Source organism: Proteus hauseri ATCC 700826 (assembly GCF_001654965.1).
GTDB classification, from domain to species: Bacteria; Pseudomonadota; Gammaproteobacteria; order Enterobacterales; family Enterobacteriaceae; genus Proteus; species Proteus hauseri.
Genome location: NZ_LXEV01000004.1, coordinates 1 through 57,671, shown reverse-complemented (window position 1 = coordinate 57,671; position 57,671 = coordinate 1). Strand labels below are relative to the sequence as shown.

General features: G+C 37.8%; 48 protein-coding genes, 1 tRNA gene and 4 pseudogenes. 29 read left to right on the top strand and 24 right to left on the bottom strand.

All coding sequences use genetic code 11. From position 1 onward, the window contains the following. Positions 1 to 349: 349 nt before the first annotated feature. The 4 genes from pilQ to M997_RS01300 are packed head-to-tail and all read right to left on the bottom strand — an operon-like array spanning position 350 to position 3,387. The gene (pilQ, locus tag M997_RS01315; RefSeq protein ID WP_064718319.1) at positions 350 to 1,456 is read right to left on the bottom strand and encodes a type IV pilus secretin PilQ; all 1,107 of its coding nucleotides are present in this window, start codon (positions 1,454 to 1,456) and stop codon (positions 350 to 352) included. Continuing rightward, entirely contained in the window at positions 1,453 to 1,986 is a 534-nt protein-coding gene (locus M997_RS01310; RefSeq protein WP_064718318.1) for a hypothetical protein, read from the bottom strand. The genes pilQ and M997_RS01310 overlap by 4 nt, the downstream gene beginning before the upstream one ends. Continuing rightward, entirely contained in the window at positions 1,979 to 2,575 is a 597-nt protein-coding gene (locus M997_RS01305; RefSeq protein ID WP_064718317.1) for a hypothetical protein, read from the bottom strand. Before M997_RS01305 ends, M997_RS01310 begins: the two co-directional genes overlap by 8 nt. Continuing rightward, a complete protein-coding gene (locus tag M997_RS01300; RefSeq protein ID WP_064718316.1) occupies positions 2,563 to 3,387 on the bottom strand; it encodes a hypothetical protein in 825 nt (274 codons plus the stop codon). The genes M997_RS01305 and M997_RS01300 overlap by 13 nt, the downstream gene beginning before the upstream one ends. A gap of 116 nt (positions 3,388 to 3,503) precedes the next feature. Between M997_RS01300 and mrcA the strand changes: the two genes are divergently transcribed. Continuing rightward, positions 3,504 to 6,038 carry a peptidoglycan glycosyltransferase/peptidoglycan DD-transpeptidase MrcA gene (gene mrcA, locus M997_RS01295; protein ID WP_064718315.1) on the top strand — a complete coding sequence of 845 codons (2,535 nt, stop codon included), beginning with the start codon at positions 3,504 to 3,506 and terminating at the stop codon, positions 6,036 to 6,038. Positions 6,039 to 6,090: 52 nt separating this feature from the next. On the opposite strand, the gene nudE is transcribed toward mrcA, so the two are convergent. After that, entirely contained in the window at positions 6,091 to 6,642 is a 552-nt protein-coding gene (gene nudE, locus M997_RS01290) for an ADP compounds hydrolase NudE (RefSeq protein WP_064718314.1), read from the bottom strand. Between the two features lie 354 nt (positions 6,643 to 6,996). Here nudE and umoB point away from each other — a divergent pair, with 354 nt between their 5' ends. The 4 genes from umoB to pckA all read left to right on the top strand — a co-directional run bounded on the left by umoB (position 6,997) and on the right by pckA (position 12,322). Next, positions 6,997 to 9,105: a flagellar biogenesis regulator UmoB gene (umoB, locus tag M997_RS01285; protein WP_064718313.1), complete on the top strand. Its 2,109-nt coding sequence runs from the start codon at positions 6,997 to 6,999 to the stop codon at positions 9,103 to 9,105. Between the two features lie 65 nt (positions 9,106 to 9,170). Then, the gene (hslR, locus tag M997_RS01280) at positions 9,171 to 9,584 is read left to right on the top strand and encodes a ribosome-associated heat shock protein Hsp15 (protein WP_064718312.1); all 414 of its coding nucleotides are present in this window, start codon (positions 9,171 to 9,173) and stop codon (positions 9,582 to 9,584) included. A gap of 26 nt (positions 9,585 to 9,610) precedes the next feature. Further along, on the top strand, positions 9,611 to 10,498 hold the full coding sequence (gene hslO, locus M997_RS01275) for an Hsp33 family molecular chaperone HslO (protein WP_064718311.1): 888 nt from the start codon (positions 9,611 to 9,613) through the stop codon (positions 10,496 to 10,498). Positions 10,499 to 10,702: 204 nt separating this feature from the next. Continuing rightward, positions 10,703 to 12,322 (top strand): phosphoenolpyruvate carboxykinase (ATP), encoded by a 1,620-nt coding sequence (pckA, locus tag M997_RS01270; RefSeq protein ID WP_064718310.1) that lies wholly within the window; start codon positions 10,703 to 10,705, stop codon positions 12,320 to 12,322. A 188-nt stretch (positions 12,323 to 12,510) separates the two neighbouring features. On the opposite strand, the gene M997_RS01265 is transcribed toward pckA, so the two are convergent. Together M997_RS01265 and M997_RS01260 are read right to left on the bottom strand one after the other, a co-directional pair. Then, the gene (locus M997_RS01265) at positions 12,511 to 13,212 is read right to left on the bottom strand and encodes a pirin family protein (RefSeq protein ID WP_064718309.1); all 702 of its coding nucleotides are present in this window, start codon (positions 13,210 to 13,212) and stop codon (positions 12,511 to 12,513) included. A 584-nt stretch (positions 13,213 to 13,796) separates the two neighbouring features. Continuing rightward, positions 13,797 to 14,996 carry a BaiN/RdsA family NAD(P)/FAD-dependent oxidoreductase gene (locus tag M997_RS01260; RefSeq protein ID WP_064718308.1) on the bottom strand — a complete coding sequence of 400 codons (1,200 nt, stop codon included), beginning with the start codon at positions 14,994 to 14,996 and terminating at the stop codon, positions 13,797 to 13,799. 308 nt (positions 14,997 to 15,304) lie between these two features. Here M997_RS01260 and pitA point away from each other — a divergent pair, with 308 nt between their 5' ends. Further along, positions 15,305 to 16,804, top strand: coding sequence for an inorganic phosphate transporter PitA (pitA, locus tag M997_RS01255; RefSeq protein ID WP_064718333.1), 1,500 nt, complete (start codon positions 15,305 to 15,307; stop codon positions 16,802 to 16,804). 65 nt (positions 16,805 to 16,869) lie between these two features. Here the strand turns inward: pitA and uspB are convergent, their stop codons facing one another. After that, complete coding sequence (uspB, locus tag M997_RS01250) at positions 16,870 to 17,202, bottom strand: universal stress protein UspB (RefSeq protein ID WP_064718307.1); 333 nt, start codon at positions 17,200 to 17,202, stop codon at positions 16,870 to 16,872. Between the two features lie 404 nt (positions 17,203 to 17,606). On the opposite strand from uspB, the gene uspA reads away from it, so the two are divergent. The 3 genes from uspA (at position 17,607) to M997_RS01235 (ending at position 20,527) form a co-directional block, all read left to right on the top strand. Continuing rightward, on the top strand, positions 17,607 to 18,041 hold the full coding sequence (uspA, locus tag M997_RS01245; RefSeq protein ID WP_004246661.1) for a universal stress protein UspA: 435 nt from the start codon (positions 17,607 to 17,609) through the stop codon (positions 18,039 to 18,041). 252 nt (positions 18,042 to 18,293) lie between these two features. After that, positions 18,294 to 19,634 (top strand): NADP-specific glutamate dehydrogenase, encoded by a 1,341-nt coding sequence (gdhA, locus tag M997_RS01240; RefSeq protein WP_064718306.1) that lies wholly within the window; start codon positions 18,294 to 18,296, stop codon positions 19,632 to 19,634. A gap of 143 nt (positions 19,635 to 19,777) precedes the next feature. Continuing rightward, positions 19,778 to 20,527, top strand: a complete 750-nt coding sequence (locus tag M997_RS01235; RefSeq protein WP_064718305.1) for an SDR family oxidoreductase — start codon at positions 19,778 to 19,780, stop codon at positions 20,525 to 20,527. A gap of 103 nt (positions 20,528 to 20,630) precedes the next feature. Here the strand turns inward: M997_RS01235 and rsmJ are convergent, their stop codons facing one another. Beyond that, entirely contained in the window at positions 20,631 to 21,377 is a 747-nt protein-coding gene (gene rsmJ, locus M997_RS01230) for a 16S rRNA (guanine(1516)-N(2))-methyltransferase RsmJ (RefSeq protein ID WP_064718304.1), read from the bottom strand. A gap of 3 nt (positions 21,378 to 21,380) precedes the next feature. After that, on the bottom strand, positions 21,381 to 23,423 hold the full coding sequence (gene prlC / locus M997_RS01225) for an oligopeptidase A (RefSeq protein WP_064718303.1): 2,043 nt from the start codon (positions 23,421 to 23,423) through the stop codon (positions 21,381 to 21,383). Between the two features lie 240 nt (positions 23,424 to 23,663). Here prlC and M997_RS01220 point away from each other — a divergent pair. Together M997_RS01220 and M997_RS01215 are read left to right on the top strand one after the other, a co-directional pair. Continuing rightward, positions 23,664 to 23,758, top strand: a tRNA-Sec gene (locus M997_RS01220). Between the two features lie 161 nt (positions 23,759 to 23,919). Further along, positions 23,920 to 25,110, top strand: a complete 1,191-nt coding sequence (locus tag M997_RS01215) for a tyrosine-type recombinase/integrase (protein ID WP_064718302.1) — start codon at positions 23,920 to 23,922, stop codon at positions 25,108 to 25,110. A 207-nt stretch (positions 25,111 to 25,317) separates the two neighbouring features. Here M997_RS01215 and drt3b read toward each other — a convergent pair whose 3' ends face one another. The 3 genes and pseudogenes from drt3b to M997_RS17620 all read right to left on the bottom strand — a co-directional run bounded on the left by drt3b (position 25,318) and on the right by M997_RS17620 (position 29,663). Next, entirely contained in the window at positions 25,318 to 27,258 is a 1,941-nt protein-coding gene (drt3b, locus tag M997_RS01210) for an antiviral reverse transcriptase Drt3b (RefSeq protein WP_064718301.1), read from the bottom strand. Continuing rightward, positions 27,251 to 28,432, bottom strand: a complete 1,182-nt coding sequence (gene drt3a / locus M997_RS01205; protein ID WP_064718300.1) for an antiviral reverse transcriptase Drt3a — start codon at positions 28,430 to 28,432, stop codon at positions 27,251 to 27,253. Before drt3a ends, drt3b begins: the two co-directional genes overlap by 8 nt. Positions 28,433 to 28,700: 268 nt before the next feature. Then, positions 28,701 to 29,663: pseudogene (locus tag M997_RS17620) on the bottom strand (IS3 family transposase). A gap of 181 nt (positions 29,664 to 29,844) precedes the next feature. On the opposite strand from M997_RS17620, the gene M997_RS01190 reads away from it, so the two are divergent. From M997_RS01190 to rhuM, 9 genes and pseudogenes are all read left to right on the top strand, one after another. Further along, entirely contained in the window at positions 29,845 to 30,168 is a 324-nt protein-coding gene (locus M997_RS01190) for a hypothetical protein (protein WP_239994722.1), read from the top strand. Between the two features lie 64 nt (positions 30,169 to 30,232). Continuing rightward, positions 30,233 to 30,682, top strand: coding sequence for an IrmA family protein (locus M997_RS01185; protein ID WP_064718299.1), 450 nt, complete (start codon positions 30,233 to 30,235; stop codon positions 30,680 to 30,682). Positions 30,683 to 30,777: 95 nt separating this feature from the next. Beyond that, a complete protein-coding gene (locus tag M997_RS01180; RefSeq protein ID WP_064718298.1) occupies positions 30,778 to 31,812 on the top strand; it encodes a virulence RhuM family protein in 1,035 nt (344 codons plus the stop codon). Positions 31,813 to 31,816: 4 nt separating this feature from the next. After that, a complete protein-coding gene (locus tag M997_RS01175; RefSeq protein WP_156510796.1) occupies positions 31,817 to 32,155 on the top strand; it encodes a DUF7079 family protein in 339 nt (112 codons plus the stop codon). 17 nt (positions 32,156 to 32,172) lie between these two features. Then, positions 32,173 to 33,549: a hypothetical protein gene (locus M997_RS01170; protein WP_064718296.1), complete on the top strand. Its 1,377-nt coding sequence runs from the start codon at positions 32,173 to 32,175 to the stop codon at positions 33,547 to 33,549. Positions 33,550 to 33,559: 10 nt separating this feature from the next. Further along, positions 33,560 to 33,964, top strand: coding sequence for a hypothetical protein (locus M997_RS01165; protein WP_064718295.1), 405 nt, complete (start codon positions 33,560 to 33,562; stop codon positions 33,962 to 33,964). A gap of 2 nt (positions 33,965 to 33,966) precedes the next feature. Then, the gene (locus M997_RS01160; RefSeq protein WP_205125579.1) at positions 33,967 to 34,314 is read left to right on the top strand and encodes a hypothetical protein; all 348 of its coding nucleotides are present in this window, start codon (positions 33,967 to 33,969) and stop codon (positions 34,312 to 34,314) included. 447 nt (positions 34,315 to 34,761) lie between these two features. Continuing rightward, positions 34,762 to 34,890: pseudogene (locus tag M997_RS17375) on the top strand (Arm DNA-binding domain-containing protein); the annotation flags it as partial. 315 nt (positions 34,891 to 35,205) lie between these two features. Further along, positions 35,206 to 35,670, top strand: a pseudogene (rhuM, locus tag M997_RS01150) (RhuM family protein); the annotation flags it as partial. A 140-nt stretch (positions 35,671 to 35,810) separates the two neighbouring features. Here rhuM and M997_RS01145 read toward each other — a convergent pair. From M997_RS01145 to M997_RS01130, 5 genes and pseudogenes are all read right to left on the bottom strand, one after another. Next, positions 35,811 to 36,173 carry a YibL family ribosome-associated protein gene (locus M997_RS01145; protein ID WP_064718293.1) on the bottom strand — a complete coding sequence of 121 codons (363 nt, stop codon included), beginning with the start codon at positions 36,171 to 36,173 and terminating at the stop codon, positions 35,811 to 35,813. Between the two features lie 205 nt (positions 36,174 to 36,378). Then, positions 36,379 to 36,465, bottom strand: a pseudogene (locus M997_RS17900) (IS6 family transposase); the annotation flags it as partial. Positions 36,466 to 36,628: 163 nt separating this feature from the next. Then, a complete protein-coding gene (gene gadC, locus M997_RS01140) occupies positions 36,629 to 38,176 on the bottom strand; it encodes a glutamate/gamma-aminobutyrate antiporter (protein WP_064718292.1) in 1,548 nt (515 codons plus the stop codon). Positions 38,177 to 38,276: 100 nt separating this feature from the next. Then, complete coding sequence (gene gad / locus M997_RS01135; RefSeq protein WP_064718291.1) at positions 38,277 to 39,677, bottom strand: glutamate decarboxylase; 1,401 nt, start codon at positions 39,675 to 39,677, stop codon at positions 38,277 to 38,279. A gap of 911 nt (positions 39,678 to 40,588) precedes the next feature. Further along, positions 40,589 to 41,497 carry a LysR family transcriptional regulator gene (locus M997_RS01130; protein WP_064718290.1) on the bottom strand — a complete coding sequence of 303 codons (909 nt, stop codon included), beginning with the start codon at positions 41,495 to 41,497 and terminating at the stop codon, positions 40,589 to 40,591. A gap of 111 nt (positions 41,498 to 41,608) precedes the next feature. Here M997_RS01130 and M997_RS01125 point away from each other — a divergent pair, with 111 nt between their 5' ends. Together M997_RS01125 and M997_RS01120 are read left to right on the top strand one after the other, a co-directional pair. Beyond that, positions 41,609 to 42,814: an MFS transporter gene (locus tag M997_RS01125; protein WP_064718289.1), complete on the top strand. Its 1,206-nt coding sequence runs from the start codon at positions 41,609 to 41,611 to the stop codon at positions 42,812 to 42,814. A 79-nt stretch (positions 42,815 to 42,893) separates the two neighbouring features. Continuing rightward, on the top strand, positions 42,894 to 44,000 hold the full coding sequence (locus tag M997_RS01120) for an alpha/beta hydrolase (protein WP_064718288.1): 1,107 nt from the start codon (positions 42,894 to 42,896) through the stop codon (positions 43,998 to 44,000). Positions 44,001 to 44,191: 191 nt separating this feature from the next. Here the strand turns inward: M997_RS01120 and yajD are convergent, their stop codons facing one another. Both yajD and M997_RS01110 read right to left on the bottom strand, forming a co-directional pair. Then, positions 44,192 to 44,539, bottom strand: a complete 348-nt coding sequence (gene yajD, locus M997_RS01115) for an HNH nuclease YajD (RefSeq protein ID WP_064718287.1) — start codon at positions 44,537 to 44,539, stop codon at positions 44,192 to 44,194. 105 nt (positions 44,540 to 44,644) lie between these two features. Next, entirely contained in the window at positions 44,645 to 45,532 is an 888-nt protein-coding gene (locus M997_RS01110) for a PhzF family phenazine biosynthesis protein (RefSeq protein WP_064718286.1), read from the bottom strand. 235 nt (positions 45,533 to 45,767) lie between these two features. On the opposite strand from M997_RS01110, the gene M997_RS01105 reads away from it, so the two are divergent. Continuing rightward, entirely contained in the window at positions 45,768 to 46,307 is a 540-nt protein-coding gene (locus tag M997_RS01105) for a DUF2058 domain-containing protein (RefSeq protein WP_064718285.1), read from the top strand. Positions 46,308 to 46,315: 8 nt separating this feature from the next. On the opposite strand, the gene M997_RS01100 is transcribed toward M997_RS01105, so the two are convergent. Beyond that, positions 46,316 to 47,014, bottom strand: a complete 699-nt coding sequence (locus tag M997_RS01100) for an RluA family pseudouridine synthase (protein ID WP_064718284.1) — start codon at positions 47,012 to 47,014, stop codon at positions 46,316 to 46,318. A 193-nt stretch (positions 47,015 to 47,207) separates the two neighbouring features. On the opposite strand from M997_RS01100, the gene M997_RS01095 reads away from it, so the two are divergent. The 5 genes from M997_RS01095 to M997_RS01075 all read left to right on the top strand — a co-directional run bounded on the left by M997_RS01095 (position 47,208) and on the right by M997_RS01075 (position 52,246). Continuing rightward, the gene (locus M997_RS01095; protein WP_064718283.1) at positions 47,208 to 47,690 is read left to right on the top strand and encodes a cold-shock protein; all 483 of its coding nucleotides are present in this window, start codon (positions 47,208 to 47,210) and stop codon (positions 47,688 to 47,690) included. 49 nt (positions 47,691 to 47,739) lie between these two features. Beyond that, positions 47,740 to 47,985 carry a DUF2543 family protein gene (locus M997_RS01090; protein WP_064718282.1) on the top strand — a complete coding sequence of 82 codons (246 nt, stop codon included), beginning with the start codon at positions 47,740 to 47,742 and terminating at the stop codon, positions 47,983 to 47,985. 236 nt (positions 47,986 to 48,221) lie between these two features. Next, a complete protein-coding gene (locus M997_RS01085) occupies positions 48,222 to 48,962 on the top strand; it encodes a MurR/RpiR family transcriptional regulator (RefSeq protein WP_064718281.1) in 741 nt (246 codons plus the stop codon). A 343-nt stretch (positions 48,963 to 49,305) separates the two neighbouring features. Further along, positions 49,306 to 50,862: a PTS transporter subunit EIIC gene (locus M997_RS01080; RefSeq protein WP_064718280.1), complete on the top strand. Its 1,557-nt coding sequence runs from the start codon at positions 49,306 to 49,308 to the stop codon at positions 50,860 to 50,862. Between the two features lie 13 nt (positions 50,863 to 50,875). Next, on the top strand, positions 50,876 to 52,246 hold the full coding sequence (locus M997_RS01075) for a class-II fumarase/aspartase family protein (protein ID WP_064718279.1): 1,371 nt from the start codon (positions 50,876 to 50,878) through the stop codon (positions 52,244 to 52,246). A gap of 225 nt (positions 52,247 to 52,471) precedes the next feature. Here the strand turns inward: M997_RS01075 and M997_RS01070 are convergent, their stop codons facing one another. Beyond that, positions 52,472 to 53,788 (bottom strand): sodium-dependent transporter, encoded by a 1,317-nt coding sequence (locus tag M997_RS01070; RefSeq protein WP_064718278.1) that lies wholly within the window; start codon positions 53,786 to 53,788, stop codon positions 52,472 to 52,474. Positions 53,789 to 54,464: 676 nt separating this feature from the next. Here M997_RS01070 and fdhF point away from each other — a divergent pair. Next, positions 54,465 to 56,633, top strand: coding sequence for a formate dehydrogenase subunit alpha (gene fdhF / locus M997_RS01065; protein WP_064718277.1), 2,169 nt, complete (start codon positions 54,465 to 54,467; stop codon positions 56,631 to 56,633). A 72-nt stretch (positions 56,634 to 56,705) separates the two neighbouring features. On the opposite strand, the gene fdoI is transcribed toward fdhF, so the two are convergent. Both fdoI and M997_RS01055 read right to left on the bottom strand, forming a co-directional pair. Further along, positions 56,706 to 57,365 carry a formate dehydrogenase cytochrome b556 subunit gene (gene fdoI / locus M997_RS01060; RefSeq protein WP_064718276.1) on the bottom strand — a complete coding sequence of 220 codons (660 nt, stop codon included), beginning with the start codon at positions 57,363 to 57,365 and terminating at the stop codon, positions 56,706 to 56,708. Next, positions 57,362 to 57,671: formate dehydrogenase N subunit beta transmembrane domain-containing protein (locus tag M997_RS01055; protein WP_282955899.1), on the bottom strand; the 310-nt coding region annotated here is incomplete at its 5' end. The genes M997_RS01055 and fdoI, both read right to left, overlap by 4 nt.

Here is a 57,671-nt window from a genome sequence, read left to right as displayed (position 1 = left end):
ATACTACTAAAAAAAATCAATCATCTTTGTTGGCAATGCGGAGATTCTAACACAATTTAGTCAGAAAACTGTATCTGATCACTTTGTCTTTTTAGTCATCTGGCAATCAATATTACATATAAAAAGCCCTGCCTCCAATAATAGAGGAAGTGCATAAAATGTATCCGTATTATAGTTGCGATAATTCAGGCCCACTCAATTAGCTAACCCTTGTAAGCTAAATCGTCCTCAGCGTCAAATCTATAAATAGAGATTATAAGAAAAAACAATGAATAGTAGTTCATTTTATTGCAGATAAAAATACTTAATCACTTGTATTTTATAGATAAATTATTTATCACTCTAAAGGTTAGATTAATTTGGGTGTAATAAAAATAACCAATTCATGGCGACTGTGTTGCTCTCTTTTGTGGCTAAAAAGTGTCCCAAGTAATGGTATGGACGATAAGAGCGGAATTTTTGCGTCATGTTCTTGCTGTTTTTGTTGGAAAATTCCCCCTAACATTAAGGTGTCACCATCATTAATTATGACTTCTGTACTAATTTCTTGTTTATCGATAGAAAGATGTTCACTTCCCCCTTGAACAAGTGTGACACCTGGTGTGTTTTGCGTAATTTTTAGTATCAATCTAATTTTTTTGTTTCTTTGAATGATTGGCGTCACTTCCATACCTAATACTGCTTCTTTAAATTGTATTCTGGTAATTTCATTATTACTGCTGACATAAGGAATTTCTGTTCCTTGTTTAATCGAAGCCATTTTTTCATGTGCAGCTGTTAGTCTAGGGCTTGCGATAATTGATAGCTGTTTTTCTTGTTCTAGTGCACTGAGTTCAAGTTCTAATAGACGACCATTAATTCTCGCAATATTTAATGCGAGGTAGTGAAGAGGGTTTTTAGTATTTTGATGAACGGATAATGTAGAAAGAGAAGGGGCTCTGAGAGTGTTATGCGTCGTCGATGATAATGCTGTGGAGGTATTTTCTGTGGCAGGCAAACTTTCTGCTGCGAGAGGTTTGGGTGTTTGTAATCCCCATTGAACACCTAATTCGTTTAATGCATCCTGACTGCTGCTAATAATATATGCTGTAATATGAACTTGCTGTTGTGGCATATCTTTCATTTTTAACCAATCTGCAATTTCAGACAGCGTTTCATCATCATCCATAATAGAAAGGCTATTTGATTCTATATCTGTAATAACTCGCCCTTGTGAGCTTAATAGAGGCATTACATCAGAGTGTAATTGAGCTGCAATATCTTCAGCATTGGCATAATTTAATAGATAAATACGCCTATGTAGGCGCTTATTAGGTTCTATTTTTTGTTCTGTTATTTTTTTATTTACTTGGTTCTCTTCTACTGAAATTATTTCGGGAAAAAAAGGGTCTCTAGCATCAGCAACAAGAGTATGAGTTATCAATAATGAGGCAAAGAAAGAACATAAAAATTTCATGATTTTTCACTCAATAATAAAGTTGATATTGGTTGATTCAGATCGATTAAGTGAAGTTGTACTGAAAGTATTAGGGAATTTATTGGCATAACGTTAATAGAAGAAAGAGAAAATCCCACTTGGCTAACTCGTTCTAATAAGATTAGAAATTGTGAATAAGAAAGTGTGAAGTGAAGTTTATAAAAGGTGTTGTTATCGCGTTCCCAACTATCAGGAATAAATTGATGTTTATTTAATACTTGTTGTAATCGCTCATCGGCAGAAATTGAGTTGAAAGGGATATAATAGTCATTTTGTAATGCCTTTAATGAACTCATAGAAGGCATATTATCTAATGTTGTTCGATATTGCTTAATACGTGTTTGACTTTGTGTTATTGCTGCTTGTTGTATTTCTATTTGTTGAAGATAGTTAGCAAATATAAAGGTACAGCTGATAAAGCCAATACTCATTGGAGCAAAAAAGCTTAATGCTAATTTTTTCCAAAAAGGGAGAAATACAAGATATTGTGCCCACCGAAAGTTAGTCATCGCTGCTTCCTTCTTCTTGTCTTTCTCTCCTCTTATTATCTGTTTTCTTGTCGTTATTTGTATCCCAATCACCATTAAAAAATAGCTCTGTATATGCTGGCTGAGTGACACTTTTTTGTAATGTATTTAGTTTCAGTACAGAAAGCATAGGGTGGTGATAAAAATATGACATCAGTAAAAGTGACTGCTCGTAAGGTAAGATCAAATGCAAAGAGAGTTTATTATCCATCTCTGAAAATTGGCTTATCCAGCCTGTTGTAGGTAAGCAGGTTTCTATAGATTGAAAAAAAGTGATATAGCGTAAGTAGCGATACCAATTTTGATAGTGTAACCAATAGTGCTGATAATCTAATTCAGCTCGTTCTTTTTCTTGATGGCGCTCAGCAATATGCTGTGTAAGCAATGCTTCTTGGTATTGATATTGGCGTTGTAGTGTTGTGAGTAAATGTGATTTTTTTGCTAAGTGATAAGTATAATAACTACAAGTAATTATACTAATAACAATAAGCGATAAGGTTTGATAAAACCAGTTTTGGGCTTTTTTGCTAATAAAAGAACTACGCCAAGGAAGGTAATTTACTTGATACATAATTCCTCCCACGGGCCTAATGCTAATCCTAATGCGATAAGTGGAAGTTCTTTTTTTTGCGTTACTTTTTGAAAAAGAGAGTTCGTAATATCAGGCCAAATAGGCATAAGATGGCTAAAATTATGTGAATTATCGCCCGCGAAATAGCACTGTTCTCGCTGCCATTGATATTTCTTTGCTAGTTGATGAAAAGAGATTTCTTGTGCTCTCTCATTTTCATAATAAAGTGTGCCGTAATGCGGCATATTTTCATCGGATGAAACCCAATACATTTTTTTATCTTCACAATAAATAAGTATGCAATTAGAGGGTAAGCCAAGATAAGACGCTAAATAACGTAATGAACAAGCCGGCGTGTCGATGGCAGATATTGCTAAATTTAAGCTAGAAAATAACGCAATATAGTGGTCAATAGGATTTTTAGGATACAAATGAATGGCGAGATTTTGATTATTTTGCCGATAATCATAATTAACCACTGTTTTGGTTGTTTGTGTATGCGATGTTGCATGTAGTTGAGCTAACCGATAACACGCTGCTGGCGTAAGAGAAATAGGGTTAGGTAAAGGAATAGTATGATAACTTTCATAAATATCAGGCAGTGAGACAGTAACATTATTGATGGGAGGTAATGTTTGTCGCCAAGGCCTTAAGATATTTCTTAATTTTAAATGATCTATATTGTTATTAAAAGGTAAAAGGAATTGCCAAAATGCATTGATTTTCCACCGTCTATCTTGCTGAGAGACCAATACTGCATTGATATAATTGATATTAATTTCAATACCAATCTGGTGATTGAGTGTTTTCATAAATGATATCCATATCGATTGAATTCGTAACAGCCTATTTTCAGTAAGGCGTTACCTTTATACTACGCACTGTTTGTTTATAAACTGCCCAATCCACATTACATGGGAAATTTAAGGTGAAGTTCTTAAAATATTTTTTCATCTTCGTTTTTGCTTGCATAATTTTGGGAGCAGCCTCGATATACGGTATGTATAAGTATGTTGAGCCTGAGCTTCCAGATGTAGCAACATTAAAAGATGTTCGTCTACAAACCCCAATGCAGGTTTTTAGTGCAGACGGAGAGTTGATGGCACAATACGGTGAAAAGCGCCGTTTACCGCTGACGTTGCAGGAAATGCCACCTCAGTTAATTAATGCTTTTATTGCGACAGAAGACACTCGTTTTCGTGAACACCACGGTATTGATCCAATAGGTATTTCTCGTGCGGTAATGGTCGCGTTAACCTCAGGACAAGCATCACAAGGTGCTAGTACGATTACACAGCAATTAGCTCGAAATTTCTTTTTAACACCAGAAAAGAAATTAATGCGAAAAGTTAAAGAAGCGTTCTTAGCTATTCGTATTGAAAAAGAGTTAACTAAAGATGAAATTTTAGAGCTTTATCTCAATAAAATTTATCTTGGTAACCGTGCTTATGGGGTGGGGGCTGCTGCTTATGTCTATTTTGGTAAAAGTGTTCATGATCTTAGCTTAAGTGAGATGGCAGTGATTGCTGGGTTACCTAAGGCGCCTTCTACGCTAAATCCTCTCTATTCTTATGATCGTGCATTTAAACGACGTAATATTGTTTTACAACGTATGTTTGAAGAGAACTATATTACTCGAGCACAGTACGAGAGCGCTAAAGCAGAACCTATTGTTGCTAAATATCATGCGCCTCAAATTGATTTTTCTGCTCCATATTTGACTGAAATGGTTAGAATGGAAATGTATGAAAGCTATGGTGAAAATGCTTATACTGATGGCTATAAAATCTATACCACAGTGATACGAAAAGATCAGCTTTCAGCAGAAAAAGCGTTACGAGATAACGTTATTGATTATGACATGCGTCATGGTTATCGCGGAGCACAAGAAGTACTTTGGAGTGCAGGGCAAACGCCTTGGGATAGCAAAGCAATTAGCGAAAAATTAAAAGGAATTCAGGCTTATGGTCCGCTTATTCCTGCCGTTGTATTATCGGCTGATGCTAAAGAAGCCAAGGTCGTATTAAAAAATGGTGACACCATTTCGCTTGATTTAAAAGCGGTACGCTGGGCGCGTAAATTTATTTCTGATACATCTCAAGGTGCTACACCATCTAAAGTGGATGCAGTTGTTCATGAGGGTGAGCAAATATGGGTTCGCCAAGATAATGCAAATAACTGGGTTTTAGGGCAACTACCAGGTGTAAATGCGGCTTTTGTTGCACTGAATCCGCTTGATGGCAGTATCATTGCGCTGGTTGGTGGTTTTGATTTTGAGATAAGTAAATTTAACCGTGTTTCTCAATCATTACGTCAAGTCGGTTCAAATATTAAACCTTTCTTATATGCCGCAGCATTAGATAAAGGTTTAACCTTATCAACGCTTCTTAATGACCTACCTATTAGCCGATGGGATGCAGGTGCGGGCACCGATTGGCGTCCTAAAAATTCACCTCCAACCTATGCAGGGCCTATTCGTTTACGTCAAGGATTAGGTCAGTCTAAAAACGTTGTTATGGTACGAGCCATGCGTGCAATGGGGGTGGATTATGCCGCTGATTACTTATTACGATTTGGCTTTCCTAATCAAAATATCGATAGAACTGAGTCATTAGCATTAGGTTCCCCGTCATTTACGCCAATGCAGATGGTTCGTGGTTTTGCCGTTATGGCTAATGGTGGTTATTTAATCGAGCCTTACTTTATTCAACGTATTGAAAACGCTGAAGGTGAAGTGTTATTTACAGCTAAACCTAAAATCGCCTGTCCTGAATGTACCGATATTCCGGTTATTTATGGTGATACCAATCGTTCTATCGCATTATCTGATGATTACATGGAAAATGTAGCGCAATCTAGAGCCGCTCAACCTTCAAATGTAGCACCAGACATCGAGTTAGAAGCTGCACCATTAGCTGAAACAGTACAAGAAAGCCAATATGCACCTCATGTTATCAGTACACCTCTTGCCTTCTTAATGCATGATGCATTAAGAACAAACCTTGTTGGTGAACCAGGTTGGTCGGGAACAGGATGGCGAGCTTTGCGTGATCTGAAACGACAAGATATTGGTGGCAAAACTGGTACCACAAATAGCTCTAAAGATGCATGGTTCTCTGGATATGGTGCCAATATTGTCGCAACCGCATGGATTGGTTTTGATGATAGCAGTCGTAATTTAGGGCGTACTGCAGCAAGTGGTGGAGAGGCGGGCGCTAAAACCGCACAACCTATTTGGAATGACTTTATGAAAGTCGCACTTGATGGCGTTCCTGTGAATATGATGCCAGCACCAAAAGGTATCGTCGCGGTTCAAATTGATAGAAAAACAGGTAAGTTGGCTGGTGATGGCCCTTCAATGAAAGAATATTTTATTGAAGGAACACAACCAACAGAAAGAGCAAAAAACGAAGTGGGTACACAGATTTTTGAAGATAACGGCGAATCTAATGAGTTATTTTAATTAATCTAGTTAAAAAGCCGGATGTAATAATCCGGCTTTTTAGTTTCTATTACTATTGCTGTTTTTGTAAAAAGCGATGAGCCAGAAATAGCGCACTGACACTGCGTGCTTCAGTAAAATCTGGGTGATCGAGTAAATCCATCATTTTTGCGATAGGCCAACGAATTTGAATCAATGGTTCCGGCTCGTCACCTTCAAGTTGTTCTGGATAAAGCTTATCAGCAATAACAATATTCATTTTGCTAGAAAAATAAGAAGGAGCCATAGAGAGCTTTGCAATTTCAGTTAAACAGTGGGCACCATAACCAATTTCTTCTTTGAGTTCTCGGTTAGCTGCTTGAATTGCATTTTCGCCTGGATCAATCGCTCCTTTAGGAAAACCAAAATCATAGCTTTCGATACCAACAGCATATTCACGAATAAGAATAAGGTGATCATCAATAATTGGAACAATCATCACCGCCTCACGATTAGCGGGTTTCATACGCTCGTAAATACGTTTTTCCCCGTTACTAAATTCCAGATTAACGGATTGGATCTGAAATAATCGAGAACGGGCAATGTTATCAATATTAAGTATATTTGGTTTTTTTAGTTGGTTCATAACAGCCCCTGACAATAAAAGAGATTAACCCGAATTTAACACATTAATGACAAAATAAATCTAACAATTAGATTTAGCTTTTAAGGGAAAATTGAGTACACTCCGCTACTACACCCAGTTATTGATTGATTTTTTGAGAATATTATTATTTATTGATTCGCTATTTTAATTGAAGATAGCGCAGTAGGCGGATATAAAATTGATAAGAGTTATAAATTATAACGCGACTACAAAAATATAATCTATTGTATTTAAATAAAAAATAGAACAAAAGAATAGGAATTGCCTTATGTTAGGCAGGGTTTCAATTTTGTTATTGTTATTACGCAGCATCAGTATAAGCATGGGGAAAAAATGAGATTATCAGTCATTATATTGGCTATCTTTATGATTAGCCTATTTATAATGGCCGCCTTTCTATTCTTTAAAAGAAGGCGGCTTGATGACTCACATCATCTTCCCTCGCTTGCAAAACCCACTCATCGTAAACTTACCCCAGATGATTATGGGCTTATTGCTGATTATTTATCTTATTTTGGTACATCGGATTTCTCTTCAGGTTATTCATTACAAAACTTTCCTGAAATACCTGCCAAAGGCGAGGTGGTGACGACATTACGAAATATCGTTAACCGATTTGCTGGTTCTGCCGAAGGGTTAAACCATTGGCGCTATTATATTGATGCCGTAGAAATCCACATTCCCCCTTTATTAGTTCCTTATCTCCAACAAGAGAATGTTTTAGATGTTGTTTGTACCCCATCAATTCCTATTGTTGTGGGTGTTAATGGGCACTTTCTAAAAGATGAGAAATCACATTTTTCTGCATTAAGCTTAAAACAACTTTCAGAACCTATATTAGCAAATGGTTCATCAACCATTCAAAAAAATGAGGGTGATGCAGCCCATTTATTGCAGATCCGTGAAGAAACTAACGAAGAGTACCGATTACATAATTCATCAGGCTTTTGGGATGGCTCTTTTGTTTGCATTGGGCTGACATTATGGCTAACAGCATTGATGATGCCCCAAGTTTTTCTCCCTTTAATTTTAGCAACTGGTGGTGCCTTTTTTCTTCTCGGAATATTTCTTATTCACCGGCCACTAATTAAACCACGTAAACAAGAAGTTCACTGTTTTAAAGGTCGTTTAAAGCGTTGGGGGCTTTTTGGTAACTTTGATCATGGGCAAGTTAAAAATATCTCTTTAGGTGGTATTGATCTTGTTTATCCCCCCCACTGGGAGCCTTATATTCAAAATGATATTGATAAAGTTACTTATTTAGAAATGTATCCTAATCATCATGTAATAAAGCAAGGTAGCTATCTTTCTTTGCATGATGAAGAAAAAAATTATCCATATAAACGTTATATTAAAAATATTATTTTCGTTTTATGGAGTCTGTTTATTATTGTGATGTTGTATCTTTATCAACCCCTTTCTCTTTCTATGAAATTAAGTTTTTCATGGTTGAAAGATACCGAACCTCATTTAGTGACTAATTTTACAGAGTTGGAAACCACAACATTGCATGTGGGTGATATTATTCAGGCTAAAGGGGTAGGGATGTGCTATATGCCGCCTAACCTTTCAAGTAAAAATAATAAAACAATTTTTGCTCCCTTTGATTGTTCAGGCATTTATTGGAATAACAGTAATCCGATGCCGATGCCAGAATCGAGTACGATAGAAAAAGCAGCAGCTTTACTGCATATGGTTGAAGAACAGCTACATCCTATTTCTAATAATCGGGTGAACCCAAGTTTAGGACAAGCAATTACCAAATCGGGTATGAATCTGTTGGATAATTTCGATGGCATTATATTGAAAACACAAGATTTATGCCCAAGAGAAAATGAATGTATTCGGCTTAAAATGGCGTTAGTTAATTTAAGTAACGTCAATGATTGGCCAGCGTTAGTACAACGAGCAGAAAGTGGCAAATTAACGGGTACCAATGTTTTATTACGTGCAGTTAGTGCTGAGGCCTTGGAAAAGCTCATCGACACCACCACATCTTCTTTTATCTATAGAGAAATAGATAAAGCCGCAATACTGTTAAATAGCCCTCCACCAGGAGGTGTGCTGTTAATCAGTGATGAAAGAAAGCAGCTCGTTGATTACGCGTCAAATTCAAATTCTGTATTTGAACCAACCCCGCTAGAACAATGGCGAGAACTTCAGCGTTTATCAGATATTTTATTACATACACCTTTTGATACTGGTGGTGTTATCACCGGAATGGTTGTTGATGCGAATGGTACTTTACAGATCTTTTTGCATAGCCTGCCAGACTCAATGACGATGTTATATTATATCGGTAATACGTTATTATTACTCGTTGCTATAGGGTTCCTTATGTTGAACCTATTTCTTATCATCCGGCGTCGGCGACATAATAACCAACGCATGAATAAAATCAGTCTCTATTACGAGCACTGTTTTTATCGCCCTCCTCAGTAAGTACTTTGTTGTGGAAGGCTATGTGTTATCACTATCGCCTTCACAAAGAAGCTTAAGGAGAAAGGATGAGTCAACTATCGCAAGAAAGCGGTGTCCGTTTAGATAAATGGCTTTGGGCTGCGCGTTTTTATAAAACACGCGCTATCGCACGCACAATGATTGAGGGCGGTAAAGTCCATTATAATGGTGTGCGAGGTAAACCGAGTAAAACCGTTGAAGTCGGTGCTGAAATACGTTTACGACAAGGTAATGATGAACGGACGGTAACCATTTTAATGGTAAGTGCACAGCGACAAGGTGCTACACAAGCACAAGCGCTGTATTGCGAAACGCCAGAGAGTATTGCTAAAAGAGAAAAAATTGCTCTAGCAAGAAAAATGAATGCGTTAACAATGCCTCATCCTGAACGTCGTCCTGATAAAAAGGAAAGACGCACCTTACTTCGCTTCAAACAGACAAATTTACAAGAGTCGGATTAACCGACTCCCTGAAATGAGAGAAAATTATGTCTAAAAAAGACTCTTTATCACGTTTTTTATTTGAAAAAAACGCGGTACGCGGTGAAATAGTCAATGTGACTGAAACCTATCAATCAATGTTAGAAAATCATCATTATCCTGAGCCAGTTCAATGTCTTCTGGGTGATTTACTCGTTGCAACAAGTTTGTTAACAGCAACGCTTAAATTTGAAGGAGATATTACGGTTCAATTACAAGGTGATGGCCCTGTTCGTTTGGTCGTAATTAATGGTAATAACAACCAACAAATGCGCGGTGTTGCACGCGTTGGAGAAGAAGATGTTAAAGCAGGAAGTACACTAAAAGAGATGATCGGTAATGGTTTTATGGTTATCACTGTTACACCTAAAAAAGGTGAACGTTATCAGGGGATTGTTGCCCTTGATGGTGAAACCATAGAAGCTTGTATTGATAACTACTTTAAACAGTCTGAGCAGCTACCTACTCAAGTCTTTATTCGTAGTGGTATGCAAGCGGGTAAAGCCGCAGCGGCTGGTATGCTATTGCAAGTGCTACCGGCTACTGAAGAACACTCAGTAGAACAGACTGCGGAACATTTTGAATTATTGACTCAACTGACCCATACGATAAAAGCAGAAGAGCTATTTACTCTTGATACTAAAGAGATATTGCATCGTTTATATCATGAAGAAGATGTGACGCTTTATGAGCCTCAACGTGTTGAATTTCGTTGTACTTGTTCTCGAGAAAGATGTGAAGATACATTAGTAACATTGTCAGAAGAAGATGTGAATCACCTGTTGCAAGAACAAGGAAATATTGATATGGAGTGCGAGTATTGTGGTACACACTACATCTTCAATGAAGATGATGTTAAGAATATCAATAAGTTAGATAAGTCAGAATTGCACTGATTCGATTTAGCAAGGTGATATTATAAGAAGGGTGCTATTTTGCACCCTTTTTTATTCAACAATTTTACTGTAGTTTTGTGCATTAGCTCTCGTTCTGAACATAAAAAAATTATAAATTTTCAAAATATTGATAACAATCGCTGTTAATAAATCGTAACACCTTAATATTGTTCATAGAAAAGTCTATTTATCAGGAGCAAAACTATGAGCGTTAAAGGTCTTACCCCAAAGGATCTCCAGCAGTATGGTATCCATGACATTAGTGAAATCGTTTATAACCCTAGCTATGAGCTGTTATTTGATGAAGAAACTAAACCTGAATTAACAGGTTATGAGCGTGGTACCTTAACTTCATTAGGTGCTATTGCCGTTGATACTGGTATTTTCACTGGACGTTCTCCGAAAGATAAATACATTGTTCGTGATGATATAACCCGTGACACAGTTTGGTGGGCTGATCAGGGTAAAGGTAAAAATGATAATAAGCCGTTATCTCAAGAGGTTTGGGCTGATTTAAAATCATTAGTTACTGAACAGCTATCAGGCAAACGATTGTTTGTTGTTGATGCTTTTTGTGGTGCCAACGCAGACACTCGCTTAAAAGTTCGTTTCATTACGGAAGTGGCTTGGCAGGCGCATTTTGTTAAGAATATGTTTATTCGCCCTGAACAAGAAGAGTTGGTGAATTTTACACCAGACTTTATTGTGATGAACGGTGCGAAATGTACAAATCCAAATTGGAAAGCACAAGGGCTGAATTCAGAGAACTTTGTTGCATTTAATTTAACTGAACGCATTCAGTTAATTGGTGGTACTTGGTACGGTGGTGAAATGAAGAAAGGGATGTTCTCTATGATGAACTACTTCCTTCCTCTTAAAGGCATCGCCTCTATGCACTGTTCTGCAAACGTTGGTGAAAGTGGAGATGTTGCCATATTCTTTGGTTTATCGGGTACAGGCAAAACTACACTTTCTACAGATCCTAAGCGTAAACTGATTGGTGATGATGAACACGGTTGGGATGATGACGGCGTATTTAACTTTGAAGGTGGATGCTATGCAAAAACTATTCATCTTTCAAAAGAAGCCGAGCCAGATATTTACGGTGCAATTAAACGCGATGCTCTATTAGAAAACGTAGTGGTGTTATCTGACGGTTCAGTTGATTTTGACGACGGCACAAAAACAGAAAATACCCGAGTTTCTTATCCCATTTATCACATCGATAATATCGTAAAACCAGTTTCTAAAGCGGGTCATGCTAAGAAAGTTATTTTCTTAACGGCAGACGCCTTTGGTGTATTACCCCCGGTTTCACGGTTAACACCAGAGCAAACGCAATATCACTTCTTATCTGGTTTTACCGCAAAATTAGCAGGTACAGAGCGTGGTGTAACAGAACCTACACCAACATTTTCTGCATGTTTTGGTGCGGCTTTCTTATCTTTGCACCCAACGCAATATGCTGAAGTATTAGTAAAACGTATGCAAGATTCAGGTGCTAAAGCTTATCTTGTTAATACGGGGTGGAATGGAACAGGTAAACGTATTTCAATTAAAGATACCCGTGCGATTATTGATGCCATCTTAAGTGGTGATATTGATAAAGCGCCAACGAAAACATTACCAGTGTTTGATTTAGAGATCCCAACAGCGCTACCTGGTGTTAATGGTGAGATTTTAGATCCTCGTGATACTTATGCAGATAAAACTCAATGGGATGTAAAAGCAGACGATCTCGCAGATCGTTTTGTGAAAAACTTCGATAAATATACGGATACACCAGCAGGTCAGGCTCTCACAAAAGTTGGACCCAAACGTTAGTTATTAGTTAATTGCTAAGTAGTCATTAATCATACAGTCCCAAAGTCGGTAGTTTGCCACTTTGGGATTTTTTTACCGAAAAATAAGTAAAAAAAACCCTGAACTACTTTCGTCATTCAGGGGATTTAAAAGAAAACAAAGTGAAATAGGTTGTTTAGAGAAAAAGTGACTTTAGGGTGGTAACCCAACTATGCTGTTACTGCTGGCAAATCAAACAGTAAAACCTCACTGTCTTCGTCGCCAACGAAACGAATAATATCCTCATTTGAGATAGCAACACCATCACTCGTGGTCGCAATTGTGTCATTAATAGTTATTTTACCTTTTACTATTTGTAACCAAACATTTCGACCTTGTTCTGGTTGATATTCGGCTAGCTCGCCTTTTTTCAAGTTCCAACGCCATAGCGTCATATCTTGAAAAACTTTTAACGAACCATTACGAGCATCTGGCGATAAGATCAACTGCTTGCTTTCTGTTGTATCAAAGCGGCGTTGAGCGTAACGCGGTGTAATACCTACGGTGTCTGGCATAATCCAAATTTGGTAAAAATGCAGCCCTTGCTGATGATTAGGATTATATTCAGAATGAGTAATACCAGTACCTGCACTCATTATCTGAAATTCACCAGCCGGTACATTTTCTTTGTTACCCATGCTGTCTTTATGTTCAATATTACCTTCAAGTACATAGGTTAAAATTTCCATATCTTTATGAGGATGCGTACCGAAACCTTCACCTGCAATAACGCGATCTTCGTTAATCACGCGTAAAGCAGAAAAACCCATAAAGTTTTGATCATAATAATTTGCGAAAGAGAAGGTATGCCAGCTATCTAGCCAACCATGATTAGCATGTCCTCTTTCGTTTGCTTTGCGTAGATAAATCATTGTGTATTTCCTTCTCTGAAGTTGTTGAACACAGTTTACGCAATAGCACAAAGTAAAACAGCGGAGGAATTTAATCTGAGGATCCAAATAATTTGAATAAGAGGGAACAAAAACATCGAAGAAGAACTTAGTTGAAGAAGATAAAAGTAGGAAAGAAAAAAGCCAGCACCCGGCTGGCTAAAATAAAACACTGGAAGCAATGTGAGCAATGTCGTTCTTTCATATGACCCTGAAGGAGGTGCATCTGAAAGTGTTGATAATGATAATGGTTATCAGTATCATTTGTAAAGTCTTTTTTTTAAACAAAATACGATAAAGTATAGAAATACAGTTAACCCTCTGATTAAAGAGTTATTTTATTTTTCTTTTTTTTAAAAGATTAATATAACCAAAGAGTTACTCATATTCTTTGTAGGGTTATTAAAGTAGAAATAGGAGTAAAATATCGATTATCTCCATATTAAAATAGAGGATATGGCAAGGTTATGAGAATAAATCAAAATTTAAATAATAATAAGCCATCAATAATTTATGATGGCTGTATTTGGTATGTTGTAATTTATAATTTTCAAACTCAATAATACTTATTTAGGCATTGAAATAAGTGCCTGAGCACAGGCATAAGCTGAACTCCACGCCCATTGAAAGTTATATCCGCCTAACCAACCAGTTACATCAACCACTTCGCCAATAAAATAGAGTCCTTTAACGCTGGAAGCTTGCATCGTTTTAGAGGAAAGGGCGCGAGTATCGACGCCTCCTAATGTGACTTCGGCTGTACGATAGCCTTCAGTGCCATTGGGTTGTACTTGCCATGATTGTAGCAGCGTTACAATTTGCTCTATACGTTCATTACTTAGTTGAGCTAAAGCCACATCAGGTAGTTGCTTTGTTTCAATCATTATTTCGATAAGACGTTTTGGCAATAAACGAGAAAGGGTATTTTTTAATGATTGATTAGGGTGCTCTTGGCGCTTTGCTTGCAATAATGCTTGAAGCTCAATATTAGGAAGTAAGTTGATGCTCACATACTCACCAGGATGCCAATAGCTTGATATTTGCAAAATAGCTGGGCCAGAAAGCCCACGGTGAGTAAACAGAATATTTTCTTTAAAGCTAGTACCATCTTTTGCAGTCACTATTGCGGGTACCGCAACACCAGAAAGCGAATTTAGCTGCTCTAATAATGGTTTATGCAAAGTGAAAGGGACTAATCCTGCTCGAGTAGGTAAAACGGGAAGGTTAAATTGCTCTGCGATGCGATAACCAAAAGGGGTAGCACCTAAGCCTGGCATTGAAAGACCACCGCTTGCTATCACTACTGAAGGGGTCGAAATTTCATTACCATCAACAAAAATCGTAAATCCGTCTTCTATTTTTTCTATTTGAGTAACTTCGCTACGTAAGCGAATACTCACTTTCCCTTTTTGGCACTCTGTGAGCAATAAATCAACAATTTGTTGTGCTGAGTCGTCACAAAATAGCTGCCCTAATGTTTTTTCATGATAGGTAATTTTGTATTTTTGTACTAACTCAATAAAATCCCATTGTGTATAGCGAGCAAGTGCTGACTTACAAAAATGGGGATTTTCTGACAAATAGGCAGAAGGCTCGATATACATGTTAGTAAAGTTGCAACGACCGCCTCCTGACATAAGAATTTTTCGACCGGCTTTTTTGCCATTATCGAGCACTAAAACAGATAAACCGGCTTGTCCTGCTATTGATGCACAAAAGAGCCCAGCGGCTCCTGCACCTATAATTACTGTATCGAATGATCCCACAATAAAGTCTCGTTTTTGGTTATCTCTAATTACTTATCAATGATTTTTGCGTAAGATCAGAGTAAATTTGTAAAATTATATGGAGAAATCCACATTTTTCACCTAAATTCTTATTAGCAAGCTGAAATATTGACAGAAATTTACTTTTTTTATTTTTTTGCTAATCTAATGATATATAAAGTATTATTAGAGAAACACTTTGAGTTTCTTAGTTATCAAATCAAAAAAAGGTTAAATTTCGCTTCCACCGTTCGCATTTGTCCATGATAATGCGCCGCGTTCATGTCCAACTAACTGGCTTAACGTCTATGCTACATTTGTTTACTGGCCTGGAATTTCATACAGGTTTAATGTTGGTTTTAGCACTTATTTTTGTGCTATTTTACGAAGCTATCAACGGCTTCCATGATACCGCAAATGCGGTAGCAACTGTTATCTATACTCGTGCAATGCGAGCGCAATTTGCGGTCGTGATGGCGGGTGTGTTTAACTTCCTCGGGGTTTTGCTCGGTGGGTTGAGCGTAGCTTATGCTATTGTTCATTTGTTACCGACAGACCTTCTGCTAAATGTGAGCTCTTCACATGGCCTCGCCATGGTTTTCTCGTTGCTGTTAGCCGCCATTATCTGGAACTTAGGTACATGGTATTTAGGTATTCCAGCATCAAGTTCACATACGCTGATAGGTGCAATTATTGGTATCGGTTTAACGAACGCTATCATCACGGACTCGTCCATTGTTGATGCGTTAAACGTACCAAAAATGATCAGCATCTTCCTTTCACTCATTCTTTCCCCAATTGTTGGTTTAGTTATTGCGGGTGCGATGATTTTTATTCTACGCCGTTACTGGAGTGGAACGAAAAAACGCCGCCGTATTCACCTAACACCAGCAGAACGTGAGAAACAAGATGGTAAGCGTAAGCCACCATTCTGGACTCGTACTGCGCTGATTTTATCTGCGATAGGTGTGAGCTTCTCTCATGGTGCGAATGATGGGCAAAAAGGGATTGGTCTTATCATGCTGGTTCTTATTGGCGTAGCGCCTGCGGGCTTTGTCGTCAATATGAATGCGAGTGGATATGACATCACTCGAACCCATGATGCCGTTGTACATTTACAACAGTATTATGAAAAACATCAGCCAGCATTACAGCACGCTATTGAAAATACACCAGCAGTATCAGCCGAATCTGCAACAGCTGACGATGAATTTCATTGTAATAGTGCAAGAACACCAATTGTTCTTAATCAAACAGAGCAAATGCTTGCAAATATAAGCTCTTACGATGAACTGAGTGCAGACCAACGTGCTCAAATGCGTCGATTACTGATGTGTATTGCCGATACAGCAACAGAAGTTGCTAAGCTACCAGAAACAAGTACCCAAGATGCGCGGTTCTTAAAAACATTGAGTCGTGACCTGCTAAATACAGTGGAATATGCTCCAATTTGGATCATTATCTCTGTTGCTTTAGCGCTCTCTATTGGGACTATGGTTGGTTGGAAGCGTGTTGCCGTAACTATCGGTGAAAAAATTGGTAAGAAAGGTATGACTTACGCTCAAGGTGTTTCTGCTCAGGTAACTGCAGCGGTTTCTATCGGTGTGGCAAGTTATACAGGTATGCCTGTATCAACGACACAAGTACTTTCTTCTGCCGTTGCTGGTACTATGATTATTGATGGTGGTGGTGTTCAAACTAAGACAGTGAAAAGCATTGCCTTGGCTTGGATTTTAACTTTACCTGTTAGTATCATCTTATCTGGTGTGCTTTATTGGATATCGTTATCACTTCTCGTGAGCAGCTGATAACAGTAACAAGATCCTAATTATTGAAAAACGGTGACTTTTGGTCACCGTTTTTTTATCTATAATTAGCAAAATAATAGGGCGATTAGACTTGCGACGACAAGAATACAAAAACGGCTGATAAGGTAAAATTGTCGATAAATTCGCTCGCAGCGCATGATGACTTCAGGATCATGATGGTTAGTATATTGTCGCTGATTAATATAACGAATAAGACGTAGTTGTTTTGAAAACTGCCCATGCGTAGTAAAAAAACCATTGCCATCAACAGATTGATAAAGCAAAGGATCCGATTGGCGCAATATGGATAATAATACCCGAATAGATGAGAAATAACGCATCATATTAATCAGGCAAAGAATACACAGCGCCCAAAATATAACAATGACACTAAACATAATCCCCTCCCTAGAATAATTGATTCTGAGATGAGAAAACCTTTACCTACAGAGGTTATATTTTCTCTTATTTAAGTTTAGGTGAAATTACCGAATAAATAAAAGCGACTTTATTAAGTTGATTAGTTTTTCAAAGAATGGATTAAAAATTAACTCTAAAAGGGTGTTTTTATTATTTTTTGTACTAAATTCACATTATTATGCTCATTTCGATGGCAGCTAGATAGTGCTAATGTAAAATGTAGTATATTGTTATTTACCGATAGATGCTCTCTTGATGTAATTTGCGTTAAGTTGTGATCTAGACGACATCTAACTTTCATCTTAAAACGTTATATTTAATGTAAAGGATATAGGCGTAAAGCCTTTCCGACCGATTAATCAGCTTATGGAAGGAGTTCACGATGGCTTATAAGCATATTCTAGTGGCAGTTGATTTATCCCCTGAGAGTAACGTCTTGGTACAGAAAGCTGTATCTATGGCAAAACCCTATAATGCCAAAGTTTCCTTAATTCACGTTGATGTTAACTATTCTGATCTGTACACGGGTCTAATTGATGTCAACCTTGGTGATATGCAACAGCGCATCACTGATGAAACCCGTAACGCATTAAAAGACCTGTCTGATAACTCTGGTTATGAAATTCAGGAAACACTCAGTGGTAGTGGTGATTTAGGTCAAGTCCTTGTTGATGCAATTAAAAAATACGATATGGATTTAGTCGTTTGTGGTCATCATCAAGATTTCTGGAGTAAGTTGATGTCATCAGCGCGTCAGCTCATCAACACAGTCCATGTTGATATGTTAATTGTTCCTCTAAAAGACGATGAAGAATAATTAATTGCTTTTTTAAGCAAAAAAAATGCCTGCTTATGCAGGTATTTTTTTGCCCACAATTCCTGATTTGAATACCCTTGCGAAGGGTCAAGCTTTTTTTTTTGTCTAATTATGAAAAAAATGTCTTGAAGTGTGAATGTGTTTTAATGATATATTCAAGAGGCAAAACAATATCGACCTCACAAAACCCAAAAATATTCCGAATAAATGAGGTTATACACACATCACATCACACAAAAAAGGAATAGCTGAATGACTATATCTGGCTCGTTGTCTTCATTTTTAGAAGGGGTAGAAAAATATAACGCTCATCAACCTGAGTATCATCAGGCGGTACGTGAAGTATTTACTACTTTGTGGCCTTTTTTAGATAAAAATCCACAATATCGTGAACAATCATTACTTGAGCGATTAGTTGAGCCTGAACGTATTATTCAGTTTCGTGTTTGTTGGTTAGATGACAAAGGACAAGTCCAGGTTAACCGTGCATGGCGTATTCAGTTTAACTCTGCTATTGGCCCTTACAAAGGCGGGATGCGTTTCCACCCTTCCGTTAATCTATCAATCCTAAAATTCCTTGGTTTTGAACAGACTTTTAAAAATGCATTAACTACATTGCCAATGGGTGGCGCTAAAGGTGGTTCAGATTTTAATCCTAAAGGTAAAAGTCATGGTGAAGTAATGCGTTTTTGTCAGGCATTAATGACCGAGCTTTATCGTCATTTAGGCGCAAATACGGATGTGCCCGCAGGTGATATTGGCGTAGGTGCACGAGAAGTTGGCTTTATGGCAGGGATGATGAAAAAACTGTCTAACAGCAATGAATGTGTATTTACGGGCAAAGGGCTTTCTTTTGGTGGTAGTTTAATTCGCCCAGAAGCGACAGGTTACGGTTTAGTTTATTTTACTGACGCAATGCTTAAACGTCATGGTATGTCTCTTGATGGGATGCGTGTAGCGGTTTCTGGCGCAGGTAATGTGGCGCAGTTTACTATCGAGAAATGTTTAGAGTTAGGTGCTAAAGTTGTCACAGCGTCCGATTCTGGTGGGACGGTTGTTGATGAAGCCGGTTTTACAACGGAAAAGCTTGCACGCTTAACTGAGATTAAAAATAACTATGGTCGTGTTGAAGAATATGCCAAAGAGTTTGGTCTGACTTATCTTGCAGGGCAACAACCTTGGGCTGTTGCTGTTGATATTGCACTGCCTTGTGCAACACAAAATGAATTAGATCTTGAAGCGGCTAAAGTGTTAATCAAAAATGGCGTTAAAGCCGTTGCAGAAGGCGCGAATATGCCAACGACAATTGCAGCAACGGATGCCTTTATTGAAGCTGGTGTTTTATTTGCTCCAGGTAAAGCCGCCAATGCAGGTGGTGTGGCCACATCAGGTTTAGAGATGGCTCAAAACGCAGCACGTTTGAGTTGGAAAGCTGAGAAGGTAGATGCTCGTCTACATCATATTATGTTAGATATTCATCACGCTTGCGTAAATTACGGCGGTGAAGGTAAGCAAACTAACTATATTCAAGGTGCCAACATTGCGGGTTTTGTAAAAGTTGCCGATGCGATGCTAGCGCAAGGTGTATTGTAATATTTTTCTTTATTCTGTACGGGTGTTAAACACCCGTCAGACTTTGCCAGATAATCCCCTTATATTCTTAGCCTAATTTTTCATCTGCTATGCTTAAAAGAGTGGCTCTTTAATTGAGTATTCATTTTATAGCAGGAGGATGTATGGCAACTCAGATTGATTTTACACTCCAAAATAAAGTCGCAGTGATCACGGGTGGTGGTGCTGGTATAGGGCTTTCAATGGCTCAAATGTTTATTGAGAAAGGCGCTAAAGTCGCGTTATTAGACAGATCAGAACAGGTTGAGCAAATCGCTCAGCGATTAAATAATGCGGTGGGTATTCAGTGCGATGTTTCAAATGATGAGTCTGTAAAAAGAGCTATACATTCGGTGATTGAAGAGTTTGATCGTATTGATATTTTGGTAAATTGTGCAGGGATTGTGGCATTAGCACCCGCAGAATCACTTTCCCTTGATGATTGGAATAAAACCTTGTCTGTCAATTTAACAGGTACATTTTTATTATGCCAAGAAGTTGGTCGACATATGTTGCAAAGGGGACAAGGTAAAATTATTAATTTAGCTTCTCAAGCTGGGGTTGTCGCATTGCCTGAACATATTGCTTATTGTGCCAGTAAAGCGGCAATTATTAATATGACAAAAGTTATGGCATTAGAATGGGCACCAAAAGGATTACAAATCAATGCAATATCGCCAACTATTGTGATGACTGATTTAGGTAAGAAAGCGTGGGAAGGTGAAAAGGGAGAAAACATGAAGGCTCAAATTCCTGCAAGGCGTTTCGCAGAGCCTGAAGAAATAGCGGCCGCCGCTGTATTCTTAGCGAGTAACGCTTCAGATATGATAAATGGCCATAATCTTGTCATTGATGGTGGATATACTATTCAATAAGCTGAAAAATTAGTATTACAAAAAATTAAAAACTAGTAGCAAAGAGGGGCTAAATGCCCCTCAACTATTTTGTTATTACGAATAAATTGTTATTACGAATAAATTAAATGCAGGGATAAATATCAAAACGATGATTTTTGGTTGTTACACTAGCATGTGAAGGCTGATTGTTTAACGGCTCAGCATAATCAGGACGCTTTACGACTACTCGTTTTTTCGCCAAATTCATTGCTGGTGCCAGTAATGCATCTGCATCTTCATCGGCACCCACTAAAGATTGAAATACGCGCATCTCTTTTTTAACTAATGCACTTTTAGTTTTATGGGGATACATAGGGTCTAAATAAACCACATCGGGTTGTGGTGTTATTTCAGTTAATGCTTGGATTGATGAAGCATGAATTAATTTCATGCGCTCTTGCATCCACTCACCAATATCCGCATCTGCATAAGCCCGTGTTAAACCATCTTCAAGCAATGCAGCAACAACAGGATGGCGCTCGACCATTCTTACGTTACAGCCAATAGAAGCAAGTACAAAGGCATCTCGACCTAACCCGGCTGTTGCATCCACAACATCGGGTAAATAATCTTTTTTAATACCGATAGCTTTTGCAACAGCTTCGCCACGGCCACCACCAAATTTACGACGATGTGCCATAGTGCCACCAACAAAATCAACGTAAATACCCCCTAATTTAGGCTCATCTTGTTTACGTAGCTCAAGGTGAGTTGGCGTTAAAACTAACGCCATTACTTGAGTATCGTCGTGAACCAATCCCCAACGGGCGGCTAAATCAGATAAGGCGCTGTTATCAGCGCCTTCTTCACAAACTAAACAGATATTCACAGGTTACCCTTTAATGCCATAGCCTTTGAGCATTGCATCAAGCTTAGGCTCACGACCACGGAAGCGTTTAAATAGTTCCATTGGTTCTTCTGAACCACCACGCGTTAAAATGTTATCAAGGAATGATTGGCCTGTTTCGCGGTTAAAAATACCTTCTTCAGAGAAACGAGAGAATGCATCCGCAGCTAAAACATCCGCCCATAAGTAGCTGTAATAGCCCGCAGCATAACCGCCTGCAAAGATATGACTAAAGGCATGAGGGAAACGCGCCCACGGTGCAGAAGGTACCACAGAGACTTTCTCTTTCACGCTATTTAAAATTTCCATAATACGAGCCCCTTTTTCTGGTGAGTACTCAGCGTGTAAACGGAAATCAAATAGACCAAATTCTAATTGGCGTAGAACAAACATTGCAGATTGATAATTTTTTGCTGTTAACATATTTTCTAACATTGCTTGTGGCAGAGGCTCACCCGTTTCGTAATGTCCAGAAATAAAGGCTAATGCTTCAGGCTCCCAGCACCAGTTTTCCATAAATTGGCTTGGCAATTCGACTGCATCCCAAGGCACACCATTAATACCCGCAACATCAGCGGTATCAATTTGCGTTAGCATATGATGTAAGCCATGACCGAATTCATGGAATAGCGTTGTGACTTCATTATGAGTGAAGAGTGCTGGCTTATCGCCTACAGGTTTATTGAAATTGCAGGTGAGATAAGCAACTGGGTTTTGTAGTGAGCCATCAGCATGACGCATTCTACCAATACAATCATCCATCCACGCACCGCCACGCTTATGTTCACGGGCATATAAATCGAGATAGAAACTGCCGCGTAGGGTATTGCTTTCATCATAAAGCTCAAAGAAACGCACATCATCATGCCATGTGTCGATATCTTTACGTTCTTTAGCGGTTAAACCATAAATACGATGAACTACTTCAAATAATCCACTGAGGGCACGTTGTTCAGGAAAATAAGGACGTAATTGTTCATCATCGATGGAAAATAGATGTTGTTTTTGTTTTTCACTGTAATAAGCCAGATCCCAAGGTTCTAACTTATCAACACCATAGTGTTCTTTGGCAAATTGCGTTAATTCAGCGAGCTCTGCTTCACCTTGTGAATGAGCGCGTTGTGCTAAATCAGTTAAGAAATTAAGGACTTGCTCTGGTGATTGTGCCATTTTAGTTGCTAGTGATTTTTCAGCGTAGTTTTTAAAACCTAACAACTGTGCTAATTCATGACGCAACGCTAAGATTTCAGCCATAATCTCACTGTTATCCCACTGATCCGCATTAGGGCCTTGATCGGAGGCTCGCGTGCTATAAGCGATGCTCATCTCTTTTCTAAGTTCGCGGTTATCAGCGTAAGTCATTACAGGCAAATAACTAGGCATATCAAGTGTTAATAGATAGCCCTCTTGTTCTTTAGACTCTGCAATAGCTTTGGCTGCATCAATAGCGCTTTGTGGCATCCCCGCTAAGTCATTTACATCGGTAATTAATTTAGACCAACCCATTGTTGCATCTAACACATTATTACCAAATTTTGCGCCAAGCTCTGACATACGCGCACTAATTTCACCAAAACGTTGTTGTTTTTCTTTTGATAAGCCAATACCAGATAACTCAAAATCGCGTAGTGCGTTTTCTATGGCTTTTTTCTGTGGTTGGGTGAGGTGATTAAAATCAGCACTTTCTTTTATTGATTTATAGGCTTGATATAACCCTTCATGTTGACCCATCCAAGTACTAAATTCAGAGAGTAATGGTAAACTTTGTTCATAAGCTTCGCGCAATTCAGCACAGTTTCTTACTGAATTTAAATGACTAACAGGAGACCATGCTCGGGCAAGTTTATCGCCCGCTTCAGCTAAAGGCTGACAAAGGTTATCCCAGCTAAATTGAGTATTGTCAGCGAGTAATTTCTCAACAGTTGCGCGATAGGTTGCTAAAATTTCTTTCAGTGCAGGTACAACGTGTTCTGGTTTTATTTGGGAGAATGCAGGTAATCCCGTTGTGCTAACTAATGGATTTGACATAAAAACATCCTGTTAATTGGGTTGTAGTGATATGAAACACACCACTAATGTTTATTCGTTATAGATAGTAAGATGAGGATGAAACAGTATAAGTTCAATAGTATCGCGGTCATTATCAGCAGTTTTACTCAAAAATGGGATTATTTTCTTTGAAAGAGGTTTTATTGATTTAGGATACTTGGGAATATAAAGGATTCAGCGTATAATCAGCTCGTTATTTCCTAATAATACTCCTAAAAAGGAAGATCATCGTCCCCGGTGGGGCGGCTGGACTTCAAATCCAGATGGGGCCGCCAGCGGTCCTTGGCAGGTTCGACTCCTGTGATCTTCCGCCACTCAAGTTTTATACATATCTGCAAATTTCAATTTATTCCTTAAATATCAGCTATTAAACCACGTTTAATTCGGCTGATATCAACCAAAATCAACCTACATCAATAGGTTTTTGAAGACATATTAAAGGGCGCTAAAACTCTCCCAAAATGAGGTGCCCCCAATGGCATTCACCGCCCGTCAGGTTGAGACTGCAAAGCCTAAAGAAAAGTCATATAAATTCTTTGATGGTGGTGGTTTATATCTTGAAGTTACCGCTAAAGGCTCAAGCTACTGGAGAATGAAGTATCGCTTTGGTGATAAAGAAAAAAGATTAGCTTTTGGTGTTTTTCCTACCGTGACACTTGCTGAAGCACGTGAAATGAGAAACCAAGCAAAAAAGGTACTTGCTGCTGGTGGTGATCCCGGAGAAGTGAAAAAAGAAGAGAAGGCGATTCAAAAGCTCAGTACAGGAAATACGTTTGAAGCTATTGCTCGCGAATGGCATAAATCGAAAGCAGATCGCTGGTCACTGCGTTACCGTGATGAAATTATTGATACCTTTGAAAAAGATATCTTTCCTTATATAGGTAAACGTCCTATAACGGAAATTAAGCCATTAGAGCTGCTAGAAACCCTGCGAAAAATGGAGAAGCGCGGAGCCTTAGAAAATATGCGCAAAGTCCGCCAGCGCTGCGGAGAGGTCTATAGATACGCAATCATTACAGGGCGGGCTGAATATAACCCTGCACCGGATCTGGCTTCAGCGCTTACCCCACCGAAAAAACAACATTTTCCATTCTTAACCGCTGAAGAGTTACCTTATTTCCTAAAGGATTTAGCTGGTTACACGGGGAGTATTATTACTAAAACTGCGACTAAAATTATTTTACTAACAGCAGTCAGAACACAAGAACTCCGCTTTGCTCGTTGGCAGGATATTGATTTAGAAAAAGGGATTTGGGAGATCCCTGCTGAAGTGATGAAAATGAAGCGACCACATGTTGTGCCGTTATCAAAACAGGTGATTGAGCTGTTTAATTCACTTAAGCCGCTATCAGGGCATTATGAGCTTGTCTTTATAGGCCGTAATGACCATAGAAAACCAATCAGTAAGGAAAGCGTAAATCAGGTTATTGAGTTGTTGGGGTATAAAGGAAGGCTAACAGGACATGGCTTCCGCCACACAATGAGCACAATTTTGCATGAGAAAGGATTTAATTCAGTATGGATTGAAACCCAGCTCGCGCATATTGATAAAAACGCGATCCGTGGCACGTATAACCATGCCCAGTATATGGATGGACGCAGGGAAATGATGCAGTGGTATGCGGATTACATGGATGAGTTGGAGGGGATTAAGTGTCCACTATGACCCAGTGTTAGACATTTTTGAGTAACAAGCACATGAGTTTATGCTTGATGGGGTGCCGTCCACCTCCTATCGTGTGTGTGGCTGCAATTACTTGCAGCCCATACAAACATCCGAACAATCTTATATTAAACAGCGTGTTTAAAACACAGTTTTAATGCTTGATTGCTAAGGTGAATGCAGAAGCCTACGGAGGCAGACGGCATAGATTTAACTGTATGAGAAAATGTACTCTTTCTTTTCTAGGCTAGCTTTCAAATAATTTGGATCACGCCAAGCTACCACAAAGTCATTCTTTAGGGCTGTTCTTCCCTGAGCTACTGAATCGAATGTTACAGGTTTTCTCTTGTTACCGAAAGTTATTTTTTTTACTGCGTCCATCGTTGTTGTTCTGATATTTTCATCAATATGAGGACATGCAAGATAATCAAAATAGAATATAAAATACTCTGTATCTATAAACATATTCTCATGTTCAAGTAAATATTTATTGGCTAACTGAACTAATTGGTCGTGGATAATGTGATATTGAGGTCTAGGACCAATGTAAAGCATAAAAGTAACCCAACGAAAATAAAAATCGTTAGTTTCTGAATTGGAATTCAAAGAGTTGATGTATTCTTCTAGCTTACTTGGCGGAAGTTGATATTCTTTAGGTAACATAGTTAAGATCATCAACAAATTCAGAGTTTCTAATCCAATAATGTCATTGGCATGATCAATATAAATATTTATAGCTTGCTTAACGTGGTCAAATATTTTTTTATTTATAATATCAAGGTAAGTTTGTGACCAACCTGATGTTCTATCAATAAGTTCGCTTATAAGTCTAGCTAGCCTATCCGTCGGTCTTATTCTAATATCCATAGTATGAATAAAAAACAAAACGTCTAAATCGACAATAATCCAATTTATGTGGTGTTCTTGCAATGTATTAATATTTGATAGTTTTAATATGTAAGAGTCAATTTTTTTCGTGATAGCACTAAATAAATAGTTTGAAATAGAGCTATATTCTACTTTGTAATTAGCTAATGCCATTTTTATTTCAGATATTGCTCTATTAGCTTTTGAACCAGGTCGTTGTAATTTAACTATTGGATCATCATCAATCTCAACTACTTTATTGTATCGCGATAAATAAAATTCACTTACGGTGTTTCTTAAAGAGTGTTTGGTTAATGAGATATCAGTAGCAAATGGCCTAGAAGCTATTATTGTCTTTGCATCATTTAAGTACATTTTGTAATCTAGCAAGCAAGCCTCTAGGTGCTTTACGATATTTTGCCTAACCTTATCTGAACGATAAAAAATAAAGTAATCATCAACATACCTTCTAAAATCAAAATCCTTCGAGATGGAATAACCATGCGCTTGCATTCTATCCACTAAATTTAAGTCTATTCTCTGCAATATAATTTCAGAAAATATTCTACTAACTTCAGGGCCTATAAGAATACCGTTGGTTTCCCGATAATTTGTCAACTGCATCAAATTGTCGAATTCACCGTCAAAGCTACCTTTAGGTTTAGCTTTAGCTAGATTCTTATTTTTCACTGCCCAGCCAATTGAGTGGGTGTAAATACTCGGAAAGCATTTTGATACATCAACTTGTAACATACTATGAAATTTTTTTTCAAGTCTATGGTATTCATATGACTCAAAAAAACGATATAAGAATGGGTAGGCTTTATACTTAAAGTATGAACTTGAAACAATACGATCTTCATGTTCAGCTTCGACTCCATCAGAAACCTTAGAACTTTGTTGAGTTTTACCATAAAATTTATTAGTTTTTCTGTATGGATGTCTTAAAGAGTGTTTAGACTTAGTACAGTAATACTCTATAAGATCCCCGTATTCCTCATAAAAATCACATACTTTTAACTGAGCCGCTGGGTGCATAATAGATATGGAACGGGGCGTTTTATTTCCACCACGACTAACTAGATAATCTAATGGTATATAAGTACCTGTACTAGCATCGAAGTTAATACCAGATATCGTACCATAGGAGTTACGATGATTTTTATTATGAAATCTTTTATACATCGTGAAATTAGAATACCATAGTGGTAATTCATAAGGCAGAACATCTGTTAATAATGCTCTATATTTATCTTTAGTATTAACTTTAATTATTTTAGACATGTTTCCAAACCTGCATTATGTTTGCTGTTTGCTTTCTAGTGAATTTTCCCGTGCTACCTTTTCTGGCATTACCATAAAATGATATTTTTTTTATCTTAGCTATTTCTAATGGCGTCAAGTTAAATCTTGAATTATTTAATTGATTTATAAGAAATCCATCTATAGTTTTCAAGGATTCAAAGTTATCTGTAGAGTATTGATAGTTATGTGCTATTCCAGCCAAAAGGTTGCCATTCCTTCCTTTCTTAACTACTTTTAATAAACTCAGGAATTCAATTCTTCGCTTCAACATTTTTAGATCTTTATTTTTATTATTTTCATATAATGACTTCAATATTTTAGATTTTATTTTATTTATTTTTGATTTGGAAATAGTAACATCGACTTGATTAGGTTTGTTAGTCTTAGCTGTAACGCAAATAGAATATCCTAAATAATTAAAATTAGCGTTCTTAGAAGAACCTGAGAATTTTTTATTTTCACTTTCGTTAAATTCTAGCCCCATATCAACAAGAGTATTGTTTAGATCAATTTCTAGTTTTTTTTTCTTGCTGGCTGTTGTAATTAATATTATATCATCAACATATCTAGCACTATAAATTACATCATTGTTTGATGCTATTTTCTTATCAAGTTCTTCTAGATATAGTTCTGCGAGAGTAGGACTTATTGATAATCCTCTAGGTAAACCATGAAACCCGAATCCATTCTTCAATTGCTGATTAGTATTATTCAATAATTTTATACAGTCTGGAGATAAAATTAGATCATCCTGAAATTTAGCAATCATTTTCTCAAAACTAATGCTTTCGTAGCAGTTTTTAATATCTAACCGAAGAATATGATAATCACCAGAATCTTTTAGCAAAGTAAGCACTTGCTTCACAATTCGGTTACGATCAGACTGTCTAACTTTATATATTCTTCTTATAAATCTATCTAGAAGTTTTATAGCAAATGCATCTTCAACTCGACTAGGTGTAAAAACAGTTTTCCCGTTTACCACTTTTGTTTTTATAGGAGACAAGTACAAACCATTTGTTTTCCAGTATCCAATAGTCTGTTCTAATGATGCGTCAACATCTCCAAATTTTGACAATAAATCCCATCTCCAAACATCGGTAGATGAAATTACTTTGGATAGCTGTTCTTTATTAAAAACTTGTTTCAACATGATTATTTTTATCCAAAAACACTAATTTTGAGCATTTACAAGAAAATTTAACTCGATGAAGAAATAAAACATTAGAGTACCACCGTATCAGATGCTTTAGAGTTATAGTAAATAATCTATCAAGGCTAGGAATACTTAATACTGCTTTATGTTAGCATACACAGGGCTAGTCCTCTTTAGATTCAAATCACTTACATCTAAACGTACCTTTAGTGAGGTTCGAATTTCTACCAAACGACCAAATGACCAAATTGTAAGTACACCCGTTTCAGTTCCACACACTTTTTGAGATTTCGTTATTTTCAGCTAATAACCGGTATTCTTCCGGCGTCAGATTATTCAGGGATTCGTGTGGACGCTCCCGGTTATATTCCCTCAGCCAGCGTTCTGTGATTTCCCGTACTTCATTCAGTGTCCGGACCATTATCCATCCGTATTTTCACCGGGTATCCGCGTGTTGCAACTATTCTGTCCAATACCCGGACGACACGTTGGGCCGGGATATTCAGATCAATTTCTATCGCCAGTGCTTCACGATTAAAATCATCCACGATATTGAACGTCCTGAAACGCCTGCCGCAGATCAACGCATCATGCATAAAATCAACCGACCAGCTCTGATTCAGTGCTTCCGGCGTTGCCAGCGGTGCCGGATTACGCACAGGCAGACGTTGTTTGCCTTTACGGCGAAAGTTCAGCTTCAGCAGACAATAGATCCGGTGAACGCGCTTATGATTCCATCCGTTGCCCTGCCTGCGCAGGATCTGAAACAGCTTTTTAAACCCGTAACGGGGATAACGTTCTGCCGCCTCTGTCAGCGCCTGTATCACCGGTTCATTCCGCCGGGTATCCGGTTTGTAAAAATACACCGTTCTGCTCAGCGATAAGGCCCGGCAGGCGTGACGGATGCTCATCGAATACTGTTCGATAAGGTAACTGACAAGCTCCCGCTTTACCGCTGTTTTTAAAGCTTTTTTTCGATAACATCCTTCAGTGCCCGGCACTCAAGACTCAGGTCAGCAAACATCTGTTTTAAACGCCGGTTTTCCTCTTCAAGATCTTTTAATTTTTTAATATCAGAGGCTTCCATCCCACCATATTTAGCTTTCCAGTTGTAGTAGCTGGCTTCGGATATACCGGCTTCACGGCAGACATCTTTGACTGTCCGTCCGGCTTCAACGGACTTCAGAACGGCGATAATCTGATGTTCAGTAAATCGGGCTTTGCGCATGGCGATCTCCTCAGGATACATATCAGTATGGATGAAGATCTCTGAAAGTGAATGAGACTTTTTTCCGGGATACTTACATGCCACCAGCCAGCCCCCTAAAAATATCATTTGGGAGTATAACGGTGATGGCGGTAAAACCTTATGGCAAGTGTGTGGGGGCCAAAACAGTAGCTGTAGGATTGTGGGCTCAACCAAACATTATGTTGCTGTACTGAATCATAAATCCGCGTCAGGCTGTGCATTTGGTGATTTCTACATCGTGGCAAGAACTGACGGAAACTGGCAACAACGCGATACGGGCACTTGTAGCCCTAACGCTTATGTCCAAAAAGGATACATTAATAACGGGCAATATTCGTCAGTTGATATTGGTGTCAACGGTACTATCGTCAAACGCTATCCGATAGGTTATTGGAACCAGCAAAAAGAATTATCAGGTAAAAAACGCCCACGTTGGAAAGAAAAGGACCGCACTAAAGGCGGATTGCAAACCAACCAACAATAAATAACATTCTCGCTATCGTTACTTGCGGTAGCGGGGACGATACAAGATAACAAAAGGTAACGTAATGAATAAGATAAAAAGCCTATTTGCGATAAAACTATTGATAGTTAGTACATTTAGCTTGGCTGAAGAACAACAGCGTTATGCGAGCATCACACATACCAGCTCAAATTTTATTAACCAAGGTTACTGTGGTTATTCATTTACCCTCGATAATGGCGGTAACCATATGGTGTTAGACCATGCGGAGTTTGGTGCGCTGGAGATAACCTTGAGAATGAAAGATGGGCAAGGAAAAGTATTAGGGGATACGGTACTGGAAGTGGAACCTTTTGGCGATTCTAGTGCAACGCGTGCGACCTTTACAGGATTGGAAATTCCTTGTGAAGATGTTGCTGAGTTTGAAGTGGTTAAAGCCGTGGAAGATCAGAACGGGCGTAAGATTGAATTGCCGTTATCGATTTTTCAGGCTAATAATCCAGAGTTAGCGAAGATGTCAGTTGCAAGCAACTAATTGATTTAAGTATTTTAACATTTATTTTTCTGGGTATATTGGTAGCATTGGTTTTTATTTGATTGAGATAGTGCTCAGTGAGCGGAGGCAATGTAATGAGTGATAATCTTCCTGAAGCACCACAGGGCGAATTTGTTTTGTTCCGAAGTGAAGATGGTCAAACTCGCGTCGAATGCCGCTTTGAATCTGATACTTTGTGGTTATCTCAAGCCTCGATTTGTGAACTTTATGGTAAAGCTAAAGCCACGATTAGTGAGCATATCAGCAATATTTTTACTGAAGGCGAGTTAATCGAAGATTCAGTTGTTCGGTTTTACCGAACAACTGCGGATGATGCTAAACAGTACAATGTGAAATACTTCAATCTTTCTATGATCCTCGCTGTTGGCTACCGCGTCCGATCTGTTCGCGGAACGCAGTTTCGTCAGTGGGCAACGCAAACGCTGGAGCAGTATCTGATCAAAGGGTTTGTGATGGACGATGAGCGGCTAAAAAACCCGCCTGTTGGTCAATCAGTCGTGCCTGATTACTTTGATGAGATACTCGAACGCATCCGTGATATTCGCGCCAGTGAACGTCGGGTGTATTTACGGGTGAAAGAGATCTTCACCATGGCAGCGGATTACGAGCCTTCCAATAAAGAAACAACTCGTTTCTTCCAAACCATTCAAAACAAATTGCATTTTGCTTGTACCGGCATGACTGCTGCTGAATTAATTAACAGCCGCGCAGATGCCAGTCAGCCAGATATGGGTTTAACTAGCTATAAGTCGGACGAAGTGCGTAAAACGGATGTAACGATTGCGAAGAATTATCTACGAGAAAATGAGCTCAAAGAATTAAACCGTATCGTCAATATGTGGCTCGACTTTGCCGAAGACCAAGCGCTGCGCCGTAAGCAAGTTTTCTTACAAGATTGGGATACCAAGCTAGATCAGTTTTTAAGTTTCAATGATCGAGACGTATTACAAGGTGCTGGTGGTATTAGCAAAAAAGCAGCCGATGAGAAAGCCAAAGCAGTGTTTGATATTTTTGCTCAAAAACGCCGTCAATTAAAAGAGGCGGAAGGGGCGAGGGCGAATATTGCAGTGTTGAAAGATTTGCTGAAAACAAGTAAGCAAAAGAAGTGATGTGGTGAATACAAGTAAACTGTTTACAGACAAAGATCTCTGTGCCGCATTATCCGACATATTTGTGGGCAATTGGGTGGATTACCAATATATCGCCTCGGTCGCAAAACATTTTCCCGTTGAGTATGTTCAAGTCATGCTGTGTCGGTATGTTGCTCCTATCTGCTACTGTAATATGTTATCCCCTGTACCTCCAGTATGGACTGCTTTTGATGCAGATGAATTATGGGAAGATATTGGTATATTGAAAAATAAAGAGCAAAGCTTATTTGGTAAATTTACCATAAATCTGTTATTCATTTTTGAATATTTAAGGCACTGTAAACTGTTCCTATTCAGGTAAAAATATAAAGAGGACTAATGGAATTATTTAGACCAAGATTAACTGACTATCATGGCATCCATAAATCTCAAACAGATTTGGATTTTGCAATTCAGTTTTTTGATGAGGATATTCCTCTTTATGTTGACCCATTTTTACTGTGGAAGTCGCCATCTTTACAGGATCAATCATTACACACTGCTATTACAAATTCATTCAATCACCTAAATTACTTGATTAAAAAAGGACGTGAAGAAGATGCTGTTAAAACACTTATTAATCTTTCTGAATGTTCAGAAGTTGGTCTTGGTGTTTCTAGATCGCGAAAAGGCGTAAAAATTGGAATTAAACAGGCAAATGAAATTCTTAGTTTATTTGCAGATATTCCGGAGTATAGTCAGTTCGGATTCACTCACTTTGAAGTGATTCAGCTTTATGTTTCAGGTATATCAAAAGATCGAGTTAGTGACATTGCTTGTAATTATATTAAATCATTTTTGATTGATTACACGATTGAACAGTGTGAAATCAATGGGATACCTACTGAAGGTGTTATCTTAGACTCTCTATATAACTATCAAAAGCATTCTTTTGATTGTAATCAAAAACTACAACTTCCAGTAAATCCTAAGACCAAAGAGCCTTTAATTTTTACTCCTAAGCGCTGGCTTAGATTTAATCCTTGGATTAATTTCGAGGATTACTTTAAATCCTATTGCCCGAAGGATGAAATATTTAATTTGAATGGGTCTGAAGAACGGGTAAAGGTATTGAATTTCAACAGGGATAATTATGGAGTGATAGAAGAATATGTAAAATATAAAGATCGAACCTCAAAGGATTGTCAAAATGATCCTTTGTTTAGTCAGATCCCAGTCTTATCTGCAAAAAGGAAACTAGCTAAACTTCTAGAGCTTAAAACAGGGAAAGAAGATGGTGCGGACATGAGATATGAGGAGCTATCAGCTGATTTATTAGCTACATTATTCTATCCTCATTTAGATTTTGCCGATACGCAAAGTCGCACGGACTCGGGAAGGCATATTCGGGATTTGATATTCTATAATAATCGTGACGTTGATTTCTTAGATGAAATATTTACAGAGTATGAGAATCGTCAACTTGTCATTGAGATGAAAAATGTAAAAGTGATCGATAGAGATCATATAAATCAGCTCAATCGGTATCTCCAATCTAATATTGGACGATTTGGAATATTTCTAACCCGTAATCCATTACCAAAGGCGATGTTCAAAAATACTATTGACTTATGGTCGTCTCAAAGAAAATGTATAATTGCAATCACAGATGATGATTTAAAATTAATGGTTGATGTATATGAAAGTAAGCAAAGAGCACCGATTGAAGTCTTGAAGAAAAAATATATTGAATTTCGGAGATCGTGCCCATCATAGGAGTGAGAATATGAATAGAGATAATGTAGATACTTTTGAGAAACTGTTTGGTCAATTATTAAGTATATATGAGGAGGTATCACTTTTATCAAAAAAGAATCCAAACGATGCGGTAAATAAATTTAAATTAAAGTTTGTTAATAAACTTCTATCACAAAGTAACGATTATTTAGACAATGTGTATAGGCCTTTCGATGATTTTAGTAACTTTGATGAAGATGATATGCCACAGAACAGTGATATTGTTTTTATACTTTCCCAGTACCTACAATGTTTTGAGAAGCTAAGGTCTGATAATGTTATTATCAAAAACGGTGCATGGTATTGGCAAGTAAACGGTAATGCAACTGATAAAGTAGATGAAAATGGTATGTTACTACTTCGTACGGTAAAGCCTAAAAAACTTAAGGATTAAATGTGAATAGAGATAAATTTTATACAACAAGGGAAAAGGCTCAAACACACGATACTACAATGCCTTTGTTAAAAGCTATGTATGCCGAATTTAGAGATATCTCTAAGAAGAAACCTGATTCTGCTGTGAGTAAAAGTAAAATAAAAATAGTCAACCGTTTGTTGGAAAGAGTCAAAACGGTGTTGTCTGATGAAGGTTCTATTAGTTTTTTAGACTTTTTGGATGAAGATGATATTCCCCAAGCAAGTGATGTCACCTTGATACTTTCACAATATGTTGCAGCGATGGAGACATTTTATAAAAAATCTTATGGTTGGGATGGTTCAAAACATAGATGGTTCATCCAATAATCATAGTTAGAATGTATATTTTGAGGGTAACTTGCCGCTGAAAATACGATATTAGGTCGATTCTTCACTTATAAGTGACCTATAGATATAATAATTCCCTATAATTGGGTAATATCAGGTTATAGGTGATACAACATTAAAATATTTTGTTTTGCGATTTCCTAACCATGCCCACCTCAAAAACCAACTTGGGGGCATTAATGGGGGCACCGATATTTATCCAACTAGACAAACTCATTTAATATCAATGCCATTGCCTATTAAATGCGACTCCTGTGATCGCCACTCAAGTTCAATACACCTCTACAAATTTCAATTAATTCCTTATAATATCAGCTATTAAGCCACGTTTAATTCAGCTGATATCAACCAAAATCAACCTACATCAATAGGTTTTTGAAGACATATTAAAGGGCACTAAAACTCTCCCAAAATGAGGTGCCCCCAATGGCATTCACCGCCCGTCAGGTTGAGACTGCAAAGCCTAAAGAAAAGTCATATAAATTCTTTGATGGTGGTGGTTTATATCTTGAAGTTACCGCTAAAGGCTCAAGCTACTGGAGAATGAAGTATCGCTTTGGTGAAGAGCATCAATGCTTACAGAAGAATTTAATCAAAGGCGGATTATCGGGTAAAAATACAAAAGGTAAGCGTGCCCACACTCGTTCAGTGAATGGCATTGATGGGGATATTAAATTGAATAAGGCGCTATGGGTGATAACTAAAAGATGTATGAGCATTTTTCAGGAAGAGAAAGAATATAGATAATAGTAACACATTGTTTTTCATAAAATAATGTGCTTATCACCTATTTGCTGGTGGCCTTATTTTTTTGTTAAACATACTATATTGTTGTTCATAGTTTGTGCATAACGGATAGAGTGGAGGCCATTTGATGAGATGCTCGAACGCATCTGTGATATTCGCGCCAGTTAGCGGCGGGTGTATTTACGGGTGAAAGAAATATTCACCATGGCAGCGGATTACGAGCCTTCAAATAAAGAAACCACACGTTTCTTCCAATCCATTCAAAACAAACTGCATTTTGCTTGTACGGGCATGACAGCGGCAGAGCTTATTGTCAGCAGCGCAGATGCCAGTCAGCCGAATATGGGCTTAACCAACTATAAATTCGATGAGGTGCGTAAAACGAATGTAACGGTTGCGAAGAATTATCTACGTGAAAATGAACTGAAAGAATTAAACCGTATCGTCAATATGTGGCTCGATTTTGCCGAAGACCAAGCACTGCGCCATAAGCTGGTTTTTTTACAGGATTGGGATACCAAGCTGGATCAGTTTTTAAGTTTCAATGACCGTGAAGCATTGCAAGGTACTGGTGGGATTCGTAAGAAAAATCACTATTTTTAACTTTAACTAAATTGTTAAAATCAGCTTTATGCTGTGAGTTAAACGGTTCATAACAACGAAAAGTATATTAAGAACCTTCTAGTATTAGTGGGTCATTACAGATTTTAGTTGGGTTGATTTTATAACTAGAAATCAGTCTTAGAAAAACCAGTCATATTATCCAGTCCCATTTCGCGGCCTAATGCCGTCATTGGGTGGACAATTATCAAGCCTCGCACTGCTTTCTTCAGCTTGCCAATATCCGCTTGTTCTTTCTTAGTGATAGGGCGTTTGAATGGCATATCTACTAATTTTTGCGCTTCTTTGCTTAGTTTATTGTTACGTACCGCCTTCAGACGAACGATTTCAGTTTCCAGCGTCGCTTTTTCTTTCTCAAGTTCTGCGTACTTTTCCGCTTCGTTCGTCAGTTGCATATTTGCCATCTGGTGACGAATACTATCTAAACGGTCGCTAAGAAGTTTAATTTGTGCTTTTTCGATTTCTTTCATTATTAATTAACCGTGAATAACTTTCTTGTCAGCGAGTATACACCATTGTGCGTAAGAGAGCGAAAAGGGATACTTATTGGTAGCTATTTACCAATTTGATCTGGCTGTTAGACTGACTATCAAAATACTTCTATTTCGTTATTTTTTAACCATCATCCCATTCAAAAAACAATCTAGGGGCATTTATTCCTCTATGACATCCTTTTGCATATGTTAAATACTCGCGAATAGATTGAGCCATAATATCTGTCGGATAATGAAGCTATTTGAAGGCTTTTCGGATTAAAAACATGATAAGAGCACAGAGTAAAATCGAGAACTTAGCTGTTTTTGTTTTAATGCAATAAAACCCTTATTTTTACTCATCTTATTAGGAGAAAATCCTCACTAAAAAGCGAGGATTTTGTCAGCTGTCGAAATAACAGCAACCAACAGATTGCTGTTATTAGTATTAATTATTCACTATCTTTATTGCTCTTATCATCATGTACTAAATGATAAGTCGAACGTGCACGAGGGTGAATAAAAAAGTGGTTGGCTGGCGCATTGTGCGTTTTGATGTGTACCATCACAACGCCGGTTTTCTTACCTTGTTTGTTATGGAGCGCATAAACAATAAACGGCAGTAAGAAAATAACCACAAAACTTACTACAAGTAGTGTTACATAAGTATTATCGCTAGTTCCACCTGGTAATGAACTTGGTGGGAAGAATGAAACGATAAATGCCAATATAGAGACAATCAACCCGACTAATGCAACGATAACTTTAAATGTTTTACCACCCGGAATACTGAATGCCCGTTTTTTCTCTGGCTGTTTACGCACTAAATGTATATAGCCAAGGAATAACATAAAGTAACTGCATAGGTATATAACGACGGTCAGTGCTAAAGCGATTAGGAAGGACATATTACCACCGCCCCCTGTATTCGTTAGCACAATAATGGCAACCGTTGTAATCAATAACTGGCAGATAACCAGTGTGACTGGTACACCATTTTTATTCACTTTAGCAAAGCTTTGCGGCAAAATTCCTTTTTGAGCAGCAACATACATACCGCGTGATGGTCCTACTATCCACGAAGCTATCTCTGCAAGCACACCCAATAGCAGTAATGCAGCAATAATTCTTACAGCCCATTCAAGAGTTGAATTAAAATGAGTGACTAATACATTAAAGGTTTGAACTACACCCGCGGAAAGGTTGATCTCACTGTTTGGGATCACCGCAGCAACAGACAGCCCACCTATCGAACTTAAACAAATTGCGGCTATCATGAGTAAAAACATCGCGATAGGGTAATCTCTACCAGGGTTTTTCATTTCATTGACATGAGTGGCAGAAGCTTCTACCCCCATGTAGCTTAAGATAAAGGCAACGAAAACGACTAGCGTACCGATTTTAGTGAAATCAGGGAAAAAGGTGTCAGCACTGATTTCGATAGCTAAAGGAGCGCCATTAATTAAATAACTGATAGCTAAAAATACTAAAATGAGTGCGGGTAATAATATACCTGCGAAGAAGCCAGCTTTAGCAATGGTTGCGGTGTATTTTGTCCCACCAAATTGGGTAAATGCTAGTACCCACAAAATAACCAGTGCCCCAATAGTTTTGGTTATTGGGTCGGTGTTGAGTTCAGGCCAATTGAGGATATAAGACAGCGCACCCAATACAAAATACAGCATTGGAATAAAGCCTATCGCAATTTGTAGATAACCAAATGAAATTGCCGCAAAGCCCCAACGTTCGCCAAGGGTATTTGAAACCCAAGCAAATACCCCTCCTTCTTCCCAACCTTCAACTGTGGCCATTTCAGCTGCACACAAGGCAACAGGAATAAACCACAACAATCCACCTAATAATAAGAAGAAAACTAAGCTAAAACCTGACGTTGCAAATGTCGGGTATTCGTAGACTGCCATCACCATTGAGGCAGTAATAGCAAAAAAGCCTAATAATGTCAGCTGTTTTGCGGCTGGAGCTGTCGTTGTTGTTGCCATACGAGTTCTCCTAAAATCCATAAATAATCTGCTTTACTGCGCAGATCCCAATAAAAGCCAAAGAACCTTGAGTTCTTTGGCTTCATAGTGACAAAACAAATTAACTGTGATTAAAGCCGCCGCCTTCTTCTTCGGTTAACGGTTTATTGACGGGGTGTTTATCAAAGTACTCAAGAGTACGTTTGAAATCTTCAATTAATAATGCGGCCAAGTCTAAGCTCACACCGTGGCGCACTAAGATACGTTGGACAACCAAATCTTCTCGGTTAGCAGGCATTGAATAAGCAGGAACTTGCCATCCACGGCTACGTAGTTTATCTGCGATGTCATATAGGGAATAATTACTGGTGGCTGCCTCTTTTTTCAGTTTCCAAGCCAGAGCAGGGATCCCTTTTTGGCTATCACCATCAAAAATCATTTCGAATGGGCCGAGTTTTTCTATTTCACGAGCAAGATATTGTGCGGTTGCGTAACAGGCGTTATGAATTTTGGCATATCCCTCACGGCCCAGTCTTAGGAAGTTATAATACTGTGCGATGATTTGACCACCAGGACGAGAGAAGTTGAGTGCGAACGTTGGCATGTTGCCGCCTAAATAATTCACATTGAAAATGAGTTCTTCTGGTAAGTCTTTTGCTTCACGCCAAATTACCCAGCCAGCACCCAGCGGTGCTAATCCAAATTTATGGCCAGAGGAGTTAATCGATTTTACGCGAGGTAAGCGAAAATCCCATTCTAATTCTGGGGCACAAAACGGCGCTAAGAAACCACCACTCGCACCATCGACATGGATAGGAATATCAAGTCCAGTCTCTTTTTGTAGCTTATCTAATGCATCATGAACTGCTTTAACCGGTTCATATTGGCAAGTAAATGTAACGCCTAAGGTCGGTACAACGCCGATAGTATTTTCATCAACACGTTTGAGGACTTCTTCTGGGTTCATGATGAGACGATCACCTTCAAGTGGGATCTCTCTGAGTTCTACATCAAAGTAACGTGCAAATTTGTGCCAGCATACTTGAACGGGACCGCAGATCATATTTGGTTTATCTGTTGATTTACCTTGAGCTGCGCGTTTTTTACGCCACTGCCACTTAAGTGCTAATCCACCTAGCATTGCGGCTTCGGATGAACCAATAGTTGAACAGCCTAATGTGTTAGCGGCATCTGGAGAGTGCCAAAGATTTGCTAACATATGGACGCAACGGTTCTCAATTTCAGCAGTTTGAGGGTATTCATCTTTATCTATCATATTTTTATCGATAGATAAGTCCATCAGGCTTCGAATTTCATCATCTACCCATGTTTGACAGAACGTCGCTAAATTTTGACGCGAGTTTCCATCTAACATTAATTCATCACGTACTGCACTAAATACATTACGCGGATCTTGTTCTTTTAATGGAAATTTATTTTTCGGCAATGATTTTGATAATTCTAATGACGCGTAAACATCATCCATTCCACTGTGTTTTGGATTTAATGAATTATTACTCATATTTTAACTTCCTCAATAACTATGTGGCAATTAAGTGGTATTAATATTGAGATCAATATTAAATATACGCCTATTTTGTAAAATTACCAAAGTCATAGCCTAAAAAGATTTAATTTAATGAATGAAGTCTTAATTAGAGCATTATTAGGGTAATAACAGTGTGATGTAAGATAAAATGATATATTTTATATTAGCGATTAAATAACACGTGAAAAGTTTATTTAATTTTATCTCTCTGGTTTTATTGTTTTGATTACTCTGTTTATGATGACTTAAAATAGCGTTTTGTTTTTATAATTAATTGATAGTATTGATATTTTTATTATTGTTAGCTATTTTCATTAATATTAACACGCTGATTCTTATCATGTTTAAAATCGAGTTAAATTATTAATAGATAAATATGGTATTCTAAATAAGATGTGTTCAGACGAATTTTTTAAAGTTTAACCTTGGCAATATGGCTGGAAATAAACGGATGTTTATATTATAAAACGAGTAAATGTATAAATTCATGCCTTAAGTATCAAATCGCTTTTTCTATATTATTCATGTGTAAGTTATGTATAAATATACAACTAATACTCATAACCATACGAAACAATTACTATGAAAAGTAAAACCTTTAATAAAGTTTAATTAATGTTAAATAATCTCGCAAGTTCTCATCTTTTCTTGTATTAGGCTATCGTTTCATTTTAAATTTTAATAAGATGCTATGATATTAATTAGGCGATAGCTCATTTCGAGAGTATCAATAATTACGCGTTCATATTCGGCCACATCTGCTATTTGAAAGATGCAAAGCATAAACGCAGTATTTCAATCCGATTGTTTAATTTGATTGGTATATAAATTTAATTCATCAATATTAATAAGATATATAAAGTTTTTTGTATCAGTTTTTAACACTATTGGCGATGATCCTTTAACCGATACCTTATTGCCTCTACAAAAGCCATAAAAGCAGGTGAGGACTGACGACGGTTTGGATAATACAGATGAAAACCTTCAAAGTAAGGACTATAGTCGGTTAATACCGATAGCAGCTCACCTTTGGCAATATAAGGTTCTGCTAAATGTTCCGGAATATATGCTATTCCCATACCATCAAGCGCTGCATTTAACTGGTGTAGTGTGCTATTGAAAACTAATTGCCCATCTACCTTTATACTTGTTGTATGACCCCCTTGTTTAAATTCCCACGCATAAATAGCACCCGCCGCACGATGACGAATATTGATACATTTATGTTCAGACAAATCGGTAGGAATAAGAGGCTTAGAACATTGTTTAAAATAAGCTGGGGAAGCTACTGCAACTAAACGCCAATCGGGCCCAATACGTACCGCTATCATGTCTTTATTTATATCATCACCAATTCGTATTCCCGCATCGAAGCGTTCTTCAACAATATTTGTAAAACCATAATCTACATATATTTCTAATGTGATATCAGGATATTTTTGTAAAAAATCATTCAATATTGGGCGGATATAAATTTCAATTTGGTCATCTGTACAACTTAAACGAATAGTTCCACGAGGACTATCCCTTAACTCACCTAACGCATTAAGTTCAGTTTCAATTTGTTCAAATAATGGGCTGATAGCGTTCATCAGTTGTGCGCCTGCCTCTGTCACAGAGACATTCCGGGTTGTTCTTGCGAGAAGCCGAATACCTAAACGCTCTTCTAAAAGTCGTATTGTATGGCTTAAGGCCGAGGGTGTTACACCAAGTCTTGCTGCCGCTTTTGTAAAACTTTGCTCTTGAGCAACGATAAGAAAAGCATGCAAGTCATTCATTTTACTTTTAGTCATTAGTGAATTTTTCTCACAAGTTCATAAAGATTATATCTACTAATTAAATTATCACCTGTATGTCATGATGATGTCCATTAAATATCCTAGTCAGAAAGGCAAATAGAACAGATGGATAATGCAATTTATCAACAGCAAAAATCCCCTGAAAGGGCGAATTGGAGCGCGGTCTTCGCCATGACGCTATGTGTTTTTGTATTAATCGCTTCAGAATTTATGCCTGTTAGTTTGTTGACACCTTTAGCGATTGATTTTCAGGTGACTGAAGGGATGGCGGGACAAGGGATTACAATATCAGGGGTATTTGCTGTCATAACAAGCTTATTTATTTCCGTGCTTACACGTAATTTAAATCGCAAAGCTTTGTTACTAGGGCTTGCGCTCTTGATGGGAATGTCAGGGGCAATGATTGGTTTAGCACCCAATTATTATATTTATATGCTTGGTCGTGCACTAATCGGTGTTGTCGTTGGTGGTTTTTGGTCTATGTCTGCTGCGATAGCCATGCGCTTAGTTCCGATAGAACAAGTTCCTAAAGCACTTGCTATTTTTAATAGTGGTAATGCATTAGCAATGGTTATTGCTGCACCATTAGGGGCTTATTTAGGCGCAGTAATTGGCTGGAGAGGCGCTTTTCTTTGCCTAGTACCTATCGCGATAGTAACAATTTTCTGGCTATGGATCAGTTTACCTACAATGCCAACTGATCTAGCCGGTCATCAAAATACCTCACCGGTTTTTAGCATTTTTAGCTTGTTTAAAAACCGTGTTGTGACATTGGGTATGCTTGCTATTGGGCTATTTTTTATGGGGCAATTTACTCTATTTACGTATGTACGCCCTTTTCTCGAAACCGTGGTAAAAGTCGATATTTCGATGGTGACATTTATTTTGTTACTGATTGGTATTGCCGGATTTATCGGAACACTGTTTATTAATCGCTTATTAAAAACAGGTTTTTATCAGACATTAATCGCTATTCCATTATTAATGGCCAGCATTGGCGCATTGTTAATTTTCTTTAGTCATTCCATTTTTATTGTCATCGTATTACTGAGTTTTTGGGGTTTTATTGCAACCGCAGCACCTGTTGGCTGGTGGAGTTGGGTACCTCGAGTATTTTCAAATAATGCAGAAGCAGGAGGTGGGCTGATGGTTGCTGTGATCCAACTTTCCATTGCCTGTGGCGCGTCGATGGGAGGCATATTATTTGATGCCGGAGGCTATGAAAGTGCTTTTGTTGTCAGTGCATTATTGCTTGTTGTGGCAGCAATACTTGTCCCCTGGGCGGATCCGCTGAGGAAAAATAACCTATGAACTGAATATCTACAATTTAAATCACCAAAAAAACGGTAATTGAACCTACTCAAGAAAATGAATAGAAGAGGGTGCACATATGAACAATGAACGTCGACATTTATTAAAATTAACGGGTGCGAGTCTTGCTGTTGCAAGTATGGCGTCAATAATGACATCTCCAGCATTAGCGCAATCAGATATAGCTTTTAGTAATCAATGGGATAAAACCTTTGTGAAAAACAAAAAAGTTGAACATAAAAAGGTCATGTTCAAAAATCGCTATGGTTTAGTTTTAGTTGGGGATTTATATCAACCGAAAAATATTAACGGTTCATTAGCTGCGATAGTATTAAGTGGTCCGTTTGGTGCTGTAAAAGAGCAGTCCTCGGGGTTATATGCGCAAACATTAGCAGCGCGTGGTTTTATTACGCTAGCGTTTGATCCTTCTTTTACTGGAGAAAGTGGTGGTGAGCCTCGAAATGTTGCTTCTGCGGATATCAATACGGAAGATTTTAGTGCCGCTGTCGATTTTTTAGGCCTACAGCCAAATGTTGATCGCGACCGTATCGGTGTATTAGCTATCTGTGGATTAAGTGGTATGGCTTTAACTGCCGCAAGTAGTGATTCGCGCATTAAAGCGATTGCGACAGCATCAATGTACGATATGTCTCGCAGCATCAGTCGTGGATATCAAGATAGTTACACTCTTGAAGAACGACATAAAGTTATTGATTATCTTAGTCAGCAGCGTTGGAAAGATGCAAAAAATGGATACTATGCTTTGGGCTATCATGAGGTACCATTCGATAACAATAATCATATTATTGAAGGACAACGTGTTTTACCCGAAGTCTTGCCAGAGAATGCCTCACCTGTATTAGCGGCATTTTTTGATTATTACCGCACGCCTAGAGGCTTCCATCCTCGTTCAATTAATTCGACAACAGCCTGGACAGCAACAACGCCCACGTCTTTCTTTAATTTCCCAATGTATGCCAATATTGAAATGATATCGCCAAGACCGATTTTGCTGATTGCTGGGGAAAATGCACATTCTCGTTATTATTCTGAAGATGTATATAAAGTAGCATCAGCGCCTAAAGAGCTATTGATTATTCCAAATACTGATCATGTTGATTTATACGATAATTTAAACAAAATTCCGTTTGATAAAATCACTACATTTTTTCAACAGAATTTATAAGTTTTGAGGCAGTTTACTCAAACATTGAGTTTGGGCAAAAAGGATGAATTTTTTCTTGTATCAAACCGCCATTCCACCTCATCGTTTCACCCAAAAAAACCAGAGGCATATAAAGGCACTGATATTTATCTAACTTGATAAGCTGATTAATATCAATGCCATTACCCATTAAAGACGGCTTTTGTAGTTGATTATTTCTTCTTATTAATCATCGACTTTAAATCAGCAAAAGGATTATAGGTTGCTGCATCAATATCTTTTTGTGCATCCTCTCCTGCAATTACTGTGGTGCCGTATTGATCTGCTTGAGTATATTTAGAGTGCTCGTGATCATGACAAAATAGGCATAGCAACTCCCAGTTACTACCATCTTCAGGATTATTAGTATGGTCATGATCAATATGATGAACGGTTAATTCGCGCAGGTTTGAATACACAAATTCTCGCGCACAGTGTCCACATACCCACGGATAGATTTTTAATGCTTTCTCACGATAGCCACTTTCTAGTCGCGCGTAGTTTTTGGGGATCAGAGCCATTGCTATTATTACCTGTTATAGAGAGAGTTTTACGATAGTGTTTTCAATATACTCCGAATGCACTAATCGGTTCAAATTTTGCTAAAACTACTCACCCTATTTTAGTTATAGTTTAATTATTTTTGTGCCAATCATCGTTGCTTGCCCACCAACTTTAACACGGTTAATTGCGCCATCTTGTGAATCAATGCTGACTTGAATAAGGGATGAACATTTCATTGCTCGCCCTTGTTCTAATTGAAAATGAGAGCTATTGGGGTAAACATAATTCACTAGATAACATCCTAGTGCACCACTAGCGCTACCCGTTGCAGACTCTTCCTCGATACCGTAAAGCGGTGCGAAATTGCGGCAATGAGCAGTGATGGACTCTTCTGGGCTTAATTCAAATACGTGAAAACCTATTGTGTTAAATTCACGGCTTAAACTTGCGATCACGCTATAATCAGGTTGCAAAATGTCTAATTGGCCAAACTGTACCGGAACTAAGATATCAGGTAATCCAGTCGAGATTATTTTAATAGGCAAGCCTGTCGCTTCAATAGCTTTATTATCTATACCAAGGGCTGTAGCAATATCATTAATGTCAGGACCTTGGCGTATCATTGGTAACGTCTGTTCCATAACAACACCATCAGAACTGACAGAAACACGCAAAATACCCGCTTTAGTTTTTTGTGTGTAATGACCTGATGTCAGCAATTTAAGTGAAGATAAGGTGAAGAAAACGGCTAATGTTGCGTGTCCGCAAAAATCAACTTCGCCTTCAGGAGTAAAAAAATCCACCTCGAAATCGGTCTCTTTGCCCTGATAAACAAATGCAGTTTCAGAGAAGCCTACTTGTCGTGCAATAGCTATTTTTTGTTCAACACTCAGCGCTGGTGGGTAAAGAACAACCCCAGCAGGATTACCACCAGTATTATTTCGAGTAAATGAGTTCACAAGATAGACTTTAATTTCGTGCATTGCCGTGTGTATTACTTCATTTTGCATTTATTATTCCTGTATAACGCCTAATCCAACCAATATTTTCTATCATCTTTTAAGAATAAAAGCATATAAAAGCGTTTACTTTTTGTTTGTTATCTTTAAATTCATTTCTCTAATTAGAGATAAATAATAAACAATTAAATATTAATTATCACTAATGCCCAATATTGCAACCTAATGCAGTCTTAGAAATTACAGGTATAATCATTTAAATTATTTCACTGATTCAGAGATAAAAATGGCAAAACTTACTTTACAAGAGCAAATGTTAAAAGCCGGTCTTGTGACCAGCAAAAAAATGGCAAAAGTGCAGAGAACAGCTAAAAAATCACGCATTCAGGCTCGTGAAGCGAGAGAAACGGTAGAAGAAAATAAAAGAGCACAGCTTGAGCGTGATAAGCAGCTTAGTGAGCAACAAAAGCAGGCGGCTTTGTCTAAAGAGTATAAAGCGCAGGTAAAACAACTGATTGAAATGAATCGGATCACACCATCAAAAGGTGATATTGATTTTAATTTCACGGACAACAATTTAATTAAAAATATTGTGGTCGACAAGTTAACACAATCTCAATTGATTAGTGGTCGTCTCGCCATTGCTCGTTTGGTGACGGATAACAGTGGTAAAACGGAATACGCCATTATTCCAGCCAGTGTTGCTGATAAAATTATGCAAAGAGATGCCAACAGCATTTTACTCAATAATGCACTTAGCCAAATTGAACAAGATGAAGATGATCCTTATGCTGATTTTAAAGTGCCAGATGATTTGATGTGGTAATCATTTTATCAAAATGGGCTTGCACTGTGAGCATTGATTGGTGCTTTGCTTAGAGGATGCAAAAAATGTAATTCACTGGCATGTAGCATTAGCCGTGGCGTTTTTTCAGTACCTGTTGGTAAAAGACCACCATATAAATCACAGCCTAAAATAGGATGACCTAAATACTGACAGTGAATGCGTAGTTGATGCGTACGCCCTGTTTCGGGGGTGAGTTGAATTCGTGTTAATGGCACAGATGCGCCATCTTCTCGCGTTTGGTAAAAACGTTCGATAACACGATAGCGAGAACGAGCCGGTTTACCTTGTGTGGCACTAATAGACATAAGCGGAAATAGCGCAGGATCTTTAGCAATTGGCGCATCTATAACACCGCAGTCATCACTTAAATGCCCACAAAGTAACGCATGATAGACTTTAGTCACGGTACGCTGGCTAAATTGCCGACAAAGTATCGCATTTATCGCTTTATTGCGAGCCACAACCATCACCCCTGAAGTACCAAAATCTAAACGATGAACAAGTGTACAACCAGGAAAAACTTGTACTAATCGATAATGTACTGAATCTAAATTCTGTGGATTTTTTCCTGAAAGGCTGAGTAGTCCAGAAGGCTTATTGATAACAACTAAATGTTCATCTTGATAGAGATATTCAATTTCGTCATAGCAAGGTGGCGCAATAAAGGTATCAATAATCTTAGACATCGGTTTATCCAGCGAAGAGTAGGCGAGAATAGTAACCAACTTTAGGTTGATTAGCGAATGACACCTAGAACACGCTTGTTTACACATTGTAGAAAATTCTCATCTAGACTTAAACTAAAGGCATAGTCTGTATAAGCATTGTGCTTTATACTGCGCGCTGAAAAATTGGTTAGATAATGATTAAGAGGCGGTAATAGCGATGGATGGAACGATCACAACGTGGTTTGAAGATAAAGGTTTTGGATTTATCAAAGATGAAAACGGTGATAATCGTTATTTTCATGTGGTTAAAGTCTCTAACCCTGATCTGATTAAAAAAGGTGCTATAGTAACTTTTGAACCGACCACGAATACTAAAGGTTTGTCAGCTTACGCTGTTAAAGTTATTCCAGATAGCAAATATATCTATATTGCGGGTGAGCGCATCAAACTGACTGCTATTAAGTCTTATGTGGTTTATAGCGAAGAAGTGCCAGCAGATACCCGCATTGATAAAGAAAATACGGTATTGTCTATAGGCGCTCTGATGAATAGCATTAGACCAAAATCAGCTAATCCTAATGAAATGCGCTCACTAAAAAAATTAGCGATAACGACGCTTCATGGAACGATATTAACTTTTTCTGAAGATGAAATAGATATCGATGCAACAGTAAAAGTAATTAAAAACATTTAATCTCAGAGAATAAGTCTCCACTCTCACTCTAAACTTTTGAGGGCGATCTATGAATAATGAAATACCATTTAAATATTATGACATCGTGGAAGAGTACGCGATGGGATCGGCAAAACCTGTAGATAAAGCCGAAGAAGACGCACTTGCTCGTTATTTTCAGTTATTGCTGGCTCGTTTAACAAATAACGAAGAAATAAGCGAAGAAGCACAAAAAGAGATAGCGAAAGAAGCGGGTATTAATGAACAGCGCATTGATGATATAGCGACATTTTTAAATCAATGGGGTAATGAATAGCGCTGAATCTCTTGCTTGAAAGGTATCTAATAAACGCGACACGATATCAAATTCAACGTCGCGTTTTGAGGCTATCATGATTGGTTGTAATTATTACTTCAATTCACAAAATACTGCTCTAACACTATATAACTCTCTGATTTAACGTATACTCAAAACACGAACGATGGACTTTAATTCACACCATTTTAGATGATGATAAACACGAATTTTTAGACTAATTGATTGGGTGAGATATGCTGGATTTTTTAAAAAATTATGACAACTTAACAGTCAGCGAAAAAAAAGTATTAAAATATCTCACTGATAATATTGCCGATATACCCTTCTTAAATATTAATGAGTTAGTAGAAAAAACGTTTGTATCAAAAACGGTAATTATTAATTTATCGCAAAAATTAGGATTTAGTGGGTTTAAAGAACTTAAATTTCAAATTAATAATTATAATTTAACAAAAAATAAAGCAGAAAAAATAAACTCTTCATCTTATAAAAAACAGCTAGAAAAAAACATTAATAAAAGTTTTACATTAATTAATGAAGAACAGATCCATGATTGTGCTAAAACGTTACGTCATTCTAGAAATATCTTTATTGTTGCTAGAGGTACCAGTAAAGCGGTGGGATATTACCTCGAGCATTTATTATTTGCATTGGGGTTACACTGTTTTTTTATTAATGATTACAATCTATCTGATTCTTTTACTCGGTTAGTTAATGAAGATGACACCGTTATATTTATCTCCCTTTCCGGTGGTACTAAAAAAATTATTGAAACGGCTAAAATTGTTCAATTAAAAGATGCTAATATTATTAGTATGACGGCATTTCACACCAATGAACTCACTGCTTATGCCAATAATACCTTGTTTTGTTTTGCAGATAGCCATGATACGAAAAGAGATGATACAAAATCTAGAATAGGTTTTTTTATTTTAGTGGACTTGTTGATTAACGAATTAGAAAATTTACTTTAAATTTTTATAACGATAATGCTATTAGTCATAAAGGTTGGTGTTTTTATTTCTTTTTATTTATTAATATTAATAAACTATTCTAGTGTTGAAAATAATAATTTAAAAATTTAACTCAATAATAACAGTTATTTCTTTCTAATTTTCTTTTTTTTTAATAACAATATATAAGAGATATAAAACTATTTTATATCTCTTATTACTATTCCTATTTTCCTTACAAGACCTAGGTCATAAATAATGACTTAAGATAATATTTAAAACCGCAACGTCATTCATTTTATAGAACACCCAGTGCTAGAGTAGCCCTGTAATTATGTATATTCAGAGTCATAAGGAAAAAAATATGGCCAGAAAAAAGTTCAGTGAATCCATTCAACGCTTTGGTAGAACCCTACTCCTACCTATCGGCGTTTTGGCGCCTATTGGTATGATACTGGGGATCAGTGGTGCTCTAGTTCAGTCTTATATGATTGCACGATTTCCATTCTTAGGAAATGAAACAGTCAATGCATTATTAGTCAGTATCCGTTCTATTGCTGGCGTTATTTTTGACAACATTCCACTGCTATTTGCAATGGGTGTGGCTTATGGTATGAGCCATAAAGATAAGGGAATTGCCGTTTTTGCCTCTGTAGTCGGGTATTTAACCTTGATAAGTACCATCAATATCTGGCTGGTATTGACAGGTAAGCTTGCTGATCCTGCGATTATGACGCAAGTGGGGCAAATCAAGGTGTTAGGCATACAAACCATGAATATCAGTGCTGCTGGGGGGATTATCACCGGATTAATTGCCGCTTGGGCGACTGATAAATTCTATAACCTTGAACTTCCTACCGCATTTGCTTTCTTCTCTGGTAAAAAATCTGTCGCCATTATTATGGTTGGATTGATGATTGGTGTCGGTTCATTGTTACCGTTTATTTGGGAAGTCTTAGTGATGGGGTTAACTAAGCTCTCAGCCGTGTTTTTAAGCCCAGTTGGCCCATTCTTTACTGCGGGTGGTGAACGACTGTTTATTCCATTTGGTTTACACCATGTATGGAACGTTCTGTTTAGATTCACTGAAGCGGGCGGCTCTTACATCATTGATGGACAAACCTACGTTGGTGTAGTTCCTGCAATGACAGAAGTGTTATTTAACCAAGGACCAAGCAGTGAATATTGGGCAATGATGCCAAGTCTGACGCGTTTTATGGCTCAACAGCAAATGTTGGTGACGCTATTCTTATTTCCTGCTATTGCATTGGCTATTTACAAAACCGCTAAAAAAGAAAATCGCGTTGAAGTGAAGTCGATGTTAGTCACTATGGTCTTGACGGCGATGCTTGGAAACGTAACTGAGCCGTTAGAATTTACCTTTGTCTTTATCGCGCCGCTCTTATATTTAATCTACGCCATTATCGTGGGTATCGGTGCGGTTCTACTCTCGTTTGCTGGTGTGGCTATCGGTTATATCCGAGGAACTATTTTTGACTTCACTATCTTTGGCTTACTTTACGAAAATACCAACTGGATTTTCTTAGTCCTTATTGGCACCAGTTTAGCCGTTGTGACTTACTTTATCTTCTGCTGGGCTATTGTGAAATTCGATATCAAAACACCCGGTAGAGAAGAATCAAGTAATCTTAAAAATACATTAATCAAAGAAAAACGTTATGGCGAAATTGCAGAAATATTAATTCAAGCATTAGGTGGAAAACAAAATATTCGCAACGTTGATAACTGTATTACTCGACTTCGAATTGATATTTCAGAAGTTAATCAAATAGATAAAGAATTAATGTTGGAGTCGGGTTGTACAGCATTCTTTATACCTGCGGCAAATCATGTCCATGTTGTTTACGGGCCTAAAGTCGAATTTGTCCGAAATGCTGTTGATGAAGCAATGAAGAAATAAAAAAGGATACATGATGAGAGCGTTATACGATTCTAAAAGTAAAACAATTGATGATCGCGGTATAAAAGAGCTGCTATCCAATGAAGCCAAATATTCAACTTGGTTAATGTTTGAATCAATGTTAGCTCAAGCTCAAGCAGAACAAGGTTTTATTCCACAATCAGCTGCAGATGAAATTAAAGAAAAGGCAGTCATTGAAAATATAGACTTTGAAGAGATGAACCGTATTTATCAAAAAATCGGTCATGGCTTTGTACCTTTTTTAAAGGTATTAGTGAATGCGTGTTCAGAAGAGAGTGGTAAATATATTCACTACGGTATTACTACGCAAAATATACAACAAAGTTCACAGCTCTATATGATGAAAACAGTGCACCATAAATTTATGCTGCTCTTAAGTGAGATCATCGAAAATTTATCAGGTTTAGCCGAGAAAACTAAGCATATGGTAATGGCAGGGAGAACACATGGACGCCATGCTATTCCTATCACTTATGGTTATAAAGTTTCTGTTTGGATAAGTGATTTTATCGACTGCTATCAGCGCATGAGAGAGTGTGAAAAACGAGTATTCACTATCATGATGGGCGGGGCAGTTGGTGCATTTAACTCAATGCCTGAAGTAGGAATAAAAGTACAAAAACGTGTTGCTGAATTAGTGGGTATGGAGGCAATGGAAGTCCCTTCTCGTAACCTCAGCACTCATAAATTAGAATATATGGCTAATTTAGCGCTGATGGCAAATATCTGCCATAAAATTGGCGAAGAAGTGTATAGCACAACACTTGAAGAAATTGCTGAAGTTTCGGAAGGATTTACGAAAGGCACAGTGGGCAGCAGTACAATGCCCCATAAAATAAATCCCAAATTAGCAAAAGGAATTATTGCTAACTCACAAAAACTTTATTCTCTGCCAAGTGTGGGGATGTATTCTGCTGTTAGACCTTATGAGGGAGATAGTAGCTCTTATATGTTATTTGATGGATTACTTGAAGAAGCTTTAGAGCTGACAACAGAAATTCTATTAAGAACAGAAGAGCTGTCTAGAACGATAGTTCCTCATGAAGAGAGAATGCTGCATAACGTATTAAGAAATAAAGGATTAGATAATACCGAATACGTTATGATGAAAATGGCAGAAAAATTAGGTAAAGATAAAGCTCACTCACTGTTATATGAAGAAGCGATTAAAACCGCCGCAGATGGTGAAGATTTCTATACTAACCTGATGAAAAATAAAACTATTACAGCGGCCTTTAATGCTGATGAAATTAAGGCGATGTTAGATCCTCGCTCTTATATTGGCTTATCTGTAGAGATTGCTGAAAAAGAAGCAAAACGTGGCTTGGCGATAGTTAAAGAAATTAAGCAGCATTACAAATAACAAAGTAGAGTAATAATAGAGTAATTAAGTATCCATTAAGGTAGTAATAAATAGAGAGAGTTACCTGTTTTTATATCAACATCAGGTAGCTCTCTTTTTATTTCAATATTCAGATAAACTTCAGTCTTTTCTACAGGTTTGACAATAAGACCATTGCCAAGTTAGTGGTAATATCATTATAAAAGCAGTATAAAAATCGCTCTATACTGCTTTTGATTTTATAGATTAACCAATCAATCCATGAACTAAAATAACACCAATACATAATGGGCCGATATAACGCCATACCAGCAATAAACATTGGCGTTTTAATCCCACAATATTCTCAGGAATTAATGCGCTTGCTCTACGTGACCAGCCAAAAATAAGACACATCGCAATACCAAACAAAGGCATCAGAATATTTGAGGTCAGGTAATCCAATAGATCAAATATTGTTTTTCCGCCTAATGTCACATCGCTCATAGGGCCAAAGGATAATGAAACCGGGATACCCATTAACATAATCGATGCGGTAACGACTAAGCCAGCTCTGCGACGAGTCCATTGAAAACGCATTTGTACATAAGCAACAATATGCTCAAGTAATGAAATTGCAGATGTTAATGCCGCCATCAATAACAATACAAAAAAAGTGACCGCTAAAATATTGCCACCAGGTAAGTGAGCAAAATAGACAGGCATAGTCATAAAGGTTAAGCCGGGGCCTGCATTAGGTTCTAAACCCGCAGCCGATAATGCAGGAAAAATCATCAAACCGGCTAATACACACACCAAACAAGAAAGGATAACAACCCATACACTTGAATTGGCAATGCCTTTATTGTCCGCTAAATAGGCGCTATAGGTGATGTGAATACCTAAACCAATAGACAATGAGAAAAAGGCTAATCCCAGCGCATCTAACACACCTTGAGGTGTTAATTTACTAAAATCAGGATATAAAAATAATTTTAAACCTTCGGAAGAACCCGGTAAGCTAATGCCGACAATAATCAGTAAAATCATAATGATAAATAACATTGGCATCATGATTTTAACCGCTTTTTCTAATCCTCGCTGTACTCCAGCTAATACCACAAAACAAGTTAAGCCAGAAAAGACGAGATGAGCAAGTATTGGCCACCACGGATCACTAATAAAACGCGTAAAAATACCTGTTAATTCAGTGCTATCAGTAATATTTAACTCACCAGTTGCTGCCATTACGGTATAACCAATGGTCCAGCCGCCGACAACACTATAAAAACTATAAATACACCATGAGCTGAAAACACCAATTACGCCAATGACAGCCCAATTGCGTCCCATCATCTTCTTAAAAGCATTAACAGCTTCAGCTTGAGTACTGCTTCCAAGAATGTTTTCGGCAAGTAATACCGCAAGCCCGATAATAAAGCTAAATAATAAAAATACGACGAGGAAGGCACCGCCACCATTATTTGCAGCAACGTAAGAAAATTTCCATATCGCGCCAATACCAATTGCAGAACCTGCGGCAGCTAAAATATGTCCAAATCGGGAGGTCCATTGTTGGCTCATTTTTCCTCCGGGTTAATTGTTTTAGTGGTGGAGGTTATTGCCAAACAATAGATTGAAGATAACGCGTTGTAATTCATAATCCTTGTGGTGAAACTAAACATCATAGAACTCCCCTAAAAATCAGTTCCACCAGTAGGTTACAAACAAAAAAGCCACCTTACTGGTGGCTTTTGCAAAAGATGAATAAGCGCGGCCACCTAACGAAGTAGTAGGTTTAGGCTTAGTAGTCGTAAATTATTGATACCTGCTTTCATACTTTTGCTCTTTGTTGATATGAATATAGTTAAATGCAGGGTTTTTGTAGACGCCACTGCTAAAAATCGACCCTTTTTTTATATCACAAAAATAAATTAAAGAAAGCCTTATTTTTAAAGCCGTTAGTATATAGCGAGTTTTATTTGCTTTGTTTTCACCTCGTTTCAATAACATGTTGTATTAAAGGCCAAGTACATTTTTAAATAAAAATTAATACTAATAATGAAAGTATTAATGGCAAGAACAGCCTTATACCTATAAAGGTAGTTTTTTATCGTCAAAAATGTCGAAGTCTATTTATTTCTCACTAAGATTATCTCTATTTTATTGATAATTAATAAAATATTTATTGGCATAATTTGTGCTTAGTTGAAAGTTCTTTATGACTCTTTTACTCCCTAGTTAGGGGAAAGGATATCACATGAACAAAATCAACTCCGTCTGTCCTTATTGTGGCGCTGGCTGCAAAATCAATCTCTGTGTCGAAAATGGTAAAATAATCAAAGCTGAAGGCGCCAATGGTGTCACCAATCAGGGCGAGCTATGTTTAAAAGGGCTCTATGGTTGGGATTTTTTAAACGACAATAAATTGCTAACAGCCAGAATTCATGAACCCATGATCCGCCGACAAAAGGGAGGTGATTTTGAAATAGTGAGTTGGAATGAGGCTATTAGTTTCACCGCTCAAAAACTGCAAGAAATAAAAGATAAATACGGTGCAAAATCAATTATGTGTACAGGTTCTTCTCGTGGTACAGGGAATGAAACCAATTTTGTTATGCAGAAATTTGTCCGAGCTGTATTAGGTAATAATAATGTCGATTGTTGTGCCCGAGTTTGTCATGGCCCTTCTGTTGCAGGTTTACAAGAAACATTAGGTAATGGCGCAATGAGTAATTCAATCGCTGATATTGAAGATTCTGATTGTTTATTGGTATTTGGTTATAACTGTGCAGATTCTCATCCTATAGTGGCTAGACGCGTTGTTAAAGCAAAACAGAAGGGCGCCAAAATAATTGTGTGTGATCCGCGAAAAATAGAAACCGCTAAAATTGCTAATCAATACTTACCCCTAAAGAATGGAACAAATATGGCATTAGTTAATGCTTTTGCTTATACGCTAATAGAAGAAAACCTTTACGATAAAGATTACGTTAGCCGTTATACCGAGGGCTTTGATGAATATAAAAAGCAATTAGAAAACTATAGCCCTGAAGCGGTGCAAGATATTGTTGGTATTCCTGCTATCGAAATTCGTAAAGCAATGCGCACTTATGCGGGCGCTAAAACTGCAACCATTATGTGGGGTATGGGGGTTACGCAATTTGGTCAAGCTGTTGATGTTGTTAAAGGATTATCGGGTCTTGCATTATTAACTGGAAATTTAGGTAAACCACATGTGGGGGTAGCCCCCGTTCGTGGACAAAATAATGTTCAAGGTGCGTGTGATATGGGAGTTTTACCCAATATGTTTCCGGGTTATCAATATGTCACAGATGAAAGGACGCGCAAAAAATTTGCTCAAGCGTGGAATATTCCTGTTGAAAAACTCGACCCAGAAGCGGGTTACCGCATCACCGAAGTACCTCATTTGGCTATTGAAGGTAAGGTGAAAGCCTATTACATCATGGGTGAAGATCCACTCCAAACAGAGGCTGATTTAGGGTTAGTGAGAAAAGGATTTGAAGCCCTCGATTTTGTAGTAGTACAAGATATTTTTATGACTAAAACGGCAGAGCAAGCGGATGTTATTTTACCTTCTACTAGCTGGGGTGAGCATGGCGGCATTTTTACTTGTGCAGATAGAGGTTTCCAACGCTTTGAAAAAGCCGTTGAAGCAAGAGGCAATGTAAAACGTGATTGGGAAATTATCAGTTTATTAGCTACCGAAATGGGGTATCCAATGTCGTATGCTGATAATGAAGAAATCTGGAATGAAGTTAGAGAGTTATGCCCACTATTTTATGGTGCTACTTATGAGAAGTTGGCTGGTTTAGCGCATATTCAATGGCCTTGTACTGATTTAGACCACCCTGGTACACCTTATTTATATTCAGAAAATGAATTTAATACGCCATCAGGTAAAGGAAAGCTTTTTGCGACACAATGGCGAGCACCGGCTGAATTACCTGATGCTGATTACCCGATGATCCTCTCTACTGTACGTGAAGTAGGGCATTATTCTTGCCGTTCAATGACGGGTAACTGCAAAGCATTAGCCTCATTAGCCGATGAGCCGGGTTACGTTCAAGTGCATCCAGAGGTTGCAAAAAAAGCAGGAATTCGCGACCAAGAAATTGTCTGGGTTGAATCTCGTCGTGGAAAAGTGATGTCTCGTTGCAATGTTAATGAAAGCATTAATGAGCAAGCTATTTATATGACGTATCAATGGTGGATTGGCGCTTGTAATGAACTCACACAAGATAATCTTGATCCGGTTTCAAAAACACCAGAAACAAAATATTGTGCTGCGAAAGTCATTAAAATCGATGACCAAAAATGGGCTGAAAGCCAAGTTTCTCAAAGCTATCATACGATGAGAAGCCGTTTAATTAATTTAGTTGAACAGGCTAAAACAGCAGCACATTAAATGTGGTATACAGTTATAGAAATGGAGGCGTTTTAGCCTCCATTTTTTCTCACACATTAATTAAGCCGTTTATTATTTTGGTGTATTTTTATTTTCTGCTGCTTTTTTCTCTTCGTCTAAAATCTCACGATACCAACGAGGGTGATGCTTTTTAGCCCAGCCGCGAGTTACCCAACCTTCAATCATGCTACGAATCGAGCCTTTAACCCAAAACGCGGCATAAGCATGAACAATAACAGTAATAATCAGTAATATTGCTGAAATTGAATGCGCTAGTAATGCAATACGAATAACTGGAATAGAGAAATAATCAGCAAAATAAGGACGCCAAATAATCACACCACTAATGGTGAGAACGATAAGGCTGATACTTAAAGTCCAATAAATTCCTTTTTGGCCTAAGTTGTAATGCCCGATATCACCCGCTTCTTCATTTTGCAGTACTTTGTGAATATTTTTAGCCCACACTAAATCGTCTTTATCAATAAAATTATGTTTTAAGTATCTGAAGAACATAAAGATAAAGAAAAATACCATCGCAAGACCCACAAATGGGTGCAGTAAACGCGAAAGTTGTGGTGTACCTAAAATATTCATAAACCAATTTAATGAGGGAAAGAAAAATCCTAACCCACTAAAGGTAGTGAAAATAAAAAAGATAGCGACAACCCAGTGGTTAATACGCTCTGATGCGGTATGGCGAAGAATTTTATCGCATTTCTTCTTCATTATTTTTGCTCCTCTTTATTTGCAGAGCTTGATGTTTTAGAAGAGGATTCCATCTCTTTAAGCGCTTCTTCTTCATCTTCTTCAGTCGTTCGGTTAGGGCCGACACCTAAGTAGTGGAACATTGCACCTGCAAAAGTGGCAGCAAAACCAACGGCAGCCAGTGGTTTCCAAATACCTTTCCAGAATTTAACCGTTGAGCTAATTTCTGGATTTTCTGGTAAACCGTGATATAGATTGGGTTTATCAGCATGATGAAGTACGTACATTACGTGTGTACCACCTACACCTTGTGGATCATACAAACCCGCG

Excerpts from the sequence above, each read along its gene's own strand:
- yajD (WP_064718287.1), bottom strand. The coding sequence starts at position 44,539 with ATGGCTCTGATCCCCAAAAACTACGCGCGACTAGAAAGTGGCTATCGT.
- M997_RS01105 (WP_064718285.1), top strand. The coding sequence starts at position 45,768 with ATGGCAAAACTTACTTTACAAGAGCAAATGTTAAAAGCCGGTCTTGTG.
- M997_RS01300 (WP_064718316.1), bottom strand. The coding sequence starts at position 3,387 with ATGAAAACACTCAATCACCAGATTGGTATTGAAATTAATATCAATTAT.
- pitA (WP_064718333.1), top strand. The coding sequence starts at position 15,305 with ATGCTACATTTGTTTACTGGCCTGGAATTTCATACAGGTTTAATGTTG.
- M997_RS01310 (WP_064718318.1), bottom strand. The coding sequence starts at position 1,986 with ATGACTAACTTTCGGTGGGCACAATATCTTGTATTTCTCCCTTTTTGG.
- nudE (WP_064718314.1), bottom strand. The coding sequence starts at position 6,642 with ATGAACCAACTAAAAAAACCAAATATACTTAATATTGATAACATTGCC.
- gdhA (WP_064718306.1), top strand. The coding sequence starts at position 18,294 with ATGACTATATCTGGCTCGTTGTCTTCATTTTTAGAAGGGGTAGAAAAA.
- M997_RS01120 (WP_064718288.1), top strand. The coding sequence starts at position 42,894 with ATGAACAATGAACGTCGACATTTATTAAAATTAACGGGTGCGAGTCTT.
- M997_RS01090 (WP_064718282.1), top strand. The coding sequence starts at position 47,740 with ATGAATAATGAAATACCATTTAAATATTATGACATCGTGGAAGAGTAC.
- M997_RS01075 (WP_064718279.1), top strand. The coding sequence starts at position 50,876 with ATGAGAGCGTTATACGATTCTAAAAGTAAAACAATTGATGATCGCGGT.
- M997_RS01125 (WP_064718289.1), top strand. The coding sequence starts at position 41,609 with ATGGATAATGCAATTTATCAACAGCAAAAATCCCCTGAAAGGGCGAAT.
- drt3a (WP_064718300.1), bottom strand. The coding sequence starts at position 28,432 with ATGTTGAAACAAGTTTTTAATAAAGAACAGCTATCCAAAGTAATTTCA.
- umoB (WP_064718313.1), top strand. The coding sequence starts at position 6,997 with ATGAGATTATCAGTCATTATATTGGCTATCTTTATGATTAGCCTATTT.
- M997_RS01085 (WP_064718281.1), top strand. The coding sequence starts at position 48,222 with ATGCTGGATTTTTTAAAAAATTATGACAACTTAACAGTCAGCGAAAAA.
- gad (WP_064718291.1), bottom strand. The coding sequence starts at position 39,677 with ATGAGTAATAATTCATTAAATCCAAAACACAGTGGAATGGATGATGTT.
- M997_RS01185 (WP_064718299.1), top strand. The coding sequence starts at position 30,233 with ATGAATAAGATAAAAAGCCTATTTGCGATAAAACTATTGATAGTTAGT.
- M997_RS01145 (WP_064718293.1), bottom strand. The coding sequence starts at position 36,173 with ATGAAAGAAATCGAAAAAGCACAAATTAAACTTCTTAGCGACCGTTTA.
- M997_RS01080 (WP_064718280.1), top strand. The coding sequence starts at position 49,306 with ATGGCCAGAAAAAAGTTCAGTGAATCCATTCAACGCTTTGGTAGAACC.
- M997_RS01070 (WP_064718278.1), bottom strand. The coding sequence starts at position 53,788 with ATGAGCCAACAATGGACCTCCCGATTTGGACATATTTTAGCTGCCGCA.
- hslO (WP_064718311.1), top strand. The coding sequence starts at position 9,611 with ATGTCTAAAAAAGACTCTTTATCACGTTTTTTATTTGAAAAAAACGCG.
- gadC (WP_064718292.1), bottom strand. The coding sequence starts at position 38,176 with ATGGCAACAACAACGACAGCTCCAGCCGCAAAACAGCTGACATTATTA.
- M997_RS01215 (WP_064718302.1), top strand. The coding sequence starts at position 23,920 with ATGGCATTCACCGCCCGTCAGGTTGAGACTGCAAAGCCTAAAGAAAAG.
- M997_RS01170 (WP_064718296.1), top strand. The coding sequence starts at position 32,173 with ATGGAATTATTTAGACCAAGATTAACTGACTATCATGGCATCCATAAA.
- M997_RS01165 (WP_064718295.1), top strand. The coding sequence starts at position 33,560 with ATGAATAGAGATAATGTAGATACTTTTGAGAAACTGTTTGGTCAATTA.
- M997_RS01305 (WP_064718317.1), bottom strand. The coding sequence starts at position 2,575 with ATGTATCAAGTAAATTACCTTCCTTGGCGTAGTTCTTTTATTAGCAAA.
- uspA (WP_004246661.1), top strand. The coding sequence starts at position 17,607 with ATGGCTTATAAGCATATTCTAGTGGCAGTTGATTTATCCCCTGAGAGT.
- hslR (WP_064718312.1), top strand. The coding sequence starts at position 9,171 with ATGAGTCAACTATCGCAAGAAAGCGGTGTCCGTTTAGATAAATGGCTT.
- M997_RS01110 (WP_064718286.1), bottom strand. The coding sequence starts at position 45,532 with ATGCAAAATGAAGTAATACACACGGCAATGCACGAAATTAAAGTCTAT.
- prlC (WP_064718303.1), bottom strand. The coding sequence starts at position 23,423 with ATGTCAAATCCATTAGTTAGCACAACGGGATTACCTGCATTCTCCCAA.
- M997_RS01130 (WP_064718290.1), bottom strand. The coding sequence starts at position 41,497 with ATGACTAAAAGTAAAATGAATGACTTGCATGCTTTTCTTATCGTTGCT.
- drt3b (WP_064718301.1), bottom strand. The coding sequence starts at position 27,258 with ATGTCTAAAATAATTAAAGTTAATACTAAAGATAAATATAGAGCATTA.
- M997_RS01100 (WP_064718284.1), bottom strand. The coding sequence starts at position 47,014 with ATGTCTAAGATTATTGATACCTTTATTGCGCCACCTTGCTATGACGAA.
- M997_RS01180 (WP_064718298.1), top strand. The coding sequence starts at position 30,778 with ATGAGTGATAATCTTCCTGAAGCACCACAGGGCGAATTTGTTTTGTTC.
- M997_RS01265 (WP_064718309.1), bottom strand. The coding sequence starts at position 13,212 with ATGATTTATCTACGCAAAGCAAACGAAAGAGGACATGCTAATCATGGT.
- M997_RS01235 (WP_064718305.1), top strand. The coding sequence starts at position 19,778 with ATGGCAACTCAGATTGATTTTACACTCCAAAATAAAGTCGCAGTGATC.
- fdhF (WP_064718277.1), top strand. The coding sequence starts at position 54,465 with ATGAACAAAATCAACTCCGTCTGTCCTTATTGTGGCGCTGGCTGCAAA.
- pckA (WP_064718310.1), top strand. The coding sequence starts at position 10,703 with ATGAGCGTTAAAGGTCTTACCCCAAAGGATCTCCAGCAGTATGGTATC.
- pilQ (WP_064718319.1), bottom strand. The coding sequence starts at position 1,456 with ATGAAATTTTTATGTTCTTTCTTTGCCTCATTATTGATAACTCATACT.
- uspB (WP_064718307.1), bottom strand. The coding sequence starts at position 17,202 with ATGTTTAGTGTCATTGTTATATTTTGGGCGCTGTGTATTCTTTGCCTG.